Raw genomic sequence first — 56,264 nt, 5'->3', positions numbered from 1 at the left:
CGCTGCTGAACGAGTTCCTTACCGACTTCACGCTCGAGGAGATCCTCAGCTACCGCCGTGCGCTTGAGATCGAGGCGGCCCAGCAGGCCGCGATCCACCGCACGGAAGACGACGTTGCGGCGCTTGAGCAGGCCGCGGCCGAGGAAGTGGGCTGCACCCGCTGCCCCGTGCTCGGCTTCGCCGACGGCGGCGATTCGGCCTTCGACAGCAAGTTCCATCGCCTCGTGTTTGACTCGGCAAAGAACCGGCTGCTCGCGGCGCTCTACGCCGGCATCAACGACCGCCTCCGCACGCCTGAGCACCGCGGTCGCCTGGCCAACGTTGCGACGGGCGCCGAGATGGAGCGGGATCACGCCCGTGTGCTCGACGCGATTCGTCGCCGCGACTTCATCGACGCGGTCCACGCGATGGTGGATCACGTCGACCACGACGTCGTCATCGTGAACGATCAGCACGAGGTGGTGCCGCCGCTCACGCGCACCCCCGAGCAGCAGCAGCGCATCGACAGCGCGCGCGAGGCCGCAGAAGAGAAGGCGCAGGTCTAGCCCACCCACCGTGGGGTGCGCCGCACCAGCAGAACGAGCCGTCCGGCATTCCGGGCGGCTCGTTCTGCGTTAGCGGGGGTCGCGCTCGCGCGCGATGTAGGCGTCAAGTGCGTCGCGCACAAAGGTGGCGCCCGCGATCCCGCCGTAGTTCGCGGCGAAGCGCTCATCCGCGACGTACATCGCGCCGAGGCCGCGCACATAGCCCGCGAGGTCGCCGCCTGGCGTCGCCGCGGGGGTGCCCGGCACGCTGCGCAGCCAGGCAACGTGGCGTGCCGCGAGCTCCTGCCCGACCGCTCCGCCCGGCTCTTCGCCGGCCTCGACCGCAGCGATCCACGCTGCGTTCAGCGCGGCAACGCGCTGCATCCACTCGCCTTGCCCTGCCTTCCCGAGGCCGCCCCACCAGCGCTCGCTCGCTTCGGCAGCGCGCTCGCCCCAGCGGGCGGCCACTTCGTCACGGTGCTGCGCGTGGTCGAATCCGGCAAACATATCTTCAGACATCAGGTCTCCTTCGGTGTGTGGTGTGGTGACGGGCGTGCGGGTGAGCGCCGCGACCGTGCGCTCGACAGCCCCGATCTGCGCGTCAATGCGATCCCGCTCGGAGCGCAACAGCTCCAGGTGGGCGCCGAGAATCCGCGCCTCGGCAGCCGCCGGCGACTCGCCGCGAGCGGTACGGTGCGCCGCCTGCGCGTCCTGCGCCGCGAGCACCTCCGCGATGGCGTCGAGCCCCAGCCCGAGGCCGCGTAGCAGCAGTACGCGCTGCAGCCGCACGAGCGCACGGTCGTCGTAGAAGCGGTAGCCGTTGGCGCCGATCCTGCTCGGCGGGAGCAGCCCGATCCGGTCGTAGTGCCGCAGCGTGCGCGAGGTCGTGCCCGCGGCGCGCGCCACCTCCTGAATCGAGCGTTCCATGCTCTGCCCCTCCTCGCAGTGTCAGTCCCGGCGCCACTGCGGCGCCGTCACACTCACCGTAGGAGTTGACGTTACGTCAAGGTCAAGCACGGCGCACGCAGCCTGACCGCGGCGCAGGCGCGTACCATGGTCGGGTGACCGCCAAGATCCTGCTCTACTACGCCTTCGCTCCTATTTCGGACCCGGAGGCAGTTCGCCTGTGGCAGCGCGAGCTGTGCGAATCGCTCGGCCTGCGCGGGCGCATCATCATCTCGAAGCACGGCATCAACGGCACGGTGGGCGGCGAACTCGACGCGTGCAAGCAGTACGCGCGCCGCACGCGCGAGTACGGCCCGTTCGCCGGCCTCGAAATGAAGTGGAGCGAGGGCACTGGGTTCGAGCCGAGCACGCCGGAGCTGCTGCACGGGGTCGACCGCAGTGCGCCTTGGAAGCGCTCGCTCGATTTCCCGAAGCTGAGCGTCAAGGTGCGCGACGAACTCGTGGCGTTCGGGATCCCGGACGAGACCGTTGTCGACGAGAACGGGGTCGTTGGCGGCGGCACCCACCTCTCCCCCGCCGCAGTGAACGAACTCGTGGCCGAGCGCGGCGACGATGTCGTGTTCTTCGACGGACGCAACGCGTGGGAGGCCGAGATTGGCCGCTTCCGCGACGCGGTGGTGCCCGATACCCGCACCACGCACGACTTCATCACGCAGATCGAGAGCGGCGCGTTCGACGAGCTGAAGGGGCGCCCCGTCGTCACCTACTGCACGGGTGGTATCCGCTGCGAGATCCTGTCGGCGGCGATGATTGAGCGCGGGTTCTCCGAGGTGTACCAAATCGATGGCGGCATCGTCCGCTATGGCGAGGCGTTCGGCAACGATGGCCTGTGGGAGGGCTCGCTCGCGGTGTTTGATGGTCGCGAGGCGATGGACTTCGCGCCGGGTGCTGCACAGCTCGGCCGCTGCACGGTGTGCGGCGAGCACACGACCAACATTCCGAACTGCGCCGACGAGGAGTGCCGCGCGCGCTTCGTCGCGTGCGCGTCGCACGAGGCACCGCTCTGCCCGGCCCACGAGGTGGCCTCGGCCTAGCCGCCAGCCCCACCCCACCCGCTCCGCACCCCACCTCCCCGCCTCACGGATCGGGGTCACTTCGGCAGGGTGTCGCGGTCGGCGTGTGCGCGACACCCTGCCGAAGTGACCCCGATTCACGGGGGGGTGGGGTGCGCGCTCAGGAAGATCGCTGTGCCGAGAGGAGTTTTCGAGAATGAGCTCGGGCTGCCCGACAAGCTGTCGCGCTACGGGGTGAGCATGCGCACGAGCGCCGCCTCCGCTGCGGCGAGCGCCTCAGGCTCCGTGAAGTGTCCGGCCGCGCAGAGGGTGCCCAGGCCGTGCACGAGGCCCCACACCGCACGGATCTCCGCGGCGGACGCGAGCCCCGCCACCGCTGACGTCTCCGCGAGCACAGCCTCCAGGTGGTCAATCAGCGGCGCCATCGTCTCAGTCGGCTGCCCGGGTACGCACACCTGCGGATCGTAAACGACCGCGAAGGCGTGCGGGCGCTCCACCGCGAATCGAATGTACGCGGCCCCGCCCGCCCGAAGTCGCGCGTCCGTTGCCGACTCGGCGGAGATTGCCTGCTCTACCGCGCGCGTGAGCTCGACCATACCGCGCTCGGCGAGTGCCTTCAGCAGCCCCAAGCGATCCCGAAAGTGGTGGTAGGGCGCATTGTGGCTCACATCAGCCGCGCGCGCGACCTCGCGGAGGCTGATCTCAGCGGCCGGCATGCGCTCGAGCAGCTGCATCGCTGCGTCCTCAAGCACCTCGGCCAGGTTGCCGTGGTGGTACGTCCCGCGTGAACTTGACATGCGCAACATTGTCTCCTATCTTGGCGTTGTCCACATTGGTTGACACTGTCAAGATAGGATTCCGCATGCCCCCTGCGCTCGTCATCGACGGCCACCCGAACCCCGACTCCCTCACCGCGGCTCTGGCACAGCGCTACGCCACAGGTCACGGCAACGCTCGGGTGCTGGCGCTGCGCGAGCTGAACTACGATCCCAATCTGCGGCTCGGGTATCGAGGCAGGATCCCCGTCGAGGCCGAACTGCAGGAGGCACGCGACGCTCTGCACGGCGCCTCGCGCATCGTGATCGTCTCTCCCATGTGGTGGGGCGGTGTGCCCGCGCTGCTCAAGGGGTTCTTCGACCGGGCACTCCTGCCGGGCGAGGAGTACCGCATGTCCAAGCTCGGGCTGCCCATCGGCATGCTGCGTGGCCGCCCCGGGCGGTTCCTGATGCTCGCCGACACCCCCGCGTTCGCGCTGCCCTTCACCGGAAATGCCGCCGCGGGGCAGGTCGCGCGGCACACCATGCGGTTTGTTGGGGTGCGCCCGTTCCGCGTGCACCGCCTCCTCGGCGTGGGCACGGCGAGCGAGCGGAGGATCGCGCAGTGGCTCGATCGGGCTGAGCGCATGGGCGCACGCGATGGGCGCACGGACCGCCGCGGAGAGGGGGCGGGGCGGCGGGACGCCCTGAGCGACCACATGCCCCCGGACTCAGCGGCGTCGCCTATTCTGCACGTGTGAGCACTGAACACGAACGCCGAGCGGAGCACGCACCAGACGCTGCGCCCGCCCCGCGCTGGCTGCCGCCCGAGCCGTGGCCGCCCGCGGGTGCGGCCGGCGACCGCGGCGCGGCAGGCGCCGAGCAGCCCGGCACCGTCATCGACGTTCCCGGCTACCAGGCCACGGCCTACCAGTACGCACCCCCGGTTGAGGATCAGTCGGCGGCAACCCTGACGCTCATTGACCGGGCCGTCGACCGCGTGCTCGCGATCCAGCGGCCGCTCGTGCTCGCGCATCTGCGCCGGCTCGGCGTCAAGAACCCCGGGATGACCCCCGCGATGCTCACCCGCGCGCTCGAGCGCCGCTACGTCGCCGCGGTGACAGCGGGCGGCGGCGGTGTTGGTGCGGCAGCCGCGATCCCCGGCGTGGGCACGCTCGCCGCACTCGGCATCGCGAGCGCGGAGACCGTTGGCTTCCTCGAGGCGACCGCGCTCTACGCGCACTCCCTCGCGGAGCTGCACGGCGTCACGCTGCGGGATCCCGATCGGGCCCGCGCACTCGTGCTCACGCTGCTGCTCGGCGACGAGGGCATCACCCTGCTACGTCAGATCTCGCAGCAAGCGGGCGGCGGGGCCTCGCGCTCCTCGTTCTGGGGCGAGCTCGTCTCATCCTCGCTCCCCCGTCAGCTCGTGGGCCCGCTCGCTGGGCAGCTGAAAGACATGTTCATCCGTAAGGCGGCGAAGACGGGCGGCGCCTCGGTTGTGAGCAAGGCGATCCCCTTCGGGGTGGGCGCCGTGCTCGGCGGCTCTGGCAACTACGTGATGGCGCGCCGCGTGGTGGCGCGCTCGCGCACGGCGTTCGGCCCGGCCCCGCACGCGCTGCCGCTCGAACTCGCCGAGCTGCGTGCCGCGACCGCCGCGAAACCGTCGCTGCGCCAGCGTGGTGCGGAGCGCTCGGCCGAGCGTCGCGTGCGCCGGGCATTGAAGAAGGGCGGCTCGGAGGCCGCGGAGTAGCGGCGCCACGAGATCGCGGGGAAGCTCAGTCCAACCAGACCGGCTGATCCGCGCCCCACGCACGCCCACCCCAGGGCCCCGGCTCCGGCTGCCACGCCGGCTGGTACGGCGGCCCGGCGAGCAACAGCTCACCCCACGCTGTCGGCGCGGACGGCCGATTCGGCCCGCTCGACGCCACGGGCTGGACGTCAGTGACGGAACCTGGTTCGGAACCACGGAGGGAACTTGGATCGACAGGCGCACGCCCCGCATGCAGCAGCGCGAGCGCAATCCCTTCAAGCACCGTCTCCACCCGGCCGCCCGTCCCCCGCGCGAGCAGACCGAGCACGCCCGAGGCGATGAGCGCCCCCGCGGAATGATCCAGCGCCTGCGCCGGGAGCTTGCCCGGGGTCCCGGAACCATCAGACTCGACGAGCGCGATTCCGCTCGCGGCCTGCACCAGGCTGTCAAAGCCGCGCCGAGACCCCCACGTACCGCCCGGCTCCCAGGCCGCCACGCTCGCAATCACCGCACCCGGGTACTCGGCAACAAGCTGATCGGGATCGAAACCCGCGTGCGCGAGTGCCCCCGGGCGGGCACCGCACACCACAACATCAGCCGTGCTCGCGAGCTCACGCAACGTGCGGGCATCGGCCCGCACGCGCAGGTCGAGCAGCGTCGAACGCTTCCCACGCCCGGTGTCGAGCCACTGCCAAAAGGGCTCGGCCCGACCCGGCGCGTCGACGCGCAGCACGTCGGCACCGAGGCTCGCGAGCGCCCGGGTACCCGTTGGCCCGGCGATCACCCGCGTCAGGTCGAGCACCCGCACACCCGCCAGAGGGAGAACGTCCGCCGGCTGCTGTGGCGCGGGCCAGCGCACGCCCGGCTGTTCGTTGGGCGTCACTCGGAATCCGGCCACCGAGCGCCCCGCCTCCAGAACGGTGCCGCGCTGATCCGCCGCCCGCTCGGCCGCCCAGGTGTCCGCCTCGCGCACCGCGACAGCAAGCCCACCGGCCGCGAACACCGCTCGCTCAAGCTCGTGCGCCGAACGCTCGCGGATCGCTTCGCCCGCCCGCGCAGCCGCGTTCGGCCCCTCAGCGTCAATCCCGAGGACTCCTGCGAGCGCTGCCGCGTGCCACGGGTAGTTCGCGTGCGTGCGCACCCAGCCGTCGCCCGCGGCAAAGAACCCGCTGAGCGGAGCCCAGGCCGGAAACGGCTTCCCGTCGAGCCTGCCCAGCTGATCGCTCCGAAACGAGTCCGCGATGCGCTGCGGGTCCAAGCGAATGGCGGCTCCGGGTGTGGCCGCACTGGATGTGGCCGCGCTGGGCCTGCCCAGCCGGGCGGCACGGGCAGAGTCCATCGCCGCCGCGAGCACGGCTACCGCGTCGGCAGCAAGCTCCCCGACCGGCAGCCGGGCATGCAGTGGGACGGCCACGGATGGCGCACCCGATTCGGGCTCGGGTTGCTCGGCCCCGATCCCGATCTGGGAAAGCCACCCCGCACGGAACCGCCCCACTGGCGTCGCCGAACTACCAGATGCTCACGCGCTCGGCGGGATCAAGCCAGAGCGCATCGCCGGGCTGCGTGCCGTATGCCTCGTGGAAGGCGGCGAGGTTCCGCAGAATCTGGTTGCAGCGGAACTCGTTGGGCGAGTGCGGGTCGATCGTCAGGAGGCGCACGGTCTCCTCGGGGCGCGACTTCTGCTGCCAGGCCTGGGCCCATGAGAGGAAGAAGCGCTCCGCGCCGCTCAGCCCGTCGATCACGGGCGGCTCAGCACCCTCGAGTGAGCGGAGGTACGCCTTCCACGCGATCTCCAGCCCCGAGAGGTCGCCAATGTTCTCACCAATGGTCAGCTCACCGTTGACCTTCTGGCCGTCAGCGCCCTCGGGCGACAGCTCGTTGTACTGTCCGATCAGTGCGCCCGTGAGCTGCTCGAACGCCGCGCGATCCTCCTCGGTCCACCAGTCGGTGAGGCGACCGTCGCCGTCGTAGCGCGATCCCTGGTCATCGAAGCCGTGGCCGATCTCGTGCCCGATCACGGCGCCAATCGCGCCGAAGTTGGCCGCGGCCTCCGCCTGCTTGTCGAAGAACGGGGGCTGCAGGATCGCCGCGGGGAACACAATCTCGTTGAATCCGGGGTTGTAGTACGCGTTGACCGTCTGCGGGGTCATGAACCACTCATCGCGGTCGATCGGCTTGCCCACCTTGCCGAGCTCGCGCACAAACTCCGCCTCGGACACGCGGCGCGAGTTGCCCACGAGATCGCCGGCGTCGACGACGAGCGCCGAGTAGTCACGCCACTTCACGGGGTAGCCGATCTTCGGCGTGAAGCTGTTGAGCTTGTCGATGGCGCGCGCACGCGTGTCCGCACCCATCCACGACAGGTTCTCGATCGAGTCGCGGTAGGCCTCGATGAGGTGCGCGACGAGGCCATCCATCTCGGCCTTCGCGTCTTCATCGAAGTGTCGCTCGACGTAGATGCGGCCCACGGCCTCACCCATCGCACCCTCCACGAAGGAGACGCCGCGCCGCCAGCGATCCCGCTGCTCGGGGGCGCCGGTGAGCGCGGTGCCGTAGAAATCGAAGTTGGCGCGCGAGATCTCCTGTGAGAGGAGGGCCGCGGAGGCCCGCACGATGTTCCAGACGCTCCAAGCCTTCCACGCCTCCAGCTCGCCCTCGACGAGCAGTGCGGCCATGCCGGCGAGCGCGTCGGGCTGAGCCGCCACGACCTCCGCAAATGCGGCCTCGGGGGCGCCCATCTCTGCGAGGTAGCGCGACCAGTCCAGCTGCGGGGTGATCTCCCCGAGCTCGGCGAAGGTGCGGAGGTTGTAGAGCTTCTGAATGTCGCGGCTCGCGACCTTGTCCCAGTGGGTCGCCGCGATGCGACGCTCGAGATCGTAGGCGAGCTCGGCAAGCCGCTCAGCATCCTCGACCCCTGCGAGGCCCAGCATGCGCGCGATGTGGGCGCGGTACTGCTCGCGAATCTCGGCGAACTGCTCCTCGCGGTAGTACGACTCGTCGGGCAGGCCGATCCCGCTCTGCATGACGAACACCACGTAGCGCGCCGGGTCGCCCGGATCGTTGTCCACGAACATGCCGAAGAAGCCGCCGAGCCCCTGGCGCTCGAAGCGGGCCTGCAGCGTGATCAACTCGTCAATCGAGGCGACAGCGAGCGTGCGCGCCAGGTCCTCCTGGATGGGCTGCGCGCCCAGTTCATCGGCGCGGTCGGTGTCCATGAAGCTCGCGTAGAGCGCAGCCACCTGGTCGCTCTCGCCCGAGGCGGGCGCACCGGGCGCGGGTGCTGGCGTGCCCGTAATGATGTCGCGAACGGCCTCCTCGGCGTTCTCCGCGAGCACGGCGAACGAACCGTAGCGCGCCTTGTCGGAGGGGATCTCGGTGCGGGCGATCCACTTGCCATTCACGTGACGGAAGAGGTCGTCCTGCGGGCGGATCGCAGGGTCGAGTTCAGCGAGGTCGATGCCGGAGACAGGCGCTACGTTGCTCATGCGCCCAGCCTAGCCGCGCCCCCAGTGCCACGTCCCTCGAAGATCGGATCGGGATCGCGGCTGTCAGCGAACACACGGCCGCCCGCGGCGGGTACCGTACTCTCATGCCCTCCGATTCCGCTGCGCCCGATCTCGCCCTGCCCGCTCGTACGGCTCGGCGCCAGATCGACCGCCGCATCGCGGGCCTCGCGATCCCGGCGCTCGGTGCGCTCGTTGCAGAGCCACTCTTCCTACTCGTGGACTCCGCGCTCGTAGGGCACCTCGGCATGTCCGCGCTGGCGGGACTCGCGGTGGCGAGCGCAATCCTGCAGACCGCGGTGGGGCTCATGGTGTTCCTCGCGTACTCGACCACGCCGCTCGTCGCGCGGCGGCGCGGGGCGGGCGATCTCCGAGGCGCGGTGCAGGCGGGCATCGACGGGCTCTGGCTCGCGCTCGCGATCGGCGCCATCGTGGGAACGCTCATGTGGCTGATCAGTGGGCAACTCGTCGGGCTGTTCGGCGTCGACGCGGAGACCGCCGAGCAGGCCCGCATCTTCCTCTCGGTGTCGTGTCTCGGCATCCCCGCGATGCTCGTGGTCTTCGCGGCGAGCGGGCTGCTGCGCGGGCTGCAGGACACGCGCACACCGCTCGCGGTCGCGACCATCGGCTTCGCCGTGAATGCGCTGCTGAACTGGTGGTTTATCTACGGGCTCGGGTGGGGCATTGCCGGCAGTGCCTGGGGCACGGTGCTCGCGCAGTGGGGCATGGTGCTCGTGTACCTCGCGGTCATCGTGCGGCACGCGGTGCGCGCCGGCGCCGGTTTCCTGCCGCGACGCGATGGGCTCGGTCACGCCGGCCGCACCGGCGGGTGGCTGTTCATCCGCACGCTCGGCCTCCGCGCCGCGCTCCTCGCCACAGTGTTCGCCGCAACGAGTCACGGCACAGCGGCGACCGCTGGCTACCAGATCGTCTTCACGATCTTCTCAACCGCGGCGTTTGCCCTCGACGCACTCGCCATCGCCGCGCAGGCGCTGGTCGGCGACGCGCTCGGTGCGCGGGATGCGGCGCGCGCACGGCTCATCACCCGCCGTACGGTGTTTTGGGGCGTGGCGAGCGGCGCCGCGATCGGGCTCGTGCTCGCGCTATCGAGTCCGCTGCTCGGCCGCGTCTTCACGAGTGACGAGGCCGTGCTCGGCATCCTGCCGCCCGCCCTCTTCGTGCTGGGCATCTCGCTCCCCCTCGGGGGTCTCGTCTTTGTTCTCGACGGCATTCTGATGGGTGCCGGCGATGCCCGCTATCTCGCCTGGACGAGCCTCGTGAACCTCGCGGTGTACCTGCCGATCCTGTGGGCCCTCACGCGCGCGGTGCCGAGCGGCACCCCCGCGCTCGTGGCGCTCACGGCCGGGTTTACGGTCGTCTTCATGCTGGCCCGCGCAGTCACGCTCGGGATCCGTGCACGCAGCGATTCGTGGGTGCGCCTCGGGGTCTAGCTGCCCCGCATACCCAGTGCCCTCTCCCGAATACCCAGTGTCTTCTCCCGGACACATCGGGGCCCTAGAATCTTCTGATGACCTCACCGAACGCCGCGCTTCGCGCCCGCGCCGCCCACCGCTGGACGGTTGGTGTCCTCGTCGTGTTTGCCCTGCTCGGAATGGGGTTCGGCAGCTGGTTGAGCCGGCTCCCGGCCGTGCGAGACCATCTGGGGGCATCCACGCTCGAAATGAGCGTGTTCGGGCTGACGCTCGCACTCGGATCCCTCACCGGGTTGATCTTCTCCGGGCGCACCGTCACCTGGCTCGGGCCCCAGCGCACACTCGCGGTCGGGATCGTCGGCCAGGCGATCGCCATGCCCGCGGCCGCCGCGCTGTTCTGGGTCGGCGCGCCGGTGCCGGCCGCGGCCTGCCTCGCGCTCTTCGGCATCATGTTTGCCACCTCCGACGTCGCGATGAACGTGAGTGGCGCCGCGGCCGAACGCGAACTCGGCAAGCCCCGCATGCCCCTCTTCCACGCCGCGTACAGCCTCGGCAGCGTGAGCTCGATGGGTTTAGGCGCACTCGCGGAGTCGCTGCGAATCCCGGTGCCCGTGCATCTCACGACACTCTTCGCGCTGCTCGTGCTCGGGGTGCTGCTCGCGCTGCGCGTCGTGCCGAACACCGCGCAGGCCTCCGACGTGGAGCCCCACGCGAGCGTGCACACCGGCCCGATCCCCACGGTCACGGCCGCCGATCAGGCCGCTGCCGCAGCCGCGCAGGCCGCACGCGCCGCACAGAAGCGGCCGTACAGCCCGTGGCGTGACCCCCGGATCCTGATCATTGGTGGCATTGCAATGAGCATGAGCCTCGCAGAGGGCACCGCGAGCGATTGGTTGCCGCTCGCGCTCACTGACGGACGCGGCTTCGCGAACGAGACGGCGGCGCTCACGCTCGGCGCGTTCTTCGTGTCGATGACGCTCACGCGCGTTGCCGGTTCCTGGTTGCTCGGCCGATTCGGGCGCGTGCTGGTGCTGCGCGGCGGCGCGCTCTTCGTGATCGTGGGCGTTATCGTCACGATCCTCGTGCCTGCGAGCTGGGCCAGCGTGGTGGGCGCCGTGCTCTGGGGCATCGGCTGCGCCTTCGGCTTCCCTGTGGGGATCTCTGCTGCGGCCGACAACCCCCGCACGGCGGTGCGCGACGTGGCCGCGGTCTCGGCGATCGCCTACACCGCGTATCTGCTCGGCCCGATGCTGATCGGCTTCCTCGGCGAGCACTTCGGGCTGTTGCAGGCGTTCTGGCCGCTCGTCGCGTTCGCCGTGTTTGCGCTCGTGTTCGCCGGCACCGCGCGCGAACCGGAGCCCGCCGCGAAGCCTGCGCCTGGCGCAGCCCCCGGCGCCCCCGCGTAGCGCGTTCCGCGGGCGAAACGTCGACGGGATCGGGACGCACGTCAGACAAAGGTCGCACCGGGTAAACTACGGCGGGTGCGAATCGTTGTTGCTGACTGCTCTGTCGACTATGCCGGCCGCCTCTCGGCCCACCTCCCCCGGGCGAAGCGTGTCCTCATGCTGAAAAACGATGGCAGCATCCTCGTTCATTCAGATGGCGGCTCCTACAAGCCCCTGAACTGGATGAGCCCGCCGTGCTCGCTCGAAACCCTCGAGCTCGAGGACGACCACCGCGAGGCGGGAATCGTCGAGCAGTGGCAGGTCACGCACAAGAAGACCGCTGACAAGCTCATCGTCTCGCTGTTCGAGATCATTCACGACTCGGCGTACGACCTCGGCGTTGATCCCGGTCTTATCAAGGACGGCGTGGAGGCCCACCTGCAGCAGCTCTTGGCCGAGCAGATCGAGCTCGCTGGCGAGGGCCACACGCTCGTTCGTCGCGAGTACATGACCGCCATCGGCCCGGTCGACATCCTCGCGAAGGATGCCGAAGGCGGCTCCGTGGCGATTGAGATCAAGCGCCGTGGTGGCATTGACGGCGTCGAGCAGCTGACCCGCTACCTTGAGCTCATGAACCGCGACCCGAAGCTCGCCCCGGTGCAGGGCATCTTCGCCGCGCAGGAGATCAAGCCGCAGGCGCGCACGCTCGCCGAGGACCGCGGCATTCGCTGCCTGCTGCTCGACTACGACGCGATGCGCGGCATGGAAGACAAGAACACCCTCTTCTAGGCGAACCCCCCACTTTTCCCCGGGAAACACGACACTCCCCACGGAGAAGTCAGCGATCTCGGTGGGGAACCTGACGGTTCCTTCACGAAACGTGATCTCTCAGTGGGGAGTGGTGGGGTGAGGGGTGTGTGCGGCGAGGGCCGCGTGCGGGGCTAGTGATCCCGCATCTCGTCCTTCGCCTCGTTGCGCGCCTTCACTGCGTCGCGCTCAGCCTCGGCCTTTTTCACCTCGGCCTCGGCCTGAAATTCGTCGATCTTGTCCTTGGCCTTGTCAATGCCGTCTTCGACGACCTTGCCGACCTTCTGGGCCGCCGCCTCAGCGTTGGCCTTTGCGTCATCAAGGAATCCCATGGTGTGCCCCCATTCGTTGCCGGTTGGTGGAGCTCCAGTCTTGCGAGCCGAACTGAAAAAAACTGCAACATCCGCTGAACGCGCGTGGAGGTCGCCCGTGTATTTTGACGCGGGGGCCCGCGCGCAGGGGCCGTGCGATCCCGCCCAGATTCGTCGCGTAAAATCGACCCAATGACCGATACACCGACTGGCCCGGCGCTGCCCGGCGGCTCCGTTGATCCGGCCGAACTCGAGATCGCGCTCCGCGTGCTCGCCCAGGCACACACGCTCGACCCGGACCACCCCGACCACGCGGCACTGCGCCAGGCGACCTCGTCGATGTTCAAGGCGCAGAAGCGCGAGCGCCGCCGCACCAAGCGCGAGACCGTGGCCGCGGCGGATCGCGCCGTGATCGCCGCAACCGCGACCGGTGCCTCCGACCGCATTGACGACGAGACGCGCGGCCTGCCGCTCTCCTCGAGCACCACCGCGGCCTCGGCAGGCGAGCTCATCAAGCCCCGCAACTGCTACATCTGCAAGCAGCCGTACACGCGGGTCGACGCCTTTTACCACCAGCTGTGCCCGGAGTGCGCTTCGTTCAGCCACGGCAAGCGCGATGCCCGCACCGATCTCACCGGAAAGCGCGCCCTCCTCACGGGCGGCCGCGCAAAGATCGGTATGCACATCGCACTGCGCCTCCTCCGCGACGGCGCGCACACGACGATCACCACGCGCTTCCCGAAGGATGCCGCGCGGCGCTTCGCATCCCTGCCCGACTCCGCAGAGTGGATCGACCGACTCCACATCGTGGGAATTGACCTCCGGGATCCCTCGCAGGTGATCGCGCTCGCCGATTCGGTTGCCGCCCGCGGCCCGCTCGACATCCTCATCAACAACGCCGCGCAGACCGTGCGCCGCTCGCCGGGATCGTACTCGCTGCTCGCCGACGCGGAAGCGCAGCCCCTGCCCGCGGGCGCCCTGCCGGAGATGGAGGTGTTCGGGCACCCGACCGAGCTGCACCCGAAGGCGATCCAGTCGACCGTAGACGCTGCCGGCGCGCTGTCGATCAACACGGCACTCCCCTCCGCCCTCACAGGCACGATCGCGGCGGGCCTCGCCCAGCACCGCTCCGCGAGCGAGCTGACCGAGCTCGCGATGGCCCCGGGGTCGTCGTCGCTCGAGAAGCACGCAGACGGGACCGCGATCGACGCCGGCGGCCTCGTGCCCGATGTGACGCGCGTGAACAGCTGGGTGCAGAACGTGCAGGACGTCGATCCGCTCGAGATGCTTGAGGTGCAGCTGTGCAACGCAACCGCACCGTTTATCCTGATCAGTCGCCTCCGCGCCGCGATGGCGTCGTCGCCCGCGCGCCGCACCTACGTAGTGAATGTGTCGGCGATGGAGGGACAGTTCTCGCGCCGCTACAAGGGCCCCGGCCACCCGCACACGAACATGGCGAAGGCCGCGCTCAACATGCTCACGCGCACGAGCGCAGGCGAGATGCTCGAGACCGATGGCATCCTCATGACCGCGGTCGACACGGGCTGGATCACCGACGAGCGCCCGCACTTCACCAAGGTGCGGCTCGCCGAGGAGGGTTTCCACGCCCCGCTCGATCTCGTGGATGGGGCGGCGCGTGTGTACGACCCCATCGTGCGCGGCGAGGCAGGCGAGGACCTCTTCGGGTGCTTCTTGAAGGACTACGAGCCAAGCCCCTGGTAACGGGCCAGCTCGCGACTGCGGGAGCTCGTGCGCTAGTGCGCGCGCGGATCCGGCAGCTGTGCGAGGCCGGCAAGAATGAGGTCGAGGCCGCGACCGAACGACGCGTCGAGATCAAGACCGGCCTCGGTGCCGGGCACTGACCGCTCGGCATCGCTCAGCTCTTCATTCCCCAGCTCGGGATCCGCGAGATCAGGATCCACGAGCGCGCCGAGCGCGGCCGCCTGGCGGTGTGTCTGCGTGGACTGTGCGTGGCCGAAGGTGAAGAGCAGCAGCGTACGCGCCCCGTCGCCGCCCACGAGACCCGCGAGCCGCTCCTCGACGCGCGAGCGGCCGAGTCGAAACGCGGCGGCCGTTGCGACCACGTCGGCGCCGTCGCGGACGGCAAGCATGGCGGCGCGCAGTTCCACGCAGAGCTGACGCGCGGCCGCGGCTGCGGCTTCGGGCGTCGTGGCTCCGGCGCGCGCCTGTGCGACACCGACCCCACGCACGATCTCGTCGGCCATGAGCGCGAGCAGGCTCTGCTTGTTCGGCACGTGGTGGTACAGCGCGCTCGGCTGCACCTCGAGCTCCGCCGCGACCCGACGCATGGAGCAGTTTTCGAGGCCCTGCGCGTCGAGCACCCGCAGCGCCGCGGCGACGACGTCGGCGAGTGAGTTGCGCATTTGCTCAGCCTAACGCTAACCTGAACACCATTCACCAGAACAGTGTTCAGGTGGGCCGCACGCGGGCCGCCGGAAGCAGAAGGAAACGCATGACCACCACGCCCCCGGAATCCTCACGCGCAGCCGCAAACGCCGGCGCGCGACGCCGCAATCCCGCGACCGACCTCGCGCTCATCGCAACGTTCGCCGCGCTCATCGCAACGTTCGCGCTGCTCCCCGCGATCAACATCGGCGGCGCCGTGCCGATCACCCTGCAGACCTTCGGTGTGATGCTCTCGGGCGCCGTGCTCGGTGCGCGCCGCGGGTTCCTTGCGACCCTGCTGTACCTCGCGGTCGGCGCCATCGGCCTGCCGGTATACGCGGGCGGCTCAGCAGGGCTCGCCCCGTTCGCAGGCCCCACGGTGGGCTACCTCGTGGCGTTCCCGTTCGCGGCGTTCGCCACCGGCTTCTTCGTTGAGCGACTGCCCCGCCGTCGCATCGCCGCGAGCATCCCGCTCATCGTGCTCTCCGGTCTCGCGGCGAGCTTCATCTTCATCCACCCGCTCGGCATCCTTGGGATGGCCTGGCGCGCGGATCTTACGCTCGGCCAGGCGTTCCTTGCCGACCTGCCGTTCTGGCCCGGCGACCTCGTGAAGAACATCCTCATGGGCATCGTCGCCACCGCCGTGCACCGCGCATTCCCCACGCTGCTTCCCCAGCGCGCGCGGCGCGCACGGTCCACCGCCGTGACCGCGGCCCCTATTGAGCCCGCGGCGGATCCAGCGACGGCAGCCGAGCGCAGCGCGTAGGATCGCCGGGTGATCGAGTTTCAAGCAGCAGCCGTCGTCGTCCCCACCCCCGAGGGCGAAACGACGGTGCTGCACCCCACTTCGCTGACGCTCACCGAGCCGCGCGTCTCGATCATCGGCGCGAACGGCTCGGGCAAGTCCACCCTCGCGCGGCTCATCAACGGCCTCGTGGAGCCGAGCGCGGGCGCGGTGCGCCTCACCGTCGCAGACAGCGAACCACTCGACACCCGCGCGAACGGCGCAGCGGTGCGCCGCGCCGTCGGCTTCGTCTTCACGGACCCGGCCGCGCAGCTCATCATGCCCACCGTGATTGAAGACGTTGCGCTGTCGCTGCGGCGCAGGATTCGCGCCAAGGCAGAGCGGCGCGAGGCCGCCCTGGCTGTGCTCGACCGCTTCGGCCTGACCGCCCTCGCCGACCGCAGCGTGCACACGCTTTCGGGCGGGCAGAAGCAATTGCTCGCCATCGCCGCGGTACTTGCCACCGAGCCCGCAATCGTTGTCGCCGATGAGCCCACCACGCTGCTCGACCTGCGCAACGCGACTCGGATCGGTGACCTCCTCGTGGGCCTGCCGCAGCAGCTCGTCGTGGTGACCCACGATCTTGAGCTCGCGGCGCGTGCCGATCGCACCCTCGTCGTGGCGGACGGACGTGTGGTCTTCGACGGCGCCCCCGCGAGCGCCATCGCGCACTACCGCGCGCTGGCGGCAACCTCGCCCGCGGAGCCCACCGCGTGAGCACCGTCAACCCGCTCGGTGCATACAAGCCCGGCACGGGCCCGCTTCATCGGCTCCGCCCGGGCGCGAAGCTGCTCGGCCTGTTCGTCTTCGCCACGCTCGTCGTCGTGCTTCAGGGCGCGCCGAGCACCGCGATCCTGCTGGGCGCCGCGGTGCTCCTTGCTGTGCTCGCCGGGCTGCGCGGTCGCGACTTCTGGCGGGTGGCGCGTGGCTTCGCACTCATCGCGATCCCACTCTTTGCATTCCAGGCCTGGCAGCAGGGTTGGGAGCGCGGCATCGAAGTGGTCGGCGATCTCTTCGCGATGATTCTTGCGGCGAGCGCGGTGACTGCGAGCACGGCAATCGACGACATGCTCGACACCCTGACCTGGGCGCTGCAGCCCCTGCGCCCCCTCGGCGTGCACCCGGAACGCGTGGCCTTCGCCTTCTCGCTCGTGATCCGCGCAATTCCGAGCATCATCGAGCTTGCGGGCGAGACCCGGGCCGCCGCCCGCGCGCGCGGCCTCGAGCGGAGCCCCCGAGCGCGGCTCGTGCCGTTCGTGCTGCGCTCGGTCGCGCACGCGCAGCTCACGGGCGATGCGCTCATCGCGCGTGGGATCGGCGACGACGATTCGGACCCCCGCAGCGCGTAGGCTAGTTCGCATGGCTGAGGCGGAAATCCCTGAGGACGTGCACGCGGACTACGTGAACGAGGAGGCGCGGGCTGCCCTGCAGTCGCTGCAGGCGACACCCGACTATGTACACCTCGCCGCCTTCTTGAACGCGCTCCGCGAGGGCTACCTCGTGGTGGATGTCTCGGGCACGCAGACGAAGAAGCGCGGGCCGCGCCTGCGCACCATCCGCTCAACCACGGGCCAGCTCGTGCTGCCGCTCTTCACGTCGATGGAGGAGCTGCGCGCGGTTGTGCCGGCGAGCCGGCGGGAGGAGCTTCAGGGCGCGGTGATTCCGGCCCGCGAGGCACTCGCCCTGATCTCGTCGGACCGCTTCGCTGCGGCCGAGTTCGATAAGGCTTCGGCCGCGCTCGTGATGCTGCGCAAGTATGTGTCGCTCGCCGCGGGCGAGGAGCCCATCACCGCGGAGTCGCTGGAGGCGATGCGGTAGTCTCCGCGCGGATCCCGCGCCCCGTACGAACACACACGGCGGCCCGCTCCGAGAGGGAGCGGGCCGCCGTGTGTCGTGCTGCGGAGCTTAGACCGACTTGACGGTGAACGCGCGGATCACCTGGACGATGCCCATGACGATCATCGAGATGCCGAGCAGCAGCCACAGGGTGACCGCGCCGAGCATGGGCGAGACCATGAGGGTGATGCCGGCGATCACGCTGATGACGCCGTAGATGATGGTCCAGACCTTGCTGTCGCTCTTGCTCGCGACGGTGAACGCCATGACGCCCTCAAAGAGCCAGAGGATACCGACCGTGATCGAGAGGAACAGCGCGAGCACCACTGCGGCACTACCGATGTTCAGCATCATGATGATGCCGCCAGCGATGTACAGCAGGCCGAGCAGGATGTGCCCCACGCGTGCCCAGCCGCCGAGCGTGCGGCTGAAGATCGACGAGCCGAGGTAGACGACGCCGACCACGAGGGCGTAGGCGGCCATGATGACCGCGAGCACCTGCATGGCGACCGCGCCCGACTTCGCCGGGTTGAAGATGATGAGCAGGCCGAGCACCAGTGCGATGAGACCGCCCACACCGAAGGCGGTGCGCACACCGTCGGTGAAGCGGGCCTCGAGCGTTGGCTCGGTCGGAGTGGTGGTGTCGGTCATTGGACGCTCCTCACGCTGGGGCCACCCATTCCAGGAAGTGGCTGTGATTCATCTGTACCGCATCTGAGTACCGAGCGCCAGGCCCCGCGCCGCGAAAGCCAGAGGCTGTGACACGGTGCGGGGCCGGAAACTCTCCGTGCAGCCGGGCTACGCGGCGTGGGTCTCGCGCTCCGCGGCGACCCCGAGCACCGGGATCAGGCCGGTGCGGCTCGTGGGGTGCGCCCGCCACAGGATCGCGTAGCTCACGGCCGCCGCAACGGCGGTGAGGATCGGCCCCCAGGTGGCCCCCACACCGGCGAGCGCGGGATCCAGGCCACCCAGTTGCAGCATCCCGAGGCCGATCAGCGTCGCGATCGTCCAAGACACGAGCCCGTTCGTGTTGAACGCGCGGTAGTGCTGGTCTGCGATTGCCGAGTGCTCCTGGTGCTTTCCGCGGGCGAGCAGCACATGCGTGAGCGCGATCGCCACCCACGCGGTGACGAGCACGCCCTGCCACGCAAGCGCAACGAGGATGTACTGCACCACGGGGAGCAGCATGAGCAGGTAGATGATCGTCGAGGAGATGAGCACCCACACGATGTTGGGCACCGAGATGCGGAACACCTTCTCGCCGAAGGCGCGGAGATTCGCGGCGCCGAGGTAGTAGTTCGCCGTGTTGATGCGCGTCTGCGTGGCGATCACCACGAGCAGCCCGAAGCCACCCATCATGCTCACGACGCCGCCCACGATTCCGGTTTCAGACGCCTCGACGCCCGGGATCGTGACCGCGAGCGTAATCCCGACCACAGCGGAGAAGCCAAATGCCACGAGGTAGAACGGCATGCCGAAGGTGAAGGCCTGGTGGAACCTTGTGTCGCGGCGCTTGCCGAGCGCTGCGTAATCCATCGTGTACATCATGAGGATCCACACGCCCATGTACCCGGAGAAGGTCGCAAGCCATCCCGGGCCGCCCGCGGCGAGCGGCAGGTCGACCGACATGGGGGCCTCGGCCCCACCGCCGAAGCCGTACTGCACCCCGGCCCAGATCACCGCGGCGATGAGGCCGAAGAAATAGATCGGCAGCAGGATGCCATTGATCTTGTCGAGGAAGCGGCGCACGCCGCCAATGATGAGCGGCGTGGTCGCGGCAACCACAATGAGGCTCCACAGCCACATCTCACCGCCGAAGGCCGTCATGAGCGCGTACGCGACGAGCGAGCCCTCGAAGACGGCGTAGTAGATCGCGATCAACGCGAAGATGACCATCGCGATCGCGGATCCCGCGTTGCCGAGAATGGTGCGCGAGAACGCGGCGACCGTGGTGCGGTTGTTCAGCGCATAGCGCGAGAGCACCGCGTTGATGAGTCCGTAGACGACTATGGAGAGCGCGACGCCGATGAGCGCGTCGACAACGCCGTACGCCATTGCCATCGCGGCGCCGATGTAGACGAAGAAGAAGGCGCTCGCGACGCCGTACCAGGCCATGGCGAGCGAGCCGCGCGACATCTGGTCAGCGTCGTCACCTTCGCGGGCGAGCGCATCGGTCGCCTCCACGTCGGTGTTGGATCCGGTGAGATTGAGCATGAGGGTGTCCTCCAGGTGGGGTGCCGGCCGCGGGCGCAGGGCAGCTGCCTTGGCGCGTCAGCCACGCAGCGGCGCTGCTGCGCGCGGGCACGGCTCAGGAACGCCGGGTGTGTACCGCGGCGAGAGCGGCTCCGCGCGGCCCGCGCGACGCTGCGCGGGAGAAGCGGGAGCCGGAGAGTAGAGCATCGCAGGCGGCGAGCCTGCGAGGAGTCAATCCGGTGGAGCGGGTACTGCGTCTTACGGTGGTGCGGTGCACATGGGTGGTGCGGGAGGCGCGGATCGGGTCGACCCGCTGCGGGCCCGAGGCGGGGTGCGCCTCAGGCCCGCGGAGCTTAGCGTGCCCAGCCTGCGGCGGAGCGGCGCTGCATCTGTGCGCGGTGCTGACGGGTGGTCTCCTCGAAGAGCTCGCCCGTGCCCCAATCGAGAATCACGCCGTGGCGGCGGATCACATCGAGCAGGTCGAGCTCGCCGGAGCGGTAGCGCTCGGCCACGCTCTTCGGGTCTTCCTCGAGCCAGCCGGCGCGGTTCGCGCGGATTTCGGCGCGCAACACCGCGGTGGCCTCGCGGTCAATGCGGTACTGATCGAGCTCGGGATCGATGGCCTCGATCACCACGCCGTAGTCCGCCGCAGCGCGCCCGACTGACACGTACTCGTCGATCACGTCCTCGAGCACCTCCTCCGGCGTGCGCTCAAGCGGATCGCCGAAGCCACCGCCGCCCGCTGACGGTCGGTAGAACGTGTCGCCCGGCTGCACGGGAACAGATGAGAAGATCGAGCCGAGGAAGCGCTCGCCATCCGTGTCGCGGTTGAGCCATACCCCGTGCGGAATCGAGGGCAGGCCGCCTTCAATGCCCCAGGTGATCGAGCGGGCGCGGTCACAGCAGTAGCTCATCACCGAGGCATCCGCGTCAGTGAGTGTGCCACCCTTTTCGACCCCGCACCCGCCGCGGAAGCGACCGGGGCCGCCGGAGTCGGTGCCGATCTGGTGCATCGTGGTGAGTACGGGCGTCAGGCGCTCCTGCCCCTCGCACGCCTGCACCGCGAGGCCGACGCCGAACACGGGGGCGGTGGCGCTCGAGCCGTCCTTCGAGGAGCGACCGCCCCAGCCGCCAGCCATCCAGTCGTACCACATGAAGTACGGGTTCTCTTCGCTGCGCGCATCGCGCCCACCGACGAGGAGGTACTCGAGGTTGAACGCGCACGCCATGGCGCGCTCAGGCATGATCTGCGACCAGATCTCGAAGATGCCATTCATGAGCTTTTCGTACGGCCCCGAGCAGAAGCCGGTCACGGCGTAGGGCCAGCCGGCGTTCACCACGGTGCCCTCGGGGCCGATGTCCGCAGTCACCGCCGCGTAGAACCCGGAGTTCAGCGGCACGTCCGGGAAGAACGTCTTCGTGCCCGCGTAGATGGCGGAGAAGGTCGTGCCGTAGCCCGAGTTCAGGAACGTGTCCACGACGTCCGCGCTGCCCTCGAGGTTGTAGTGAATGCCCTCACCGTCGAGCGTCATCACAATCTTGATGGGCACGAGTGCTTCGGGCTTGCCCGGATCCAAATCGAGATAGTCAACCGTCTCCCAGCGGCCCTGCGGCAGCTCCGCGAGGCGCCGGCGCACGGTGCGCTCGACGTAGTCCTGTGTCTCCTGCATCGCGAGCTCAACGGTCTCAGTGCCGTAGCGCTCCACCAGGCGAAGCACCTCGCGCTCGCAGACCGCGGTGGCCTCCGACTGCGCGTGCAGATCGCCGAGCGCCTGTTCGGGAGCTCGGGTGTTGGCGACGAGCAGCTGCGCAACGTCGTGCAGGAAGGTGCCCTTCGACCAGACTCGGATCGGGGTGATGCGCAGGCCCTCGCCGAAGTGCTCGGAGGCCGAGACATCGAAAGAGCCGGGTACCTTGCCGCCAATGTCAGCCCAGTGGCCCTTGTTCTGCGCGAAGGCGATGATGCGGCCCTCGGAAAAGATGGGGCGCACGAACGACACATCGTTGAAGTGCGTTCCGCCACGGTACGGGTCGTTGATCGCGAACACGTCGCCGGGGTTGATGTCCTCGCCGAACTGCTCGATTACGGCCTTCGCCTGGAAGTGCAGGGTGCCGACGTGCACGGCGATGTCACCAGACCCCTGCATCACGGTGTTGCCGTTCGCGTCGCAGAGCGCTGAGGAGAAGTCGCGCGAGTAGATCACAAAGGAGTAGCAGGTGCGCAGAATCTGCTCGCTCATGAGGTCGACGCTCGTCGCGAAGGCGTTCTTCAGCACTTCGAAGGTGACGGGGTCGAGGGCGGTGTCGCGGTGGGCCACGGGGGCCGGGGCGGCGAGGGTACCGGTAGGGGTGTTCATCGGGTGACCTCCTCGAGGTGGATGCGGATGTTCAGCCACTCGTCGATCTCGGCGCGCGTGTGCGGCGGGACGACCGTGGTGGAATCCAGCTGGTTGATGATGGCGGGGCCGGCGAAGGCCGTGCCCGCGGGGAGGGCGTCGCGGTCGTACACCGGGGTGTCGAGCCAGCCGTCGCCGCCGAAGTACACGGGGCGGCGATCAGCCGGCGTGCCGGGCGCCTGCGGAATGGGTTCAGCGGGGCGGAAGGAAGGCTTGGGGATCTTGCCCACCGCGCCAAGGTGCAGCTGGTACACCTCGACCGGGGCGTCGTCCTGGCGGAACGCGAACTCGCGCTCGTACTGCTCGTGGAACGTGCGCACGGCCTGCGCCAGTGCGCCCGGGCCCGAACCCATCGGCACCTGGAGCGAGCGCCACTGGCCCTGGTAGCGCATCGAGATCTTGCGCTGCAGGATCGCGTTCTCCTCGGAGACGCCCTCGTGGCGCAGCCGCGCGGAGGCTTCGGTCTCGAGCTCAACGAATGCCTGCTCGATCCCCTCCTCGTCGGCGCCCGAAGCGAGCCCCGTGTACATCTGCGCGAAATCGTGCTGAATGTCGACGAGCAGGCAGCCCATCGCCGAGGTCACCCCGGGGCTCGGTGGCACCACCACCGTAGGGATGCCGAGCTCGCGCGCCACGTCGGCGCCGTGCAGCGCGCCCGCGCCGCCAAAGGCGAGGAGCGCAAAGTCGCGGGGATCGTAGCCGCGTCGAATCGAAACGAGTCGCACCGCGTCGGCCATGTTCGCGTTGGCGACCGAGACGATCGCCTGTGCGGCCTCCTCGAGCCCCATGCCGAGCGGCTCCGCGATGACGCGGCCGATCGCTTCCTCAGAGAGCGTGCGGTCGAGTTCTTTGACGCCGCCGGCGAGCGAGGATCCGAGCCGCCCCAGCACCACGTTGGCGTCGGTGTTGGTGGGCTGATCGCCGCCCGTGTTGTAGCACGCGGGCCCGGGGTCTGCGCCGGCCGACTGGGGGCCGTTCCGCAGCGACCCCGCGATGTCGATGTGCGCGAGCGAGCCGCCGCCCGCGCCGATCGTCAGCACCTCAATCGAGGGGAAAATGATGGGGTGGCCGTACTCGACCTGCCACTCCTGCGAGACGCGTAGTTCACCGTCGGCAACAAGCGCGATGTCGGTCGATGTGCCGCCCATGTCAAGGCTCACCGCGTTGTCGTAGCCGCACTGCTGCGCAATGTGCTTCGCCGAGATCGCGCCTGCGGCGATGCCGGAGGCCGCGAGCCGCACGGGGAACTTCTCGACCAGGCGCGGGGTCATCGATCCGCCGCCCGAGTGAAGCAGGAGGAGATCGCCACGGTAGCCGCCGTCGCGAAGGCGGGTGGCCAGCCGGTTCACGTACCCCGAGACAAGCGGGGCGAGCACCGCGTTTGCCACTGCGGTGTTGAAGCGCGGGTACTCGAAGATCTCGGGCAGCACCTCCGCGGAGGTCGACACCGTCGCATCGGGGATGATCTCTTCGAGGATCTCGCGCATGCGGGTCTCGTGTGCCGGGTTCGCGTACGAGTTGAGGAAGCACACCGCGATGGTCTTCACGCCGCGGCGGCGCAGCAGCTCGGCGAGCTGACGTGCCTCGGCCTCGTCAAGTTGCGTGACGGTGTTGCCGTTGTAGTCGATGCGCTCGGTCACTTCGAAGCGGTCGCGGCGCCGGATGTACGGCTCCGAAACGTCGTTGTACGCGTCCCAAAGGTCATCCTTCGTGCCGTCGCGAATCTCGAGCACGTCGCGGAAGCCGCGGGTGGTAACGAGCGCGGCCGCGGGGAAGTTGCGGGTAATGAGCGCGTTGGTGGCAACCGTCGTGCCGTGCGAGAAGAGCGACACCTCGTTGAGATCGATCTCGCCGCGCTCGACGCCATTCATCACCGCCACCATCGGGTCGCTCGGTGTCGATGGCACCTTCGTCACGCGCATCTGCTGGGTGTCATCGTCGAAGATGCAGACGTCGGTGAACGTCCCTCCGACGTCGACCGCGACACGGACACTGCTCATGGGGCTCCTCCTGAAGTTCGTCGTTGAGTTCCGGATGCATCTAACCTTTGTGCTCCGCAGGAGCGCGGTCACTGGAGAATTCGAAGCTTTGTCGAGTCTGGACTGTAGAATCTCCAAAAATCCTCGAAATGCGGGGTCAAAAACCTCCCGTTCATACAATCCACGAAGGTGTGGCATGGCAAATCCGATGCTGGACCCTGCCGAAACGCAGGCCGAACTCGCGCGCGTTCAAGTGACCCTCGAGCTCACGAACACGCTGCTCTCAGCGGTTGCGTCGACCGATCCAGTGCACGCTCTCACCGCTCGCATTGCGACCCTGTGCCACGGCACCGCCGTCATCTACGACTTTGAGGGCTCCCTGGTGGCGAGCACCGGTGAGGCGCCCACACAACTCATCTGGAACGAGGTTGCCGCCACCCACCAGCGCGAGCTCGATCTGCAAATCGGGCGCTGGCGCGTGCGCACGCGGCGGGTGTCACTGCGCGACGGCGTGCACGTCATCGCGATCGCGAGCCGCGGCTCGGAGACCATCACCGAGATCGGCGATCAGCTCCTCGACACCTCGGAGCGGCTCCTCGGAGCCGTGCACGGGATCCAGTACGGCGCTACACAGCGCGACCGACGCGACAACGAACAGCTCATCGCAGCACTGCACGACGGCGTGGTGCCCGCGCGCGAACATCGATTCTGGAGTCGGCTGACGCAGTTTCGTTTCCCCGCCTACGCCCCCGTGCGCGCGCTCGAACTCGCCCCGCTCGATGGAGCCTCCGCCACTGAGGCACAGCTCACTCTCCTCATCGGCCGTGCGCGCTCCGAGGACGTGCCGCTTCTCGTCATGCTGCGGCGCGCCGACATGGACTCGCCCGCCACCATCGCCGCGATCGTGCCCGACTCCCCCGCGGCGGACGCGTGGATCGCGGCGGCCTCTGAGCAGTTCTTGCTCGGCGCCTCTGCCCCGTTCTCCACCCTGTCCCGCGTCTCCGAATGCGTGCGCGAGGCCGAGACCGCGCTCGGTATCGCCCGGCAGTGGGCGGCCGCCGCGCCCGCTCCCGAGCGGCTCGGGGCGGTGCTGATCGACCGCATCGACCTCGCCACGTGGTTGCTCTCACACGTCGATCAGCGCCAGCTCGAGGATCGCATCGCCCGCACGCTTGCACCGCTCGCGGCCCCGCAGCTGCACGAGACCCTCGTCGCATTCTTCGCCGCCGAGCAGAACATCACCCGCACCGCAGAGGCGCTCTTCGTGCACCCGAACACGATCCGGTATCGCCTCGCCCGCATTGAGGAAGCGATGGGTCAGCCCATCTCCTCGGCATTCGCCGCATCAAACCTCATCCTCGCGCTCTACCCGGAACTCATCGGGCGGTGGTCGGAGCTGCGCTCGGATCCCGAGGGGCAGCGCACCGCCACACCGATCCCCTAGGCTGAGGGAATCGCAACGGCGATGCCCGGCGCAGCCCGGGCCTCACGCATCAAGGAGGATCATGAGCACCGGTTCACACGGCGAAGTTCAGCTGGAAAACGAGCACTTTCGCGTCACCAAGTGGACGATCGAGCCCGGTGGCGTCATCCCGATGCACCGCCACGAGTACGAGTACGTGGTGATTCCGCTCGTCACGGACACGATGCACGTCACGAACGCGGATGGCAGCGAGATCGTTGCCGAGCTCACCACCGGCCAGAGCTACACGCGCCCCGCAGGCTCCGAGCACCAGGTCGAGAACCGCAGCTCCGCAAGCGATGTCGTGTTCGTTGAGGTGGAGAAGCTCGCATGAGCACGGTGACCGTGCGGCCCATTGCCGACTCCGATCGCGCGGCCTGGGAGACGCTCTACCGCGGCTACCGGGACTTCTACGCCAAGCCACACGACCCCGCCGTGTTCGACACGGTGTGGGGCTGGCTCCAGGATCCCACGCATGAGACGCGCGGTCTCATCGCTGAGCGCGATGGCGTTGCGGTGGGAATGGGCCACTTCCGTCGCTTCGCGCGCCCGATCGATGGCGGTCATGGCCTGTACCTCGATGACCTGTTCACCTCAGCGGAGGCGCGCGGCACGGGTGCCGGCAGTGCGATCCTGCAGCGCCTCGCCGAAATCGCGCGCGATGAGGGCGCCACCCTCGTGCGCTGGATCACCGCGGAGAGCAACGAAACCGCGCGCAGCCTGTACGACCGCGTCGCAACGCAGACCCCCTGGGTCACGTACGACCTCGCGCCAGCCGAGTAAACGCCCGCCGCCACAGGGGGACTTCGAGCGCGTGCCCGCGGGCTACGACACCGCGCGCACGCGCTCGAGGCCGGGAGTCGCCTCCGTCTGCCCGTGCACAATCGCCTTGCCGTCGCCGTCGACCGCTACAAAAACAATCTCGTTCAGCGTGAGGATTTCCTCGTCAGTCACGGCATTCGTGACCCGGCAACTCAGCGTGATCGAGGTGCGACCAAACTTCACCACCGAGTACTCGAGCTCGAGCAGGTCACCACGGTCAGCGCGCGAGATGAAGTCGATGGCGGAGACGTGGCGGGTCACCACGTCGATGGTGCCGAGCTGCGTGATCGCCATGATCGCCGCTTCCTCGTCCACCCACTGCAGCAGCCGACCCCCAAACAGTGCGCCGTGCTGGTTGAGATCCTCGGGCTTGACCCACTTGCGCACAATGTGCCGGTAGTCGCTCATGGCGCCAGCCTACTGCGCGGGATCACACCCGCCGATATACGCGACTCGAGCTGAACCGCGGAGCCTACTCCGTCTCGGCGATGAGGCGCTCGATGATCGGGATCGTGTCCGCGCGGCTATGCTCCACGTGCGCGAGCGCGAGCGCGGCCGCGCGCTCCACCTGACCATGCACGATCGCATCACACAGATCTTCGTGCTCGCGATGCAAGTCGACGTCATCGCGCTCGTTCGCGATGTTGAACAGCCGTTTCACACGCCCCTGGATCGGCACCATGAGGCCCTGCAGCAGGCGGTTTCCTGCGAGCTCAACAACCGCGGCATGAAAGTCGGTGGTGGCCCCCACGATTGCACGGGCATCCGTTCGCCCGGTGGCTTCCTCTGCGTGACGCAGCGCCGCGATGAGCGCCGACCCATCGGCGCCCAACGCACAGCGCTCGGCAGCGAGCCGCGCGGCGAGTACCTCGAGCGAGGCGCGCACGTCAAACAGCTCACTGACATCGGCGAGCGCCATGGGCGCAACGACAGCGCCCCGCCGGGGCAACGTTCGGATGTACCCCTCCGCCTCAAGGCGCGGAAACGCCTCACGAATCGGCACGCGCGAGACGTTGATCTCTTCTGCGAGATCACGCTCCCGGATCCGACTTCCCGTGGGGAGGCGTCCGTCAATGATGCGGTCGCGCACCCACTCGTACACGGCCTCTCCGCGCGATAGGGGCTCGTCAAGCATCACCGCGTCCTCTGTGTCATTCCTGAGCATCTCCGCCGCTCCCGTCCGCACCACCCTCGCATGCGAGCGGCGTCTCCCATGATGCCCGTCGACTCGAGCACCACCAACTTCTCCCATTTTGGCATTCCAAACGACGCATTCCAACCCGAAAGATGCTGCGATTTCCCTATCTCTCAGTATTTGGCATACAATCCATCCGTGGTTCGCGTGCAGCGGGCCCGCTGGGTCGTCCACCAGAGCAAAGGAGTCTGTGCATGACCACCACCGCCCCACCCTCCGAGGCCACGCGCCCGCGCACCCTGAAGCGCGAGCTCGGCCTCCCGGCACTGATCGCCTACGGCCTCACCTCAATGGGGGTGCTCTCCGTCGTCTCGGTGTACGGCCCTGCCACCGCGCTGAGCGATGGCCATCTTCCTGCCGCCTATGTCGCCGCGATCATCATCATGCTGTTCACCGCGCACAGCTACGGTCGCATGGCGGCACACGTGCCAATCACCGGAGGCGCATACGCCTACGTCACGCGAGCGTTCGGCATTGGCCCCGGCTTCCTCACCGGCTGGGTGATGCTCCTCGACTACCTCTTCCTCCCGATGGTCAACTTCCTCCTCTTCGGGCTGTACTTCAATAGCCTGTTTACGGCGGTTCCCGCATGGGTGGGCACCCTCATCTGCATCGCAATTGTTGCGGTGCTCAGTGTGATCGGGGTGACCTGGATCAAACGAATGAACAGCGTCGTCATCGTGGCCTCCGTGCTCGTCATCGTCGCGTTCCTCACGCTCGCGATCCTGAACGCCCCGAACCTCAGCATGGAAGCGGTCATGACCCCGCTGTCCCTCGGTTCAGGCGGCCTCGCCCCCATCCTCGCCGCGGCAGCGATCGTGGCCTTCGCGTTCCTCGGCTTCGACGGCGTCTCAACCCTCGCGGAGGAGACGCGCGACCCGCGCCGCAAGATCCCCAAGGGAATCGTGCTCGCGACACTGTTTGCTGGCCTCGGGTACCTCGCGTTCTCGATTGCGGGCAGCCTCATCGTTCCCGACTGGCGCACGCTCGAGAATCTCGACGCCGCGGGCACCGAGCTCATGCAGCAGGCCGGCGGCGACACCCTCATGGTGATCTTCGTGGTCGTCAACGTGATTGGCATCGTGCTGTGCGGCACCGCAGCGCAGATGAGCGTCAGCCGCGTGCTCTTCGCCATGGGCCGCGACGGGATCCTTCCCGCGCCCCTCGCCCGACTCCACCGCCGCTTCCGCACGCCCTATGTTGCCGCGCTGCTCGTGTCCGCGGTCGCTCTCGTCGCACTGTTCATCACCCTTGATCAGGCCGTCTACATGATCAACTTCGGCGCGCTCGTCGCGTTTGCCATGGTCAACCTTGCGACGATTAAGGTGCTGTTCTTCGACCTGGGGCTCCGCAGCGGCTGGGGCGTCGTTCGACACCTGATCATGCCGCTCATCGGCTTCGTCTCGATTGCGTGGCTCTGGACCTCACTCGCACCATTCACATTCGTGCTCGGCGGCACCTGGCTGGCCATCGGCGTGGTGGTGTTCCTCCTGCGCAGGAAGAAGCACGGCGGCGCACTCGCCTTGCAAATTGACGGCGCCGCCACCGAGGCGATGCCCACGCTCCCCTACCGCGAGTAGACGCGCCACGCATGAACGCCGCTGCGGCGGGGATCCTCTCGGGGATCCCCGCCGCAGCGGCGTGTCAGACACGGTGGAGGAACCTCAGAGGCCCCCACACTCGGCCCGCGGGAACACGGGCGGAAACAGCTGATCGGGATCGCTGCCGTGTGTTGGGGCAAGCGCATCCCGCTCCGCATACGCCGCGCGCAGCTTCTCAAAGATCCGCTGCCCTTCGGCCCGGAGCTGCGTGGTGTTCAGCCCAGGGATCTCTCCGTCTCGCATCACGACGCGGCCGGCCACCATACTAAAGTGCGCATCGCGGCCAGTTCCCGCGAGGGTGAGCGTGCGAAGCGGGTCATCAATCGCCCCAGTGCGGAAATCCGCGAGTGAAAATGCAACGATGTCGGCCTGTGCACCCACGGCAATGCGACCGAGGTCGCTGCGGCCGAGCGCGGACGCGCCGCCCAGGGTGGCCGCCTCCACATACTCGGCGAGGAGCCCCTTTCCGAGGTCCCTGTGCTGCGCCTTTGAGATCTGCACACCCGTGTCGATCGCCCGGATGAGGTCCGGTGGAAACGAGTCAGTGCCGAGTGCGACGTTGATCCCCGCCGTGAGGTATTGCGAGAGCCGCTCGAGGTGAAACGCGTAGCGCGCGTTGGTCACGGGGCAGTGCACAATCGACACCCCAGCTTCGGCGAGCGTGGCAAGGTCGCCCCGGTCCTCGCCGTGCACCTCGGGGTGCACATCAATGTAGACCCCGTGCGCGAGGATCAAACGGTCTGAGAGGAGGCCCGTCCGCTCGAGCAAACCCAGGGGAGTCGTGCCCCGATCCCGCGCGAGGAATCCGATCTCAGAGTCGAGCCCCTGCGTCGCATGCACCCGCACCCGCACCCCGCGCTCTGCGGAGAGGCGCGCAGTGCGCTGCAGGAGCTCATCCGTGACCGTCTCCACCCGGCACGGCACAAGCACCCCCGTGACCAGGGGATCAGCGAGGGCTTCAACTGTGTCAAGGAAGCGCTCGGCGTCGGCGAACGCTGCCCGCCCCTTCGCCTCGTCCCAGTAAATGTCTGGGGTGCCATCCGCACGCGTGACGTGCACCCCGGATCGGTATGAGGGGCCGAGAAACACTCGAATACCCAGCTCGCTCGCCGTGCGTGCCGTATCAAGCAGGTCGTCGTGAGTCTCCGCCCAGGCGCCGTGCACCTCCGAGGAGATCGGCATCGCAGAAGTGATGCCGTGCAGAATCAACTGGACGAGCCCATACCGGCGAAGCGTTGAGCGCTCCGCAGGCGTGAGCACCTCGCGAGGCGCTCGCGCGTACTCCTCAGACCACTCCAGGCGCGCCTCATGCGCGGGGCCCCACCAGGAATCGAGCAGTAGGTGGTCAATGTCCACCAGGCCTTCGAGGTCAATCAGGCCCGGGAGCAGCACGCTCTCGCCGAGCTCAATCACCTCGTCTGCCTGCGCAACGAGCGCGTCGCCCGCCACGCCACCAGCGACCGCGATCACTCGATCCCCCTCGACGAGCACCACCGCGTCGCGCAACTCCGCGAAGCTCGGCGCGGTCGTGGGAACGCTCGGATCCGGCGCGACACCCGCTGGCGCTCCCACAATTGCGTGCGAACTGCGCAGCGCACGGATGCTCATGAGGCCAGCTGCTCTCGCCGCGTCGGCTTCCAGCCGGGACCGGGCACGGCGGCGCGAAGCGCGCGCGTGTACGGGTGGGTGGGGTGCGCGAGTAGTTCGGCCGTATTCCCGCGATCCACCACCTGCCCGTTCTCCATGACAATCATTCGATCCGAGATCTGGTTGACCACCGCAAGATCGTGCGAGATGAAGAGATAGCTGATCTGCCGCTCCGCCTTGATGTCGGCGAGCAGATTGAGAATCTGCGCCTGAATCGAAACATCGAGCGCGGCTACTGCCTCGTCGAGCACGATCACGCCCGGGTCTGCGGCGAGCGCGCGCGCAATCGCCACCCGCTGCCGCTGTCCTCCAGAGAGCTCCCGCGGAAAGCGATCGAAGAAGCGCTGCGGCAGGCCGACGGCGTCAAGGATCTCCTGTGCGCGAGCGCGCACGCCGCCTCGCGCGGCGCCGGGGGCCGCGTGCAGGCGAAGGTTCGCTGCGATGACCTCACCAATACGCTGCCGCCCGTTGAGCGAGGAGTAGGGGTCCTGAAACACGTACTGCACCTCGCGGGCTCGGATTCGACGCTCACGCAACGAGCGAGGCGCACCCGTGCGATCGCGGCCACCGATCTCAATCGCGCCGGCGGTGACCGTTTCAAGTCCCACGATCATTCGTGCCACCGTCGTCTTCCCCGAGCCGGATTCGCCGACGATCGCGAGGCACTCGTCGGGCATGAGCTCGAACGAAACGTCGTCAACGGCGACGACATCTTCGCCGCGGGTTCCGCGAGGAGCGGGAAACACCTTGCGCAGGTCGTTCACTCGGATAAGCGGTTCGCCCTGCGGTGTGGCCTGAGGGGCTGCGTTGTTCACTGCGTGGTCCTCGCTTTCAACTCCTGGTGCAGCTCGAGCGAATACTCGAGCACGGGAAGGCGGTCGAGTCGTTCCTCGATACTCGGGCGCGCGCCCATGAGCTCAACCGTGTAGGGGTGGGTGGGTGCGTCGTAGACGTGTGCGCCCTGCTCGACGATCTCCCCCGCGTACATCACCGCGAGCCGGTCGCAACAGGCGTTCGCGAGCTCGAGGTCGTGCGTAATGAAGAGCAGCGCGAGCCCGCGCGCCCGGCGCTGCTCGTCGATGATTGCCATCACATCCGACTGCGCCGTGACGTCGAGCGCCGTGGTCGGCTCATCCGCAAGGATGAGCTGTGGCTCGGCGAGCAACACGCTGGCGATCATGACGCGCTGTAGGAGGCCTCCGGAGAGTTCGTGCGGGTACTGCCGGAGCCGCCGCTCCGGGTGCCTCACCCCCACTTCATCGAGGATTTGGATCGCGCGCCGCTCGACGTCCGCGCGGGGCAGGCCGCGATCGCGAACAAGTGCCTCCGTCAGGAAGTCGCCGACCGTGTGCACGGGGTTCACATGCGCTCGCGGATCTTGGAAGATCATGCCAACCTCGCTCGCCCGATACTTCCGCAGGCGCTCTCGGTTCATGCCCTGCACGGACTCACCCGCGAAGCGAACCTCACCGGTGGTGCGGAACCCTTCGGCGAGCATCCGCATTACTGCGCGCGTGGTGAGCGACTTCCCGGAACCGGATTCGCCGACGAGCCCCAATGCTTCGCCCCGGTCGAGGGTCAGACTGACCCCGTTCAGCAGGTCGAGGCGTCGGTACTTCGTGACCAGACTCGCGTGCAGGTTTTCGATTTCAAGGAGTGGTGCGTTCATCGGATGCTCCTGGTGTTTGAGGCGAGCCGGTCGCCGATCACGGTGATGCTCCACACGATGAGCACAATCGCGAGGCCCGCGGTGATCGCCTCGAGCGCCTGCCCGCGCAACAGCGAGTCGAAGCCGCTCTTCACCATGAGTCCGAGATCAGCCGTTGGCGGCTGCACACCGAGCCCGAGGAAGGAGACGGCCGCGAGATCGATCACGGCGAAGCCGAGTGACGAGACGGCCTGCGCAACCACAATGGGCTGCACGTTCGGCAGGATCTGCGTGAGGCTGATGCCGATGCCCGACTGTCCCTGCAGCCAGGCCGCCTGCACATAGGGCATGCCACGCTCGCGCAGTGCAGCGCCGCGCACGACGCGTGCAACGTAGGGGATGTAACCAATCGACAGGCCAACCACCACGGTGGGCAGGTTGGGCCCAAAGATCGCCACCGCAATCAGCGCAAACACGATACCCGGAACCGAGAACAGCACGTCAAGGATCCAAGAGATCACCGTGTCAACTCGCCCACGGTTCCACGCGGCGATGAGGGCGAGCGTGGTGCCGACGACGGTCGCAATGAGAATGACCAGCGTCGGCCCGAGCAGCGTAATGCGGGCACCGTACATCAGCCGAGAGAGGAGGTCGCGGCCGAGGGCATCCGCTCCCAGCAGGTGCTGCGCGCTGGGGCCCGAGAGCGCCGCGAGCAGATCGGGGAAGTCGGGATCATACGGTGCGAGCCATGGCGCGAGGAGTGCCGCAAGCACGAACACCGTCAGCACGCACGCGGCGATGATGCCGGTGGGGCCGAGCTTCCGGCCGAGCAGGGTGAGGCGACCGGGGTCGTTCGCAGCCACCTTGCGGAGGGCGATCTGAGTGGTGCTCGGTGCGGTCATTGCTTACTCCCCAGCTGGATGCGCGGATCAATGATCGTGTACAGGAAATCCACGATCGCGTTGATCACCACGAACGCGATGACAAGAACGAGAATTACGGCCTGCACGACGGCGAAGTCGCGCTGCAGGATCGCGCGGACGAGCAGCGATCCGAGGCCGTCGAGCGCGAACACATTCTCGATGACCACAGCCCCCGCAATGAGTGTCGCGACCGTCAGACCGAGCACAGTGGTGATCGGGATCAGGGCATTGCGAAGAATATGCCGCCGCACAATGAGGTTCGTGCGCAGACCACGGGCCACGGCGGTCTGGACGTGTTCCCTGCCGGCCTCCTCCAGCACCGAGGCGCGCGTGATGCGTGCCTGATACGCCGTGCTCGCAACGGCAAGCGCCGCTGCCGGAAGGATGAGGTGGAACAGGGTGTCGAGTCCCCCGCTCCCGCTCCCATTCGTGGGGAACCAGCCGAGCCCCACCGCAAAGACACTGATCAGCGCGACGCCGATCACGAATGCCGGAGTGGCGAGGCCAAGCGTCGCGAGCGTGGTGACCACCTGATCCGCCCAACCACCGCGCAGCGAGCCGAGCAGGCCGAGCCCCACGCCGAGCACGGCGATGATGAGCGTCGCAAGCGCGATGAGGGCTACGGTGGTGCCCACCCGGCCGCCGATGAGGTCGGCGACGGGCTGACGGTAGACGACCGAGTCGCCGAGGTCTCCCGTGAACAGATCACCGATCCACGCGAAGTACCTGACGAGGAACGGATCATCGAGGTGGTACTGGGCGGTCACCCGTGCGATTTGCTCCGGCGTCCCGCCCCGGGGGCCGAGCACAAAGCTCAGCGGACTCCCCGGGGCGAGATAGAGCATGCCGAAGACCACGAATGACGTGACAAGCAGGACGAGCAGGAGGCTGCCCGTCCGGCGCAGCAGGAATGCGGGGATGGACACGGGACTACTCCACGCCTCCGATGGTGGCCGCCCACGGGTAGCCGAGGTACGCGGAGGAAGCCGTCGCACCCGAGATCTCGTTGTTCTGCACGAGGATCACCGGCAGGTCTCCCATGGGGAACCAGGGCAGATCGCGCGTGATCTTCTCCTGGGCGGCAATGGTCAGCTCGGCACGCTTCACGGGGTCGAGCGTGGCGCGTGCTTCTGTGAGCTCGGCGGCGGCGCCATCGTACTTGATGAAGTTGTTCGTGCTGTCCGGCATGAACGTCGTGTACACGTCGAGCGGATCAGTCACGTTTCCGTAGTAGGTCGTGAAGAAGCCGTCGAGGCCTTCTCGCGCCTTCGGGTCGAAGTAGAGGTTGCCGAACTGCTCGACCGGAATCACCTTCGTCTCGATCGTGAGTCCGATTGCCTGCCCGGCGGCCTGAATCAGGTTGGCTGTCTGCTCGTGCACTGCGGACGAACCCTGCACACCAAGCACAATGGGAGCGGAAACGTCGCCAGCCTCAGCGAGCAGCGCCTTCGCGCGCTCAATGTCTGGCTTCAGTTCGTACCCGTCGTAGGCCGCCTGGAAGAGCTTCCCCGCCTCATCGTCACCGTAGTACGCGGGTCCGGTCAGCACCGGTGAGGGGATCGCCGCGCCCTGGAACACGACGTCGGCAATAGCCTGGCTGTCAATCGCGGCGAGCAGCGCCTCGCGCACCTTCGGGTTCGAGAACGTGCCCGTCTCCTGAATCGCGCGGAGCGACCAGAAAATGTAGGACTTGCCGAAGGTGATGCTCGCGTCGCTACCCTCCAACTGGCTCAGGCCGGCCGGCGGGAGGTAAAAGAACTGTCCGTCAACGTCACCCGAGCGAAGCGCGTTGATCGCGGTCGATTCATCGGCAATGAAACTGAATGACAGCTTCTCCACCTTCGGGATCAGCGCGTCATCCCAGTAGTTCTCGTTCTTCACGAGAGTGATTGCTTTCCCCGGCTCCCAGGAGTCGAGCTGGAACGGGCCAGTGCACATCATGCCGCCCTTCGGGGTGCCGAACTGCTCGCCAGCGGCTTCAGCCGCAGCCTTCTGCACAATCGCGCCAGCAGCGCTCGACATGCCCTGCGCAAACAGCGCATCCGGTGTGCTGAGCGTGACGGTCACCTCGGCGTCGCCTGTCTGCGTCACGGACTCCACGTTCGTGAAGTAGTCCGTCCAGTACGTGGGCGCATCGGCCCCCACCTGTCGTTCGAGCGAGTACACAACGTCTGCGGCGGTGAGCGGCGAGCCGTCCCAGAACTGCACGCCATCGCGCAGTGTGTACACGTACGTCGTATCGTTCGGCGACTCCACCTGCTCGGCGAGCGCGTTCTCAATCTCAAGATCGGGGGTGATGCGCGTGAGCCCCTCGCACATGTTCGAGTCCACCGTGTTCTCCGCGTAGTTGAACGAGAGCATCGGGTCAATTGACATCGGCTCATAGGGAAGGTTCCAGGTGACCTCGGGAACCGCCGCTGTGCCCGCGGGCGTGGTGGTTGCGAGCTTCGCTGGGTCAAGGTCGAACTTGGCTTGGCCAGCGGCGGTGCCCGAGGGGGCGCCGCCACCGCCGCCAGCGCATGCGGTCAGCGTGAGCGCTGCCACAGTGGCTGCTCCGAGCAGCGTGAGACGTCGAATGGACACGGGGACTCCTTTGTTCCGGTGATGGGTACTGCGGGTGTTCAGGTGGTGGGAAAGAGGGGCTGAGAGAACGCGTTAGCTGAGCACGACACCATCGCGCACCACGCGCGTGGGTGCTGGGCGATCGACCACCAGCTGAGCGATGCTGTGCGCGGCAAACTCGAGGCGGGTCGCTGCGGCTGCCCCGCTCCACTCCGCGATCTCGGGGATTCCGAGCATCTCGCCGCCGGCGACCGAAGCGATGCGGAACGCACGCTCAAGCTCCATGTCCGTGATCGCTCCCGTGCGGTAGGCGAGGAGGTGAGCGCGGTCGACCATACTGCCGGTTCCGAATGGGCTCCAGGAGTCGCGTACGCCGTCTGATCCGGCGACGAGTCGCACGCCGTGCTGCTCGAAACGATCGATGTTGGGCACGGGGTCCGGCCCCAACGCGCAGGTCGCGATCCAAATACCCGCCTCTGCAACCCGGTCAAGGGTCTCCGGCAAGCTGGGCAGCGACTCGTCGCAGAGCGCGAACGCGTGGCCAATCGTCACGCGCCCCTGGCGGCCAGTGGCAACAGTGCGCCGCGCGATCTCTCGGATCTGCGCGAGTCCATCCTCGCCACCGTCGTGGAGGTGAATATCGATGTCGCGGCTCTTCCGCTCCGCGAGGCCGAACACCGCGTCGAGATGGCCATGCAAGTCGCCCTCGATCCCGCCCGGGTCGATGCCGCCCACAAGATCGGCGCCCGCGTCCAGTGAGGCCGCCATCACCTCGAGCGTGCCGGGGTTGCGCAGCAGGCCGAACTGCGGGAACGCGACGATCTGCACTGTGAGTCCGGGAAGCCGCTCTGCCGCGGCACGCACGCCCTCAACGTTGCGAATGCCGAGTTCGCTTGCCACATCCACGTGCGCGCGCATCGCAAGGGTGCCGTTGCGGCGGGCATTCGCGAGCAGCGCATAGGCCCGCTCCTCCACGCTCTCGGGAAAGTCGAACTGGGTCGCACGATCGTTCTCGATCAGCTCCGCGAGGTCTCGCGCCGGGCGGCGCGACATCCACGCACTTCCCCATGAGGTCTTATCCGGGTGAATGTGACCGTCAACGAGGCCCGGGGTGGCAAGCATCGCGGGGTGCGGTGCAGCTGGGGTCGCCGTCATTGGAAGACCTTTCTCGGTGATTCTGCAGGGAAATCCGGCGCCAGCCTGGCGCCGAACCACTTGTCAGACATATGATAACCATATAACCAACCGAAGCTGCAAGGATAGATACCGTGCGACCTATTCAACGACGATCGCTCGTCGACACCGTTGTCGACGAGCTGAAGCGCGAAATCAGTGCCGGCCGCTGGGCACTCGGCGACCGCCTCCCCTCCGAGGCGGAGCTCACCACCACCCTCGGCGTGAGCCGACCCTCCGTGCGCGAGGCGGTTCGTTCCCTTGTCCAGCTCGGTCTCCTCGAGACGCGACAGGGAGACGGCACCTACCTCATCGCCACTGACCCCACGCAAGTAGCTTTGCGCCGGGCGATCCACTCCGCGGATGGCCGCGAAGTCATCCGCGTGCGCCGCGCGCTCGATGCACTCGCTGCACGCGAGGCTGCGCAATTCCGCACCGCGGCCAACCTCGCTGAGCTCGAGACGCACTTGCGCGACCGGGCTGCAGCAATCGCCGCGGGTGACGCGGAGGGATTCGCAGATGCCGACGTCGCGTTCCACCTCGGCATCGCCGAGGCCTCAGGAAACCAGCTCCTCACCGATCTGTACGCGAGCTTCGACACCTCCCTCCGGGAGTCTGTTGCAGACGCGTCGTGCCTCACCCAGCGCCACGACCCCGACCGCGCCGACATGCACGACGCGCTGTTCCAGGCCATCGTCGCGCAAGCCGCGGACGCAGCAGCAGCGGCAGCACTGGGAGTGCTCGAGCAGCAGGAGCGTCTGCTCGATGAGTCGAACTGAACGACGTCAGGCCGCAGCTGCAGGGATCCTCATCCTCGCAATTGGCTTGAGCGTCCGATTTCCCATCACTTCGGTCTCCCCGCTTCTCCCAGAGATCGGCGCACGCTATGGGCTGAGCGCCGGCGGTCTCGCGATCTTGAGTTCGCTCCCCGTGCTCATGTTCGGCGTCGCCTCCCCGTTCGCTCCCCTCCTGGTACGGCGGCTTGGCCTGGCCCGAGCGATCACGGTGCTGCTCGCACTGCTCGCGACCGCGACCCTGCTCCGCCCGGTGTCGGCGCCCCTCCTCTTCACCGGCGTCATCCTCGGCGGGATGACCATCGCCCTGCTCGGAGTCTTGGCACCCCAGGTGATCCGGCAGGCGCTTTCTCGACGCGGCGGATTCTGGACAGGGGTCTACACCACGTCGTTCGGCGTCAGCGCCGCAGCGGGTGCCGGGCTCACGGTACCCCTGTTCCACCTCCTCGACGACCGCGTTGCGCCCGCGCTCGCCGCGTGGGGGATTCCCCTGCTGATCGCACTCGGGCTCTCACTCGGGCTCGGTTCCGCCCTCGGCTCGAGCGCGAGCAGCGGCCAGCAACACCCCGCCCAATCGTTCCGAGGCCTGCTCCGTACGCCAGGAATCTGGGCGGTCACCGGATTCTTCGGATGCCAAGCGCTCATTTACTTCGCGTTGACCGCATGGCTCCCGACGATTGCCATCGACCGCGGCATGAGCCCGAGCGAATCAGGCATGCTGCTCGCCTGGCTCAGCATCGCTGGCCTTCCCGCGTCACTCATCGCACCCACGCTCGCCTCACGCCCGCGGCTGCGCACCCCGCTCATCGTTGGTGTCGCCGCGCTCTCTGCCGTCAGCCTGCTGGGACTCGCCTACGGACCCATCTCACTCGCCCCGCTCGTTGTCGCGGCGCTCGGCATCGCACAGAGCGGCGCGTTTGGGCTCGCAATTGCGCTGATCGTGTTTACCGCACCAAGCGCCACGGCGACCGCGAGCTTCTCCGCCGTGAGCCAGGGCGTGGGCTACGCGTTCGCGGCAACCGGGCCGCTCCTGCTGGGCTTCCTCTCCCAGGCAGGGATTCCATGGTCCGCCGCCCTCCTGGTGCTTTTCGCGGTCGCCGTCATCGAGCTCGGCTTCGGCATCGCAGGGTCTCGTGCGTCTCTGCGCCGCGGTATTGAGCCACCTCCGTCCACGTAAGCTGGAGGCATGCTGACGCTCGCCGGAATCCTGCTGCTCGTAAACGCTGTCTACAACATCGTGGTGTGGCCGCGCTTCTGGACGCGCGTCGCGAAGGATCCGCGCGCCCGTGACGAGCAGGGTCGCCCCACTCGCTTCCTCACGGTGCACGCAGTGCTGATCGGGATCGCGCTGCTCATCGCCGCGGCGTCCGCCGTTGCGGGCGTGATCGCGCTCGTGCAGGCGTAGCAGCCGAAAACGGAACGAGGGAGGCCCGCCCACGCTTCTGCGTGGGCGGGCCTCCCTACGGTGTCGCGACTACTCTTCTTCGTCGTCCGACTCGACATCATCCTCGTCGTCTGCGTCGTCGGGATGACCGGCACGCACGTGCGTCGCAGGCCCCAGGTGTGACGCTCCGCCCTCGCCCACCCAGCCATCGCCGGGAGTGCGTGCAGGATCGGAGTCGTGATCCGGAACTCTCTGATCTGGGTGCTCTGACATCGTGCCCTCCATCTCCGTCGATGCGCGGACCCGCCGCGCGGATACCTCCCTCCCAGCTTACGCCGCCACGAGCTCCACGGCACCAGGGAATTCGTCGCGCACGCGGGCGGGCTGGCTTCCCAGCATGGAATCGGCTCAGCGCTTAGACTGGAGGGATGAAGCGGATCCTCACCTACGGCACCTTTGACCTCCTGCACTGGGGTCACATCCGCCTGCTGCGTCGCGCACGTGCGCTCGGCGACTACCTCGTGGTCGCCGCCTCCACGGAGGAGTTCAATGCGGGCAAGGGGAAGAAGACCTACCACGACTTCGAGACGCGCAAGAACATGCTCGAGGCGGTGCGCTACGTCGACCTCGTGATCCCCGAAGAGGCGTGGGATCAGAAGATCCGCGACGTGCAGAAGTACGAGATCGACGCCGTGGTGATGGGCGGCGACTGGGAGGGCGATCCCCGCTTCGAGGTGCTGCGCGACTACTGCGAGGTCATCTACCTCGACCGCACCGAGGGCGTCTCCACCACCAAGATCAAGCGAGATCTCGGCGTCAACGCCTAGCGCCGAGCTGCCGCAATGCACAGTGGCCCCGGTTCCCTCGCGGGAAACCGGGGCCACTGTGCGTGTACCGAGCAGTGCTCGCGCTAGAGGACCTTGGAGAGGAAGGCCTTCGTGCGTTCGCGCTGGGGGTTCGACAGCACCTCGGCCGGGTCACCCTCCTCGACCACCACGCCGCCGTCCATGAAGACCAGCTTGTCGGCCACCTCACGGGCGAAGCCCATCTCGTGCGTCACCACGATCATGGTCATGCCGCTCTCGGCGAGGCCCTTCATGACGTCGAGCACTTCACCCACCAGCTCGGGATCGAGGGCGGAGGTCGGCTCATCGAACAGCATGAGCTTCGGCTCCATCGCGAGCGCACGCGCAATGGCCACGCGCTGCTGCTGCCCACCCGAGAGGTGCGCAGGGTAGTAGTCGTGCCGGTCCGCGAGGCCCACACGAGCAAGCAGTTCCATCGCCCGAGCCTTGAGTGCGGCCTTATTGCCCTTCTTGAGCAGGGTGGGCGCGAGCATCACGTTCTCGAGCGCGGTCATGTGCGGAAAGAGGTTAAAGCGCTGGAACACCATGCCGATGTCGCGCCGCTGCTTCGCCGCCTCGTGCGGGTGCATCTCGTAGAGCTTGTCGCCCTGCTGCCGGTAGCCGACGATCTCGCCGTCGACGGACAGTCGGCCCGCATTCACCGTCTCCAGGTGATTGATGCAGCGCAGGAAGGTCGACTTGCCCGAGCCCGAGGGGCCAACGAGGCACAGCACCTCACCACGCTGCACCTCGAGCGAGATGGACTTCAGCACCAGGTTGGACCCGTAGGCCTTCGAGACACCCTCGGCCATCACCATTGGAATGTCGGTTGCTTGCTGGCTCATACCATGCCTCCCCCGGGGCGCTGGCGCGGCGGCACAATCCCGGTGCGGCCGTCCTTTTCCTCATACGTCGGGTACGTCCCGTCGGTTCCCACCACACCGATGGCGGCGGTCTCTACCGTGGGCGTCATCACGTCGGGGCGCTGTGCGACGCCCCGCGCGAAGTGCCGCTCCAGGTAGTACTGGCCCACCATGAGCACCGAGGTGACGGCGAGGTACCAGATCGAGGCAACGATGAGCATCGGCACCGGCTTGTAGGTGACTGCCGAGATGTCCTTCGTCTTCATGAAGAGCTCGAGCGTGAATGGCACCGCGTTGACGAGCGAGGTGGTCTTCAGCATCGAGATGACCTCGTTGCCCGTCGGCGGGATGATGACGCGCATCGCCTGCGGCAGGATGACCCGGGTCATCGTGTGCCACCAGCCCAGTCCGAGCGCCACAGCGGCCTCGTCCTGACCCTTGTCGACCGACAGCAGGCCGGCGCGCACGATCTCGGCCATGTAGGCGGCCTCGTTCAGCGCGAGGCCGATGATCGCGAGCGTGAACGCCGTCATGATCGTGTTCGTCTCGAACTCGAAGAACGGTTCCATGAACGGGATTCCGAAGCCGATCTTCGGGTAGATCACCGCAAAGAGTCCCCAGAAGGTGAGCTGCACGTAGACCGGGGTGCCACGGAAGATCCAGAGGTACACCCAGGCGATGGACTTCACCACCGGGTTCGGCGACAGACGCATCACCGCGAGCAGGATCCCGAGCACGATGGCGATGATCATCGAGTAGACGGTGAGCTGCAGGGTGTAGCCAACGGCCGAGACGATGCGCGTATCGAAGAGATACTTGCCCACCTCAGGCCAGTCAAAGGCCTCGCGGTTCGCGGCATCAATCACAAACAGAACGGCGAGCACTGCCAGCACGACGGCAAGCGCGATGCGGCCGGGATGCTTGAGCTTGATCGCCTCGATGGGCTCGGATTCGTAGAAGGGCTGGGGCTTCGGGGTGGTCCCCGAAGCCCCGCCCGTGTTCTCAGACATAGCGGAGTGTTCCTACTTCACTGTGGGTTCGGATACGACGGTTGATCGGGATCAGGAGCCGGCGTTGATCGTTGCCTTCTCGATTGCCCCGTCTTCAACGCCCGCCTTCGTGAGGATCTCGAGGTACGTGCCGTCGTCCATAAGCGACTGGAGCGCAAGCTGGACGGCCTTCGTGAGGTCGGTGTCCTTGGGAAGCGCGTAGCCGTAAGGTGCGACGTCGAACGTCTCGCCGGCCGCCGCAATCTTGTCGCTCTGCGCTGCGATCGCGTCGAGGGTCACGGGCGAATCAGCGCTGAACGCCTCAGCCTGGCCCAGCACGACGGCGTTCGTTGCCTCAGCCTGGCCTTCGAAGGGCATGATGTCAATCTTGGGCTTGCCCGCGGCCTCGCACTCGGCCGACTTCGCCGGGAGCTCGTCGGTGTGCTCGAAGGTGCCCGACTGCACGGCGACCTTCAGCCCGCATGCGTTGTTCGGGTCGATGTCGGAGCCGATGGGTGCGGCCCACAGCACGCCGGCCTCGTAGAAGTTGACGAAGTCGACGGTCTTCTGGCGCTCGGCGTTGTCCGTGAAGGACGACGAGCCCATGTTCATCTTGCCGCCCTGAATGCTCGGGATGATCGTGTCGAAGCTTGCTTCCTCCCACACGGGCTCGAGGCCCAGGCGGGCGGAGACTGCGTTGGCAAGGTCGACGCCCCAGCCGACGATCTCGCCGGAGGAGTTCTTGTACTCGTTGGGCGGGTACGATCCGTCGGTGCCGAGTACGAGCTTGCCGGTGTCCTTGATGTCGGCGGGGACGAGCGCCGCGGCCTTCTCATCGACACTGATCTTCGAGGTGTCGGTGGACTCGTGCTTCGGGCCCTCCTCGTTCGTCACGCACCCGGTGAGGGTGAGCAGCGCGGCTGCGGCGAGCGCGGGGAGCGCGTATCGAATCTTCATTGATCTCTCCAATGTGAAGCATCGCGCAATCCCGGTGCCGGGAGTGGACGTCGCTTCGTTGCGTCATGTCGCTCCGAGTGTACTGCGCGTGGGACGCCACTCAACTACAGAGTCTCTACCCGGCTCCATACTGGGGCTTGATCCGGGGCAAGATTGACCGGAATGGCGCGAATCTCCGGCCCGCTCGGGTACGCGCGGGCGGATAACATTCTGATGACGCCCTCGGCTTAGCGCGCGTCGAGCTCCAGCCGGTACCCCATGCCGGGCTCCGTGATGAGGAAACGCGGGACGCTCGCATCCCGCTCAAGCTTCTTCCGCAGCTGCGAAATGTAGAGCCGCAGGTACCCGGTGTCGGTCACGTGTTCGCTCCCCCAGATGTGGGTGAGGAGCGTCTGCCGCGTGACGAGCTTCCCCGGGTTGCGCAGGAGCAGTTCGAGCACCTGCCACTCGGTGGGCGTGAGACGGATCTGCCGTCGCCCGCCTCCCGTCGCGTCCACGACGCTGCGCGCGGCAAGGTCCACCGTGATCTCGCCGAGCGTCACCACGAGCGCGGGAGGCGCCGTCTCCTCCTGTTGCGGCAGGCGGCGCGTGAGCGCGCGCACGCGAGCCAGCAGCTCCTCCACCGAAAACGGCTTCGTGAGGTAGTCGTCGGCGCCCGCGTCAAGGGCGTCCACCTTGTCCGCGGTGCCCGCGCGCCCGGACACCACGAGGATCGGAGCCTGTGACCAACCGCGCACCGCGTGGATCACCTCGACCCCATCGAGGTTCGGCATCCCGAGATCGAGGATGAGAAGCTCGGGGCGCTCAGCGATCGCGGTACTGATCGCCGACGCGCCGTCGACCGCGGTGAGAATCTCGTAGCCCTGCGCCGTGAGCGTGATGCGCAGCGCTCGGAGCAGCTGCGGATCATCGTCGGCGATGAGAATCTTCACGGCCGTCCCTTCGTCCCGGAGGCCGCCGCGAGCGAGACGACCATCGTGAGGCCCCCGCCCGGGGTATCCTCGGGCTCCAGTGTGCCACCCATCGCCTCGACGAAGCCCTTGGAGAGCGCGAGGCCCAGGCCGAGGCCGGTGCCGTTGTCGGTATCTCCCAGCCGCTGGAAGGGCACGAACACCTCGTCGCGGCGGGCGGCCGGGATCCCGGGCCCGTGGTCGATCACGCGCACCTCGACGCGATCTGCGAACGTGCTCGTCGCGATACGGACGGGGCTGCCGGGCGGCGCGAAGCGCGTGGCGTTCGCGAGGAGGTTGGCGAGCACTCGCTGCAGCAGCACGGGATCCGCGCTCGCCTGCTGCTCGCCATGTTCAAGCGCGAGCTCCACCTCTGCGGGGCCGAGGCCCAGCTCGTCGAGCGCGGGGCCCACGACATCCGCGGGGTCGAGCGGCGCAGTGTCGATGGTGAGCGCGTCAGCTTGCAGGCGGCTCACGTCGAGCAGATCGGTCACGAGCGCGGTCAGTGCGGTGAGGCTCTCGTCCGCCGTGTCGAGGAGTGCGCGGCGATCGTCCGCGCCGAGGGAAGGTCCGGTGGTACGCAAGCCCCCAACCGCCGCGGTCGCTGCGGCGAGCGGGCGCCGCAGGTCATGGCTGAGGGCGGACAGCAGTGCGCCGCGCACCCGGTCCGACGCCGCGATGGGCGCGATCTCGCTCGCCGTGTCCGCGAGATGCTGATGCTCGAGCGCGGCGGCGAGCTGGGCGGTGATCACCGCGAGCAGCCGCTGCTCAGACGCGGGCAGGTCTCCGCCGAAGAGCAGCAGCTCGCCGCGCTCGCCCACGGGCAGCCGGCTCGTCACCTCCCCGTCGTGCACGCCCGACTCGGCAACCGTCTCGCCGTCCTCCACGAGCCGCACCCCGCGCAGCGCAAACGCCTCGCGCGCACGGTCCACGAGTGCCTCGACCGCGCTGTCGCCGCGGAGCACGCTCCCGGCCACGGTTTGGATCAGCTCGGACTCAGCCGCAGCGCGTCGCGCCACCCGGGCGGCGCGGGCCGCGCGATCCACCACGAAGCTCACGAGCGCCGCAATGGTCGTGTACAACAGCAAGGCAATCACGTGCATCGGATCCGTGATCGTCACCGTGTACAGCGGCGCGATGAAGAGAAAGTCGAGCGTGATCCCCGAGAGCACGGCCGCAAAGAGCGCCGGCCACAGGCCACCCACGAGCGCAACGATGACCACGAGCAGCTGATAGCTCAGCACATCTCCCGTGATCGACTCGGGGCTGCGCATGGTGAAGAGCAGCCACGTGAGCAGCGGACCCGCGATGAGCGCGAGCAGGAAGCCGGCGAGCCGCCGCCGCACCGTGAGCCCACCGCCCAGGCGGGGCAGCGCGCGCGTGCCACCGGCTCCTGCGTGGTTGACGATGTGCACATCAATGTCGCCAGACTCGCGGATCACCGTCGCGCCGATCCCGGGCCCCGTGAGCGCCGTCGCGAGGCGGCCGCGCCGACTCGCTCCGAGCACGAGCTGCGTCGCGTTCTGCGAGCGGGCGAACTCGACGAGCGCGGTTGGCACGTCCGAGCCGAGCACCTGATGGTACGAGCCACCGAGCTGTTCGGTCAGCGCGCGCTGCTGGGCGAGAGCGGCAGGGTTACCCGCGCGCAAACCGTCTGGGCTCGTCGCGTGCACGGCGACGAGCGCGCCGCCGGAGGCCCGCGCCGCGATGCGCGCGCCGCGGCGCAACAGGGTCTCGCCCTCGGGTCCGCCCGTGAGCGCGACCACCACACGCTCGCGCGCCTCCCAGGTGCGGTCGATGCCGTGCGCGCTGCGATAGCTGGTGAGCGCCTGGTCCACCTCGTCGGCGAGCCACAGCAGCGCAAGCTCGCGAAGCGCCGTGAGATTGCCCAGCCGGAAGTAGTTGGAGAGCGCGGCGTCGATGCGCTCAGCCGGGTACACCACCCCGCCGGCGAGCCGATCGCGCAGCGCCTGCGGGGCGAGATCGATTACCTCGATCTGATCCGCGTCGCGGAGGAAGCGATCCGGCACCGTCTCACGCTGCGGCACCCCGGTGATCTGCTCCACCACATCGTTCAGTGAAGCGATGTGCTGAATGTTGAGGGTGGAGAGCACATCGATGCCGGCTTCGAGCAGCTCGGCAACGTCCTGCCACCGCTTCTCGTTGCGCGACCCCGGCGCGTTCGTGTGCGCGAGCTCGTCAACCAGCGCGAGCTGCGGTCGGCGCGACAGCACTGCATCGAGGTCCATTTCCTCGAGCGCCACTCCCCGGTGCGCCACAGCGCGGCGTGGCACCGCGGGCAGGCCCGCCGTCATCGCGGCGGTCGCGGCACGGCCGTGGGTCTCCACGATCCCAATCACCACATCGGTGCCCGCGCTCTGCAGGTGCCGGCCCTCCTCGAGCATCGCGTAGGTCTTGCCCACGCCGGGGGCGGCCCCGAGCAGCACCCGCAGTCGCCCCCGTGTCGTCATGCCGCAGCCTCTCGTTCGTCGAGCTCCAGATTAATCCGCAACACATTGACGCGCGGGGAACCGAGGACACCAAGATCTGGCGCCTCCGTGAACTGCGCGACGAGGGCGCGTACTTCTTCGAGCGGGATCGCACGCGCCGCGGCGACGCGCTCCGCTTGCAGCGCCGCATACTCCGGGCTGATGTGCGGGTCGAGGCCTGAGCTCGATGCGGTGAGCGCATCGACCGGGATCGCGTCCTCGGGCACCCCGTCGCGCGCGGCAATCGCGGCCCGCCGCTCGGCCACCGCCGCCACGAGATCCGGGTTCTCCGGCCCGAGGTTGCTTGCGCCCGACGCCGCGCCGTCGTAGCCGTCGCCCGCGGCAGACGGTCGCGGCTGGAAGTACTGCGGCAGCGGCTCCCCCTCCGCGTCGACGAACGACTGGCCGATCAACGCCGAGCCGACCGGCGCCTCGGCGCCCGCCCCGCCTGGGCCCGCGAGCAGCGAGCCGTTCGCCTGCGCCGGGAGCGCGAGCTGCCCGATGCCCGTGACAAGGGCGGTGTACCCCACCCCGAGCGCGAGCGTGCACACCAGGAGGGTGCGCGCCGCGACCCAGAGCGTCTGTCCCGTGGTGCGGGATCCTGCAGTCATGATGCTGTTCTTTCTCTTGTGTGAGGGTTAGAAGCCCGGGATCAGCCGGACGGCAAGGTCGATGAGCCAGATGCCGATGAACGGCGTCACGATGCCGCCCAGCCCGTAGATGGCGAGGTTGCGAGCGAGGAGTTGCGCCGCGCTCGCCGGCCGGTAGCGCACGCCGCGCAGGGCAAGCGGCACGAGGAACACGATCACCACGGCGTTGAAGATCACGGCGGACAGCACGGCAGACGCCGGTGAGTGCAGGCCCATGATGTTCAGCACCGACAGCCCGGGGAACACCCCCATGAAGAGTGCAGGGATGATCGCGAAGTACTTCGCGATGTCGTTGGCGATCGAGAACGTGGTGAGGGCGCCGCGCGTGATGAGCAGTTGCTTGCCGATCGCCACAATGTCGATGAGCTTCGTGGGATCCGAGTCGAGGTCGACCATGTTGCCGGCCTCCTTCGCGGCGGAGGTGCCCGTGTTCATCGCGACGCCGACATCGGCCTGCGCGAGTGCGGGCGCATCGTTCGTGCCGTCGCCCGTCATCGCGACGAGCCTGCCGCCCTCCTGCTCGCGGCGAATGTACTCGAGCTTGTCCTCCGGGGTTGCCTCGGCGAGGAAGTCGTCGACCCCGGCCTCCTTCGCGATCGCGGCGGCGGTGAGCGGGTTGTCGCCCGTCACCATGACCGTGCGAATGCCCATCGCCCGCAGCTCGCGGAAGCGCTCGGTGAGCCCCTCCTTCACCACGTCCTTCAGGTGGATCACGCCGAGGATGCGCGGCACTCCCGTTGCCGACTTCTCCGCGACGACGAGCGGCGTGCCGCCCGACTCCGAGATGCGCTCGACCACCGCGCGCATCTCCGCACCCACTCCCGCGGGGAGCGCCGCACCGTCGGCCTCGAGCCAGGCGATCACCGCCGAGCCCGCGCCCTTGCGCAGCTGCGAACCATCGGGCAGGTCGAGCCCCGACATGCGCGTCTGCGCGGTGAACGGCACGATCTGCGCGGCCGGATCCTGCACTGCTTCGACTCCCTGCAGCCGCGCGAGATCAACGATCGAGGTGCCCTCAGGAGTGGGATCCGCGAGCGAGGAGCTCGCCGCCGCCCGCACGAACTCCTGTTCAGTGACACCACCCATGCGCACGAACGCGCTCGCGCGCCGATTGCCGTAGGTGATCGTACCGGTCTTGTCGAGCAGCAGCGTCGTCACGTCGCCCGCCGCTTCGACCGCACGACCCGACATCGCGAGCACGTTGCGCTGCACCAGGCGATCCATGCCCGCAATGCCGATCGCGGAGAGCAGCGCGCCAATCGTCGTGGGAATGAGGCACACGAGCAGTGCCACGAGCACCGTGATGCTGACCGGAGCCGCCGCGTAGGAGGCGATGGGGCCGAGGGTCAGTGCGACCGTCACGAACACGATCGACAGTGCCGCGAGCAGGATGTTCAGCGCAACCTCGTTGGGGGTGCGCTGCCGGGCAGCGCCCTCCACAAGCGCGATCATTCGATCAACAAAGGTCTCGCCGGGCCGGGAGGTGATGCGCACCACGATGCGGTCGGAGAGCACGCGCGTGCCGCCCGTCACCGCCGAGCGGTCACCGCCCGACTCGCGCACCACCGGCGCGGACTCGCCCGTGATGGCCGATTCGTCGACCGAGGCGATGCCCCACACGATGTCGCCATCGCCCGGGATCGCTTCGCCCGCCGAGACCACCACGACGTCGCCGAGCGTGAGCTCCGCCGAGGAGATGTCGACGAGCTCCGCGCGCTCGGCCGCGGGGTCTCCCGCGGCGTCGTAGTGCGCGACGCGGTGCGCGAGCGTGCTCGTGCGGGTCTGCCGCAGCGAGTCGGCCTGCGCTTTGCCGCGGCCCTCCGCGATCGACTCGGCGAGGTTCGCGAAGAGCACCGTGAGCCACAGCCAGCCAGCGATGATCGCGGTGAACGCCACGGGCACGGTCGCGCCGCCCGAGTCCTGCGGCCCGCCGAGGAACGGCTCAGCAAGCGCGAGCGCCGTGGTGAGCACGGCGCCCACCCAGACGATGAGCATCACAGGGTTACGCCACTGCGCTCGCGGATGCAGCTTGCGCACGGCCCCGGGGAGCGCATGGCGCACCTGCGCCCAAGTGAGCGTCTTCGTGGCGCGCGCAGCCTTCGTCGCCGCCGCGTGCTCGGCCGCCTGCGCGGCGGCCTCCGCGGGAGTGTGAGTGAGGGTGGACATGGCTTACATCAGCCCTTCCGCTAGGGGACCCAGCGTGAGAATTGGGAAGAACACGAGGGCCGTGACGAGCACCGCAGTGCCGGCCATGAGCCCGATGAAGAGCGGGCGGTGAGTCTGCAGCGTGCCCGCGGTCTCGGGAACCGGATCCTGCGCCGCAAGCGCACCGGCGAGCGCCAGCACGAGCGCGATCGGCAGGAAGCGGCCGAGCAGCATCGCCACGCCAATCGCGGCGGTGAACCACGGCGTGCTCGCGGTGAGGCCCGCGAATGCCGAACCGTTGTTGTTCGCACCGGAGGTGAAGGCGTAGATCACCTCGGACAGACCGTGCACGCCGGGGTTCGCGATCGACTCGCCGATCACGCTCTCGCGCACCCCGGGAAGCGCGAAGCTGAGCGCCACCCCCGTGAGCACGAGGAGCGGCATGACCAGGATCGTGAGGCTGGCAAGCTTCATCTCGCGCGGGCCGATCTTCTTGCCGAGGTACTCGGGAGTGCGTCCCACCAGCAGGCCGGCGAGGAACACCGCGATGATCGCGATCACGAGCATGCCGTAGAGGCCAGACCCGACGCCGCCCGGAGCGATCTCGCCGAGCATCATGTTGAGCATCGGCACCATGCCGCCGAGCGCCGTGAACGAGTCGTGCATCGAGTTGACCGCACCCGTCGAGGTGAGCGTTGAGGCCGAGCCGAAGAGCGTCGACCCCACGATCCCGAACCGCAGTTCTTTGCCCTCGAGTGCGCCGCCCGCGAGCAGAGGTGCTGCGCCGCGGCCGGCGAGCTCGAGCGCCGTGAGCGCGGTCGTGGAGATGAGCGCGAGCAGCGCCATGACCGCGGCGACCGCTCGACCCTGGCGACGATCCCCCACCATCGTGCCGAGGGTGCGTGGCAGCGCGAACGGGATGAGCAGGATCAGGATCACCTGCACCACGTTCGTCCACGCCGTCGGATTCTCGAACGGGTGCGAGGAGTTCGCATTGAAGAAGCCGCCACCGTTCGTGCCGAGCAGCTTGATCACTTCCTGAGATGCGACCGGGCCGCCCGGGATCTGCTGCGCCGCGCCCGAGAGCGTTGTCACCTCGGTGAAACCCGCGAAGTTCTGGACCACCCCGCCCGCCATGAGCACCACGGCTCCCAGCAGCGAGATGGGGAGCAGGATCCGGAGAGTGCCGCGAATGAGGTCCACCCAGAAGTTGCCGATCGTGCCCGAGCGACGGGCTGCGAATCCCCGCACAAGGGCAATCGCCACGGCCATGCCGGTCGCGGCGGAAACGAAGTTCTGCACCGCCAGGCCCGCAAGCTGCACCGTGTAGCCCACCGTCACTTCCGGCGAGTAGGCCTGCCAGTTGGTGTTTGCCACGAAGGAGATCGCGGTGTTGAATGCGATTCCCTCGGGCACTGGCGGAAGCCCGAGCGAGTAGGGCAGCACGTGCTGGGTGCGCTGCAAGAGGTAGAGGAACAGCACGCCCAGCAGCGAGAAGGCGAGCACCGCGCGCAGGTAGGCCTGCCACGACTGTCCGGCGCGCGGGTCAACGCCGATCACGCGGTAGATGCCGCGCTCTACCGCCCAGTCTTTCCGAGTGGTGTAGACGTGCGCCATGTAGTCGCCCAGTGGACGGTGTGTGACGACGAGCACGAGGACAACGGCCGCGAGAGCGGCAAGGAATGCGAGCCACGCCATCAGAAGCGCTCCGGCTTCACGAGGGCGATGACAAGGAACACGATTGCCGCAAGGCCGAGGGCCGCGGCAAGAGCTTCGAACACGATCACAGCTTCGCCACCGCCTTCCCGACCACCGCGACGATCGCGAAGAGGACGAGCGCGCCGAGAATGTAGACGACGTCGAGCACGAGGAGCTCCGATCGAAGAACTACCGCGGGGCGAGTGCGCCCTGCAGGGCCCCCGAACGGGGCGCCGCAGCTAGTGCACCACGGGGCGGCAGCGCGCACATCGGACCCTCACGGGATCCGTACGGCGGGGCACGATTCAGGCCCAAATCCTTACGCTTTCCTCACACTCAAGGCCCTGAGACTCCCCGCAGAGCGCGGATGCTCCGCAGCGTTCGTAATACGAACGAGGGGCCCGCACCTTTCGGTACGAGCCCCTCGTTCAGCACAGCTCGAACAGCGTATGTTCGATGCTCACAGAACTAGCTGTGGCGTGCCTCGCGGCGACGGCCGCTCAGCAGCAGTGCGCCAGCTCCGAGGAGCAGCAGCGCAGCACCACCGGCGAAGTAGCCCCAGAGTTCCATGCCACCCGTGTTGGCCAGACCACCGATGGTGGTGCCGCCCTTCGGGTGCTCAGGGGTTCCGGGCTCCGTCGGGTCCACGGGCTCCGGGCCGGGGCCCGGGGTCGGCGTGTTCAGCACGATGACGCCAGCATCCCACGTCGGGTCGATGCCCTGCGTGGCCTTGATACCGCCAACGTAGTCGCTGTACTCGTAGTCAGTGGTCAGGTCTGCATTGGTGTCATCCAGGATGAACCACTCGCTGAAACCGTTCTCACCGGCGTTCGAGTCAAGCGCCGTCTTGCCCGCTGCGTACTTCGTGAACTTGTAGATCTTGGCCTGAGCCGGGGTCAGCTCGAACTGCACGCGGTACTTGCCCGCGGGAAGCTCGTCGAAGACGTAGAGTCCCTGCTTGTTCGTGGTGGTCTCGCCGACCAGCACTGCCTCGATCTCGCCATTCTCGTTGACGACCTCTTCGAACAGGCGGACCTTCACGCCAGCGAGCGTGTACTCGGTGTCGTCCTGGAGGCCATCCTTGTTCGTGTCGATCCAGACCACATCGCCGACTGCGTACGACTTCACCTGGAAGCCGAAGTCGAGCGAGGGATCGTGGTCACCATCATTGACGAGGTCACCGGACTCGGCCTCCCACGAAGAGGAATCCTTCAGACGGTCGTCACCCTGGCCGGGCTTCGTGGGCGTGAGGCCCTTCAGCGCTTCCTTGGTGCGATCGTCCTCGCGGTCGATCTTCACGGTGTACTTCTCGCCAGCCTCAAGCGCGGGAAGGTTCGTGAACTCGTAGAAGCCCTTATCGTCGGTCCACACCGGAGCAACCTCGTTGCCGTCGATGTCCACAACGGGGTTCCCGTCGGGCCCAACCAACACGAGCTTCACGCCCTCAATCGGCTTCTCGTCTGGGCTGGTGCCCTGAATGCCATCGCGATCAACGTCGAGCCACACGTAGTCACCTACCGACACCTGCTTCGCAAAGAAGCCGAAGTCAAGCGAGGGATCTCGGTCGCCGTCGTTGACGAGGTCATCACGCGACACGGCGGTCCACGAGGAAGAATCCTGCTCGCGGTCGGTGCCCGCGTGCTCTTCCGTCGGTGTGAGACCCTTCAGAGCCTCCTTCGTACGCTCGTCGTCGCGATCAATCTTCACGGTGTACGTCTGCCCGGCGCTGAGCGCAGGAAGCAGGGTGAACTCATAGAAGCCCTTCGCGTCGGTCCACACCGGAGCGACAGGATCACCGTTAATGTCCGTGACGGGCTTCCCGTCGGGACCATTGAGCACGAGCTTCACTCCCTCAATCGGCCGCTCGTCCGAGCTGGACCCCTGGATGCCGTCGCGGTCGACGTCGAGCCAGACGTAGTCGCCCACCGACACCTTCTTGACCGCACTCATCGGGGTGTTGAAGAACTTCGTCTCCGGCGAGTTGCCCTCGCTGTCGACGACAAGCTCCACGGGCTCGTTGTTACGCACGTACCCGGCGGGGGCGCGCAGCTCGTGGATCGTGTAGGTCCCGGCAGCCTTCACGGTCGGCACGAGGTCCGCGCCGTTCGGGCCCGCCAGTCGGAGCTTGCCGCCCACGACGTAGAGGTCGCTGAGCACCACGTCGCCCGCGGCGTTGCGCAGCTCGAAGCGCGCGTCGCGATCGGTGATCGCGGGGCCCTCGGGAACGATCGCGTCGAGCTTTGAGATGTCGAGCGGGAACTCGTTCGTCGGCGTGATCGTCACCTTGGAGGAGCCGATAACGTTCTCGACGCCCTCGCCGTAGGTGTAGTCCTTGACCTTCACCTTGAAGAAGAGCTCGATCTTCTCGCCGCCGGGAACCGGCTGGCCTGAGACGATGTTGAGCGTGTTCCCCGCGGCGTTGTAAGTCACGACGATCTGCGTGCCTGGAATCGTGTAGCTGTCGGCCGGCGTCGCCGTACCGTTCTGGATGTCGGACTTCTCGACGAAGCCGAGGAACTCGAGCTTCGAGTCAAGCTGATCGCGCACGTCGTAGAGGAGCTCGGTGAAGCTCATCGTGGGGAGCAGCTGCACCCGGTAGACGAACTCGTCCTGGATGAGCTCCTTGGTGTCCTCGTCTACCTCCGCGCGGAGGTTCGTCGTATAGCCGTCGCGCTTGGGGTCGTAGACGGTCTTCGTGATCTGGATCTCGCTGCCCGCGACGCCGGCCTTCGACTGCGTGGTCGAGGTGTACTCGTACTCGATGTCGTCGCCCGAGTAGGAGGCCGAATTCTTCACCACGAGCGCGGTGTTGCCCGTGATCTTGTGCGTCGGGATCGTCACCGTAAAGTGGTAGCCGTCCTTGCCGATCTCAGCCGGGAAGGCCGCATTCGGCTGGAACACGAGGTGCTCGTCGGCGTTCAGCGACAGATCGAACATCGTGCCGTCGAGCTTCACGCCGCTGTCGCTCCGCCCGGTGAGGGTCTGCGCGATGTCCGCGAGCGTGTCCTCGGTGACGTTGAGCGCCGTGTGATCGATCACGTCGACCACTCGCGACTTCGCCGCGTCGCCGAGACCCTTGCCCACGGTGAACGTGAAGGGCACCTGCGCGACGTCCTTGCCCTTCTCAAGCTCGATCACGTTGCGCTCGGCCCGCTTGTCGAAGCGGTTGCCGTCGTCGATGACGCTGCCCGGATCCTTCGGAGTGAAGGGGGTGTGGCTCGTCTCCGCGTCCTTCGTGAGGCCATCGCCGTAGGCGAAGGTGGCGCGGTTCGTGATCTTCGAGAACTCGATCTCCGCGTACTGGTTCGACGAGTTGGCGACCTTCGTGAGACCCGCGACGGAGACGAGCTGCGCGCGTACCTTGATCTCGGACTTCTGCGTGGTGTCCTTGCCGACGTTGATCCGCAGGGTCTGGCCATCGAGCTGGTACTTGCCGACGTACGCGTCGCCGCCGAAGTCAGCTGCGCTCACCCCGGTGACCTGCTCGAACGCCGGGCTCAGGAAGTCCGCCTCGGACCCGAGCCAGCGCAGCTGCGCCGGGAGGATATCCGTGATGACGACGTTGCTGGTGAGGGCGTACTTGCCACCCGCGAAGGCGTTGAACTCGCGGAGGTCGGCCTTCAGCGTGTAGGTCACATCCTTCGGCTCGACGAGCGTCACGCCGTCAGTCTCGAGTTCGACACGGGTCGAGCCCAGCGTGCTCTTCTTGGTGAAGGCGGAGCCCACGTTCGGCTTCGGGTCGACCGGGGTGTAGCCGCCGAGCCAGGTGGTCGTGGCGTGGGTCTCGCCTGCGACAGTCGCTGAGTTGCCGAGGGTAATGCCATAGAAGGCGCCCTCCTTGGCCTGCACGGCCTCGTACTCGGCCTGCAGCTTCGTGCGGAGCTTTGCGAGCGCCTGCGCATCCGCGATCTTCGCCTGGTAGGTGAGCACGTACTTCGAGTTCGCGTCTGCGTCGAGGTCGAAGGAGAAGCCGGTGCCCGTGAACTGCCCGACGGTCTCGGCGGTAGGGCCGGTCTCGTTCATGCCCTTCGCATCCCATACCGTCTTCTGGAGCCCGAAGGATCCAGGAACGAAGGTGAGGTTCTCGCCAAGCTGATCCGCGATCGAGACGGTGCGCGCGGCGCCGCTGTCGACAGTGATCCGGTAGCTGATGGTCGCGTCCAGGAACTCGTCACCGAGCACGACCTGACCGTCGACGATCTGCACCTGCGGCAGCGTGGACCCGGTTGCGCTCTTCGAAGTGGCCGGGGTTACGTTCGTGAAGTTGTCGCCGCCTTGCTTGACGACGATCGTCGTCGTCTGCTCCTGGCCTTTGACACCCCAGCTGATCTCCTTCTCGGTGGACTCGGTGAGCGTGTCCACGGTGAAGTTCACGTCGATCACGCCCTGCGTGATCGTAATGGGGTCCTTGAACTTGATACGCAGTTCGCCGTTCTCCAGCGTGAACGACTCGACCGCCTTGTTCTCAGCGGGGATGCTGCCGATCGAGAAGCCCTTGGGCACCACGATGACAGCCTCGTGCCCACCGGGCACCTTCGAGTTGTCGTACTTTACGCGCATCAGGTAGGACTGGCCTTCTTCGAAGACGGGCGTCCCGTTCCAGTTGCCGGAACCGGTCGGGAACTGCACGTCCACCGTTCCAGATGGTGCGGCCATCGCGGGCGCCGCATTCACGCCTGTGACCACGAGCAACGCGGTCAGGAGGCCTGCGAGCAGGGCTGACAGCCCTCGCCAGCCTCGTTTGGGCGCGTCAATAGCGCCCGGATATGCCGTCGGCATATATCCCCCAAAAATTGTGTTTCGGCGCACCAAAATGGGCAGGCGCACCGAATACCCCTGTGATGTGTGTGAAGTGCAGCTCGATCCCCCGAGCTGTGTCCGCGCGATCCCCATCGCACTTCCATTTACTGCCACACGGGCCCAATTGCCCCACGCGAGCCTAGCACGCGAGACCCCAAAGTTGTCTGACTTCCACACTGCGGAACGTACGCAACTCGCCCGGACAACCTATGCGCCCCATTTCATGCGGTCGGATATAACTTGCCCTGGCTTCTCGCCTCGTTGGTTCTACCAGAGCGGATCTTCCCGCAGCCCCACCGTGGCGGGTGTCACGATGAGCAGCGCGAGGATCTCGCGCACGGGCCCCGGCTCGCTCCGCGCTTCAACCACGAGGTGATACTTCTCGCGTGCGTAGTCTCGCCTCACGCGATCCGGCTCCACGGGGTACACCCCCTGGCGAATTTGTTCCCAGCCCTCCTGTTCAAGCCACGGCGCGAGTTGCTCGGCCAAATCTCTCGCGAGCAGCTCGCTGTCGGCGGCAAGATCGAGATGCCGCGTCCAGACGTAGTACTCGGTGGACGGCCCACCCAGGTCGTTGCTCAGACGGGGCCCACTCGCGGGATCCAATTCATCGGCGATTGGTT

The 56,264-nt window shown here is 67.7% G+C and carries 51 protein-coding genes (2 of these 51 cut by a window edge); 20 read left to right on the top strand and 31 right to left on the bottom strand.

Annotation, left to right across the window (positions count from 1 at the left end; translation table 11 throughout):
* On the top strand, nt 1-545 hold the 3' portion of the coding sequence (locus ACR81A_RS00540; RefSeq protein ID WP_202381455.1) for a FadR/GntR family transcriptional regulator. It extends 238 nt beyond the left edge of the window; 545 of the gene's 783 nt are visible here — the last part of the coding sequence; its start codon lies off the left edge, out of view; its stop codon occupies nt 543-545.
* 69 nt (nt 546-614) lie between these two features.
* On the opposite strand, the gene ACR81A_RS00535 is transcribed toward ACR81A_RS00540, so the two are convergent.
* Nucleotides 615-1,451 (bottom strand): MerR family transcriptional regulator, encoded by an 837-nt coding sequence (locus ACR81A_RS00535; RefSeq protein ID WP_440312229.1) that lies wholly within the window; start codon nt 1,449-1,451, stop codon nt 615-617.
* 134 nt (nt 1,452-1,585) lie between these two features.
* Here ACR81A_RS00535 and ACR81A_RS00530 point away from each other — a divergent pair, with 134 nt between their 5' ends.
* A complete protein-coding gene (locus ACR81A_RS00530) occupies nt 1,586-2,524 on the top strand; it encodes a tRNA uridine(34) hydroxylase (protein ID WP_440312228.1) in 939 nt (312 codons plus the stop codon).
* A 206-nt stretch (nt 2,525-2,730) separates the two neighbouring features.
* Here the strand turns inward: ACR81A_RS00530 and ACR81A_RS00525 are convergent, their stop codons facing one another.
* Nucleotides 2,731-3,300, bottom strand: coding sequence for a TetR/AcrR family transcriptional regulator (locus ACR81A_RS00525; RefSeq protein ID WP_440312227.1), 570 nt, complete (start codon nt 3,298-3,300; stop codon nt 2,731-2,733).
* 65 nt (nt 3,301-3,365) lie between these two features.
* Between ACR81A_RS00525 and ACR81A_RS00520 the strand changes: the two genes are divergently transcribed.
* Together ACR81A_RS00520 and ACR81A_RS00515 are read left to right on the top strand one after the other, a co-directional pair.
* Complete coding sequence (locus tag ACR81A_RS00520) at nt 3,366-4,019, top strand: NAD(P)H-dependent oxidoreductase (RefSeq protein ID WP_202380421.1); 654 nt, start codon at nt 3,366-3,368, stop codon at nt 4,017-4,019.
* A complete protein-coding gene (locus ACR81A_RS00515; RefSeq protein WP_202380422.1) occupies nt 4,016-5,011 on the top strand; it encodes a hypothetical protein in 996 nt (331 codons plus the stop codon). The genes ACR81A_RS00520 and ACR81A_RS00515 overlap by 4 nt, the downstream gene beginning before the upstream one ends.
* 25 nt (nt 5,012-5,036) lie before the next feature.
* On the opposite strand, the gene ACR81A_RS00510 is transcribed toward ACR81A_RS00515, so the two are convergent.
* Nucleotides 5,037-6,425, bottom strand: coding sequence for a CoA transferase (locus tag ACR81A_RS00510; protein ID WP_440312226.1), 1,389 nt, complete (start codon nt 6,423-6,425; stop codon nt 5,037-5,039).
* Between the two features lie 94 nt (nt 6,426-6,519).
* The gene (locus tag ACR81A_RS00505) at nt 6,520-8,496 is read right to left on the bottom strand and encodes a M13 family metallopeptidase (protein ID WP_440312225.1); all 1,977 of its coding nucleotides are present in this window, start codon (nt 8,494-8,496) and stop codon (nt 6,520-6,522) included.
* 104 nt (nt 8,497-8,600) lie between these two features.
* Between ACR81A_RS00505 and ACR81A_RS00500 the strand changes: the two genes are divergently transcribed.
* The 3 genes from ACR81A_RS00500 to nucS all read left to right on the top strand — a co-directional run bounded on the left by ACR81A_RS00500 (nt 8,601) and on the right by nucS (nt 12,121).
* The gene (locus ACR81A_RS00500) at nt 8,601-9,965 is read left to right on the top strand and encodes an MATE family efflux transporter (protein ID WP_202380425.1); all 1,365 of its coding nucleotides are present in this window, start codon (nt 8,601-8,603) and stop codon (nt 9,963-9,965) included.
* A gap of 77 nt (nt 9,966-10,042) precedes the next feature.
* Entirely contained in the window at nt 10,043-11,353 is a 1,311-nt protein-coding gene (locus tag ACR81A_RS00495) for an MFS transporter (protein WP_202380426.1), read from the top strand.
* Nucleotides 11,354-11,428: 75 nt separating this feature from the next.
* Nucleotides 11,429-12,121, top strand: a complete 693-nt coding sequence (gene nucS, locus ACR81A_RS00490) for an endonuclease NucS (RefSeq protein WP_440312224.1) — start codon at nt 11,429-11,431, stop codon at nt 12,119-12,121.
* A gap of 152 nt (nt 12,122-12,273) precedes the next feature.
* Here nucS and ACR81A_RS00485 read toward each other — a convergent pair whose 3' ends face one another.
* Nucleotides 12,274-12,471, bottom strand: a complete 198-nt coding sequence (locus ACR81A_RS00485; protein WP_202380428.1) for a hypothetical protein — start codon at nt 12,469-12,471, stop codon at nt 12,274-12,276.
* 171 nt (nt 12,472-12,642) lie between these two features.
* On the opposite strand from ACR81A_RS00485, the gene ACR81A_RS00480 reads away from it, so the two are divergent.
* Complete coding sequence (locus ACR81A_RS00480; RefSeq protein ID WP_202380429.1) at nt 12,643-14,172, top strand: SDR family NAD(P)-dependent oxidoreductase; 1,530 nt, start codon at nt 12,643-12,645, stop codon at nt 14,170-14,172.
* A 32-nt stretch (nt 14,173-14,204) separates the two neighbouring features.
* Here ACR81A_RS00480 and ACR81A_RS00475 read toward each other — a convergent pair whose 3' ends face one another.
* Complete coding sequence (locus ACR81A_RS00475; RefSeq protein WP_202380430.1) at nt 14,205-14,834, bottom strand: TetR/AcrR family transcriptional regulator; 630 nt, start codon at nt 14,832-14,834, stop codon at nt 14,205-14,207.
* 89 nt (nt 14,835-14,923) lie between these two features.
* Between ACR81A_RS00475 and ACR81A_RS00470 the strand changes: the two genes are divergently transcribed.
* Genes ACR81A_RS00470 through ACR81A_RS00455 form a run of 4 tightly spaced genes read left to right on the top strand, consistent with a single transcriptional unit; the run spans nt 14,924 to nt 17,458 of the window.
* A complete protein-coding gene (locus ACR81A_RS00470; protein WP_440312223.1) occupies nt 14,924-15,622 on the top strand; it encodes a biotin transporter BioY in 699 nt (232 codons plus the stop codon).
* Between the two features lie 9 nt (nt 15,623-15,631).
* Nucleotides 15,632-16,357, top strand: a complete 726-nt coding sequence (locus ACR81A_RS00465) for an ATP-binding cassette domain-containing protein (protein WP_202380432.1) — start codon at nt 15,632-15,634, stop codon at nt 16,355-16,357.
* A complete protein-coding gene (locus ACR81A_RS00460; RefSeq protein ID WP_202380433.1) occupies nt 16,354-16,989 on the top strand; it encodes a CbiQ family ECF transporter T component in 636 nt (211 codons plus the stop codon). Before ACR81A_RS00465 ends, ACR81A_RS00460 begins: the two co-directional genes overlap by 4 nt.
* Nucleotides 16,990-16,999: 10 nt before the next feature.
* The gene (locus ACR81A_RS00455; RefSeq protein WP_202380434.1) at nt 17,000-17,458 is read left to right on the top strand and encodes an SseB family protein; all 459 of its coding nucleotides are present in this window, start codon (nt 17,000-17,002) and stop codon (nt 17,456-17,458) included.
* Nucleotides 17,459-17,545: 87 nt separating this feature from the next.
* On the opposite strand, the gene ACR81A_RS00450 is transcribed toward ACR81A_RS00455, so the two are convergent.
* From ACR81A_RS00450 to ACR81A_RS00435, 4 genes are all read right to left on the bottom strand, one after another.
* Nucleotides 17,546-18,127 carry an HdeD family acid-resistance protein gene (locus ACR81A_RS00450; protein WP_440312222.1) on the bottom strand — a complete coding sequence of 194 codons (582 nt, stop codon included), beginning with the start codon at nt 18,125-18,127 and terminating at the stop codon, nt 17,546-17,548.
* 147 nt (nt 18,128-18,274) lie between these two features.
* Nucleotides 18,275-19,690: a purine-cytosine permease family protein gene (locus ACR81A_RS00445; RefSeq protein ID WP_440312221.1), complete on the bottom strand. Its 1,416-nt coding sequence runs from the start codon at nt 19,688-19,690 to the stop codon at nt 18,275-18,277.
* Nucleotides 19,691-20,022: 332 nt separating this feature from the next.
* Nucleotides 20,023-22,026, bottom strand: coding sequence for a hydantoinase B/oxoprolinase family protein (locus ACR81A_RS00440; protein ID WP_202380437.1), 2,004 nt, complete (start codon nt 22,024-22,026; stop codon nt 20,023-20,025).
* Nucleotides 22,023-24,065, bottom strand: coding sequence for a hydantoinase/oxoprolinase family protein (locus tag ACR81A_RS00435; protein WP_202380438.1), 2,043 nt, complete (start codon nt 24,063-24,065; stop codon nt 22,023-22,025). Before ACR81A_RS00435 ends, ACR81A_RS00440 begins: the two co-directional genes overlap by 4 nt.
* Before the next feature lie 175 nt (nt 24,066-24,240).
* On the opposite strand from ACR81A_RS00435, the gene ACR81A_RS00430 reads away from it, so the two are divergent.
* The 3 genes from ACR81A_RS00430 to ACR81A_RS00420 all read left to right on the top strand — a co-directional run bounded on the left by ACR81A_RS00430 (nt 24,241) and on the right by ACR81A_RS00420 (nt 26,289).
* Nucleotides 24,241-25,488: a PucR family transcriptional regulator gene (locus ACR81A_RS00430; protein WP_202380439.1), complete on the top strand. Its 1,248-nt coding sequence runs from the start codon at nt 24,241-24,243 to the stop codon at nt 25,486-25,488.
* 61 nt (nt 25,489-25,549) lie between these two features.
* Nucleotides 25,550-25,840 (top strand): cupin domain-containing protein, encoded by a 291-nt coding sequence (locus tag ACR81A_RS00425; protein WP_202380440.1) that lies wholly within the window; start codon nt 25,550-25,552, stop codon nt 25,838-25,840.
* A complete protein-coding gene (locus ACR81A_RS00420) occupies nt 25,837-26,289 on the top strand; it encodes a GNAT family N-acetyltransferase (RefSeq protein ID WP_202380441.1) in 453 nt (150 codons plus the stop codon). The genes ACR81A_RS00425 and ACR81A_RS00420 overlap by 4 nt, the downstream gene beginning before the upstream one ends.
* Before the next feature lie 42 nt (nt 26,290-26,331).
* On the opposite strand, the gene ACR81A_RS00415 is transcribed toward ACR81A_RS00420, so the two are convergent.
* On the bottom strand, nt 26,332-26,736 hold the full coding sequence (locus tag ACR81A_RS00415; RefSeq protein WP_202380442.1) for an acyl-CoA thioesterase: 405 nt from the start codon (nt 26,734-26,736) through the stop codon (nt 26,332-26,334).
* Between the two features lie 64 nt (nt 26,737-26,800).
* Nucleotides 26,801-27,463, bottom strand: a complete 663-nt coding sequence (locus ACR81A_RS00410) for a GntR family transcriptional regulator (RefSeq protein WP_202380443.1) — start codon at nt 27,461-27,463, stop codon at nt 26,801-26,803.
* A gap of 254 nt (nt 27,464-27,717) precedes the next feature.
* On the opposite strand from ACR81A_RS00410, the gene ACR81A_RS00405 reads away from it, so the two are divergent.
* On the top strand, nt 27,718-29,103 hold the full coding sequence (locus tag ACR81A_RS00405) for an APC family permease (RefSeq protein WP_202380444.1): 1,386 nt from the start codon (nt 27,718-27,720) through the stop codon (nt 29,101-29,103).
* Nucleotides 29,104-29,187: 84 nt separating this feature from the next.
* Here ACR81A_RS00405 and ACR81A_RS00400 read toward each other — a convergent pair whose 3' ends face one another.
* The 7 genes from ACR81A_RS00400 to ACR81A_RS00370 all read right to left on the bottom strand — a co-directional run bounded on the left by ACR81A_RS00400 (nt 29,188) and on the right by ACR81A_RS00370 (nt 37,059).
* Nucleotides 29,188-30,732 (bottom strand): chlorohydrolase family protein, encoded by a 1,545-nt coding sequence (locus tag ACR81A_RS00400; protein WP_440312220.1) that lies wholly within the window; start codon nt 30,730-30,732, stop codon nt 29,188-29,190.
* Nucleotides 30,729-31,586, bottom strand: coding sequence for an ATP-binding cassette domain-containing protein (locus ACR81A_RS00395; protein ID WP_202380446.1), 858 nt, complete (start codon nt 31,584-31,586; stop codon nt 30,729-30,731). Before ACR81A_RS00395 ends, ACR81A_RS00400 begins: the two co-directional genes overlap by 4 nt.
* Entirely contained in the window at nt 31,583-32,440 is an 858-nt protein-coding gene (locus ACR81A_RS00390) for an ABC transporter ATP-binding protein (protein ID WP_440312219.1), read from the bottom strand. The genes ACR81A_RS00395 and ACR81A_RS00390 overlap by 4 nt, the downstream gene beginning before the upstream one ends.
* Nucleotides 32,437-33,321, bottom strand: coding sequence for an ABC transporter permease (locus ACR81A_RS00385; RefSeq protein ID WP_202380448.1), 885 nt, complete (start codon nt 33,319-33,321; stop codon nt 32,437-32,439). Before ACR81A_RS00385 ends, ACR81A_RS00390 begins: the two co-directional genes overlap by 4 nt.
* Nucleotides 33,318-34,268 carry an ABC transporter permease gene (locus ACR81A_RS00380; protein ID WP_337248850.1) on the bottom strand — a complete coding sequence of 317 codons (951 nt, stop codon included), beginning with the start codon at nt 34,266-34,268 and terminating at the stop codon, nt 33,318-33,320. Before ACR81A_RS00380 ends, ACR81A_RS00385 begins: the two co-directional genes overlap by 4 nt.
* A gap of 4 nt (nt 34,269-34,272) precedes the next feature.
* On the bottom strand, nt 34,273-35,925 hold the full coding sequence (locus tag ACR81A_RS00375) for an ABC transporter substrate-binding protein (protein ID WP_202380449.1): 1,653 nt from the start codon (nt 35,923-35,925) through the stop codon (nt 34,273-34,275).
* 72 nt (nt 35,926-35,997) lie between these two features.
* A complete protein-coding gene (locus tag ACR81A_RS00370; RefSeq protein ID WP_440312218.1) occupies nt 35,998-37,059 on the bottom strand; it encodes an amidohydrolase family protein in 1,062 nt (353 codons plus the stop codon).
* A gap of 113 nt (nt 37,060-37,172) precedes the next feature.
* Here ACR81A_RS00370 and ACR81A_RS00365 point away from each other — a divergent pair, with 113 nt between their 5' ends.
* The 3 genes from ACR81A_RS00365 to ACR81A_RS00355 are packed head-to-tail and all read left to right on the top strand — an operon-like array spanning nt 37,173 to nt 39,276.
* On the top strand, nt 37,173-37,856 hold the full coding sequence (locus tag ACR81A_RS00365) for a FadR/GntR family transcriptional regulator (protein ID WP_440312217.1): 684 nt from the start codon (nt 37,173-37,175) through the stop codon (nt 37,854-37,856).
* Entirely contained in the window at nt 37,843-39,048 is a 1,206-nt protein-coding gene (locus ACR81A_RS00360; RefSeq protein WP_440312216.1) for an MFS transporter, read from the top strand. The genes ACR81A_RS00365 and ACR81A_RS00360 overlap by 14 nt, the downstream gene beginning before the upstream one ends.
* Nucleotides 39,049-39,057: 9 nt before the next feature.
* Nucleotides 39,058-39,276: an SCO4848 family membrane protein gene (locus tag ACR81A_RS00355; protein WP_025134649.1), complete on the top strand. Its 219-nt coding sequence runs from the start codon at nt 39,058-39,060 to the stop codon at nt 39,274-39,276.
* 69 nt (nt 39,277-39,345) lie between these two features.
* On the opposite strand, the gene ACR81A_RS00350 is transcribed toward ACR81A_RS00355, so the two are convergent.
* Nucleotides 39,346-39,528 (bottom strand): hypothetical protein, encoded by a 183-nt coding sequence (locus ACR81A_RS00350; protein ID WP_202380453.1) that lies wholly within the window; start codon nt 39,526-39,528, stop codon nt 39,346-39,348.
* Nucleotides 39,529-39,683: 155 nt separating this feature from the next.
* Between ACR81A_RS00350 and tagD the strand changes: the two genes are divergently transcribed.
* On the top strand, nt 39,684-40,082 hold the full coding sequence (tagD, locus tag ACR81A_RS00345) for a glycerol-3-phosphate cytidylyltransferase (RefSeq protein ID WP_202380454.1): 399 nt from the start codon (nt 39,684-39,686) through the stop codon (nt 40,080-40,082).
* Nucleotides 40,083-40,165: 83 nt separating this feature from the next.
* Here the strand turns inward: tagD and ACR81A_RS00340 are convergent, their stop codons facing one another.
* The 11 genes from ACR81A_RS00340 to ACR81A_RS00290 all read right to left on the bottom strand — a co-directional run.
* Nucleotides 40,166-40,945 (bottom strand): amino acid ABC transporter ATP-binding protein, encoded by a 780-nt coding sequence (locus ACR81A_RS00340; RefSeq protein ID WP_440312215.1) that lies wholly within the window; start codon nt 40,943-40,945, stop codon nt 40,166-40,168.
* A complete protein-coding gene (locus tag ACR81A_RS00335; protein WP_202380455.1) occupies nt 40,942-41,973 on the bottom strand; it encodes an amino acid ABC transporter permease in 1,032 nt (343 codons plus the stop codon). The genes ACR81A_RS00340 and ACR81A_RS00335 overlap by 4 nt, the downstream gene beginning before the upstream one ends.
* 51 nt (nt 41,974-42,024) lie before the next feature.
* Nucleotides 42,025-42,909, bottom strand: a complete 885-nt coding sequence (locus ACR81A_RS00330) for an ABC transporter substrate-binding protein (RefSeq protein WP_202380456.1) — start codon at nt 42,907-42,909, stop codon at nt 42,025-42,027.
* A 227-nt stretch (nt 42,910-43,136) separates the two neighbouring features.
* Nucleotides 43,137-43,841 carry a response regulator gene (locus ACR81A_RS00325; protein ID WP_202380457.1) on the bottom strand — a complete coding sequence of 235 codons (705 nt, stop codon included), beginning with the start codon at nt 43,839-43,841 and terminating at the stop codon, nt 43,137-43,139.
* A complete protein-coding gene (locus ACR81A_RS00320; protein WP_202380458.1) occupies nt 43,838-46,330 on the bottom strand; it encodes a sensor histidine kinase in 2,493 nt (830 codons plus the stop codon). The genes ACR81A_RS00325 and ACR81A_RS00320 overlap by 4 nt, the downstream gene beginning before the upstream one ends.
* Complete coding sequence (gene kdpC / locus ACR81A_RS00315; RefSeq protein ID WP_202380459.1) at nt 46,327-46,959, bottom strand: potassium-transporting ATPase subunit KdpC; 633 nt, start codon at nt 46,957-46,959, stop codon at nt 46,327-46,329. Before kdpC ends, ACR81A_RS00320 begins: the two co-directional genes overlap by 4 nt.
* A gap of 27 nt (nt 46,960-46,986) precedes the next feature.
* Nucleotides 46,987-49,164, bottom strand: a complete 2,178-nt coding sequence (gene kdpB, locus ACR81A_RS00310; RefSeq protein WP_440312214.1) for a potassium-transporting ATPase subunit KdpB — start codon at nt 49,162-49,164, stop codon at nt 46,987-46,989.
* A gap of 3 nt (nt 49,165-49,167) precedes the next feature.
* A complete protein-coding gene (kdpA, locus tag ACR81A_RS00305) occupies nt 49,168-50,841 on the bottom strand; it encodes a potassium-transporting ATPase subunit KdpA (RefSeq protein ID WP_440312213.1) in 1,674 nt (557 codons plus the stop codon).
* On the bottom strand, nt 50,841-50,930 hold the full coding sequence (locus ACR81A_RS00300) for a potassium-transporting ATPase subunit F (protein WP_036058129.1): 90 nt from the start codon (nt 50,928-50,930) through the stop codon (nt 50,841-50,843). Before ACR81A_RS00300 ends, kdpA begins: the two co-directional genes overlap by 1 nt.
* Nucleotides 50,931-51,309: 379 nt before the next feature.
* Nucleotides 51,310-55,620: an SdrD B-like domain-containing protein gene (locus tag ACR81A_RS00295; RefSeq protein ID WP_202380463.1), complete on the bottom strand. Its 4,311-nt coding sequence runs from the start codon at nt 55,618-55,620 to the stop codon at nt 51,310-51,312.
* Nucleotides 55,621-55,908: 288 nt separating this feature from the next.
* Nucleotides 55,909-56,264 carry the 3' portion of a hypothetical protein gene (locus ACR81A_RS00290; RefSeq protein ID WP_202380464.1) on the bottom strand. Its footprint extends 58 nt past the window's final position, so 356 of the gene's 414 nt are visible here — the last part of the coding sequence; the start codon falls outside the window, past its right edge — the gene reads right to left on this strand; its stop codon occupies nt 55,909-55,911.

The organism is Leucobacter chromiireducens (assembly GCF_051993095.1).
Classification (GTDB): Bacteria; Actinomycetota; Actinomycetes; order Actinomycetales; family Microbacteriaceae; genus Leucobacter; species Leucobacter chromiireducens.
Note: the sequence above shows the minus strand (reverse complement) of the source record. Positions and strands in the feature narration are given on the sequence as shown.

Excerpts from the sequence above, each read along its gene's own strand:
- ACR81A_RS00535 (WP_440312229.1), bottom strand. The coding sequence starts at position 1,451 with ATGGAACGCTCGATTCAGGAGGTGGCGCGCGCCGCGGGCACGACCTCG.
- ACR81A_RS00525 (WP_440312227.1), bottom strand. The coding sequence starts at position 3,300 with ATGTCAAGTTCACGCGGGACGTACCACCACGGCAACCTGGCCGAGGTG.
- ACR81A_RS00520 (WP_202380421.1), top strand. The coding sequence starts at position 3,366 with ATGCCCCCTGCGCTCGTCATCGACGGCCACCCGAACCCCGACTCCCTC.
- ACR81A_RS00505 (WP_440312225.1), bottom strand. The coding sequence starts at position 8,496 with ATGAGCAACGTAGCGCCTGTCTCCGGCATCGACCTCGCTGAACTCGAC.
- ACR81A_RS00500 (WP_202380425.1), top strand. The coding sequence starts at position 8,601 with ATGCCCTCCGATTCCGCTGCGCCCGATCTCGCCCTGCCCGCTCGTACG.
- ACR81A_RS00495 (WP_202380426.1), top strand. The coding sequence starts at position 10,043 with ATGACCTCACCGAACGCCGCGCTTCGCGCCCGCGCCGCCCACCGCTGG.
- ACR81A_RS00485 (WP_202380428.1), bottom strand. The coding sequence starts at position 12,471 with ATGGGATTCCTTGATGACGCAAAGGCCAACGCTGAGGCGGCGGCCCAG.
- ACR81A_RS00480 (WP_202380429.1), top strand. The coding sequence starts at position 12,643 with ATGACCGATACACCGACTGGCCCGGCGCTGCCCGGCGGCTCCGTTGAT.
- ACR81A_RS00475 (WP_202380430.1), bottom strand. The coding sequence starts at position 14,834 with ATGCGCAACTCACTCGCCGACGTCGTCGCCGCGGCGCTGCGGGTGCTC.
- ACR81A_RS00470 (WP_440312223.1), top strand. The coding sequence starts at position 14,924 with ATGACCACCACGCCCCCGGAATCCTCACGCGCAGCCGCAAACGCCGGC.
- ACR81A_RS00455 (WP_202380434.1), top strand. The coding sequence starts at position 17,000 with ATGGCTGAGGCGGAAATCCCTGAGGACGTGCACGCGGACTACGTGAAC.
- ACR81A_RS00450 (WP_440312222.1), bottom strand. The coding sequence starts at position 18,127 with ATGACCGACACCACCACTCCGACCGAGCCAACGCTCGAGGCCCGCTTC.
- ACR81A_RS00445 (WP_440312221.1), bottom strand. The coding sequence starts at position 19,690 with ATGCTCAATCTCACCGGATCCAACACCGACGTGGAGGCGACCGATGCG.
- ACR81A_RS00440 (WP_202380437.1), bottom strand. The coding sequence starts at position 22,026 with ATGAACACCCCTACCGGTACCCTCGCCGCCCCGGCCCCCGTGGCCCAC.
- ACR81A_RS00435 (WP_202380438.1), bottom strand. The coding sequence starts at position 24,065 with ATGAGCAGTGTCCGTGTCGCGGTCGACGTCGGAGGGACGTTCACCGAC.
- ACR81A_RS00430 (WP_202380439.1), top strand. The coding sequence starts at position 24,241 with ATGGCAAATCCGATGCTGGACCCTGCCGAAACGCAGGCCGAACTCGCG.
- ACR81A_RS00425 (WP_202380440.1), top strand. The coding sequence starts at position 25,550 with ATGAGCACCGGTTCACACGGCGAAGTTCAGCTGGAAAACGAGCACTTT.
- ACR81A_RS00420 (WP_202380441.1), top strand. The coding sequence starts at position 25,837 with ATGAGCACGGTGACCGTGCGGCCCATTGCCGACTCCGATCGCGCGGCC.
- ACR81A_RS00415 (WP_202380442.1), bottom strand. The coding sequence starts at position 26,736 with ATGAGCGACTACCGGCACATTGTGCGCAAGTGGGTCAAGCCCGAGGAT.
- ACR81A_RS00410 (WP_202380443.1), bottom strand. The coding sequence starts at position 27,463 with ATGCTTGACGAGCCCCTATCGCGCGGAGAGGCCGTGTACGAGTGGGTG.
- ACR81A_RS00405 (WP_202380444.1), top strand. The coding sequence starts at position 27,718 with ATGACCACCACCGCCCCACCCTCCGAGGCCACGCGCCCGCGCACCCTG.
- ACR81A_RS00400 (WP_440312220.1), bottom strand. The coding sequence starts at position 30,732 with ATGAGCATCCGTGCGCTGCGCAGTTCGCACGCAATTGTGGGAGCGCCA.
- ACR81A_RS00390 (WP_440312219.1), bottom strand. The coding sequence starts at position 32,440 with ATGAACGCACCACTCCTTGAAATCGAAAACCTGCACGCGAGTCTGGTC.
- ACR81A_RS00385 (WP_202380448.1), bottom strand. The coding sequence starts at position 33,321 with ATGACCGCACCGAGCACCACTCAGATCGCCCTCCGCAAGGTGGCTGCG.
- ACR81A_RS00370 (WP_440312218.1), bottom strand. The coding sequence starts at position 37,059 with ATGACGGCGACCCCAGCTGCACCGCACCCCGCGATGCTTGCCACCCCG.
- ACR81A_RS00360 (WP_440312216.1), top strand. The coding sequence starts at position 37,843 with ATGAGTCGAACTGAACGACGTCAGGCCGCAGCTGCAGGGATCCTCATC.
- ACR81A_RS00355 (WP_025134649.1), top strand. The coding sequence starts at position 39,058 with ATGCTGACGCTCGCCGGAATCCTGCTGCTCGTAAACGCTGTCTACAAC.
- ACR81A_RS00350 (WP_202380453.1), bottom strand. The coding sequence starts at position 39,528 with ATGTCAGAGCACCCAGATCAGAGAGTTCCGGATCACGACTCCGATCCT.
- tagD (WP_202380454.1), top strand. The coding sequence starts at position 39,684 with ATGAAGCGGATCCTCACCTACGGCACCTTTGACCTCCTGCACTGGGGT.
- ACR81A_RS00340 (WP_440312215.1), bottom strand. The coding sequence starts at position 40,945 with ATGAGCCAGCAAGCAACCGACATTCCAATGGTGATGGCCGAGGGTGTC.
- ACR81A_RS00335 (WP_202380455.1), bottom strand. The coding sequence starts at position 41,973 with ATGTCTGAGAACACGGGCGGGGCTTCGGGGACCACCCCGAAGCCCCAG.
- ACR81A_RS00330 (WP_202380456.1), bottom strand. The coding sequence starts at position 42,909 with ATGAAGATTCGATACGCGCTCCCCGCGCTCGCCGCAGCCGCGCTGCTC.
- ACR81A_RS00320 (WP_202380458.1), bottom strand. The coding sequence starts at position 46,330 with ATGACGACACGGGGGCGACTGCGGGTGCTGCTCGGGGCCGCCCCCGGC.
- kdpC (WP_202380459.1), bottom strand. The coding sequence starts at position 46,959 with ATGACTGCAGGATCCCGCACCACGGGACAGACGCTCTGGGTCGCGGCG.
- kdpB (WP_440312214.1), bottom strand. The coding sequence starts at position 49,164 with ATGTCCACCCTCACTCACACTCCCGCGGAGGCCGCCGCGCAGGCGGCC.
- kdpA (WP_440312213.1), bottom strand. The coding sequence starts at position 50,841 with ATGGCGTGGCTCGCATTCCTTGCCGCTCTCGCGGCCGTTGTCCTCGTG.
- ACR81A_RS00295 (WP_202380463.1), bottom strand. The coding sequence starts at position 55,620 with ATGCCGACGGCATATCCGGGCGCTATTGACGCGCCCAAACGAGGCTGG.